Annotated in this window: 55 protein-coding genes, 1 tRNA gene, 1 rRNA gene and 1 riboswitch (1 of these 58 running past the window's edge); of the genes, 38 read left to right on the top strand and 19 right to left on the bottom strand. The window is 41.8% G+C overall.

What is annotated here, in order from left to right; translation table 11 throughout:
- Positions 1–939: the 3' portion of a M14 family metallopeptidase gene (locus N0M92_RS10465; RefSeq protein ID WP_260285641.1), read on the top strand. The gene continues 255 nt to the left of window position 1, outside the view; 939 of the gene's 1,194 nt are visible here — the last part of the coding sequence; its start codon lies beyond the left edge, outside the window; its stop codon occupies positions 937–939.
- Between the two features lie 435 nt (positions 940–1,374).
- On the opposite strand, the gene N0M92_RS10460 is transcribed toward N0M92_RS10465, so the two are convergent.
- Entirely contained in the window at positions 1,375–1,701 is a 327-nt protein-coding gene (locus N0M92_RS10460) for a hypothetical protein (protein ID WP_260285640.1), read from the bottom strand.
- A 270-nt stretch (positions 1,702–1,971) separates the two neighbouring features.
- On the opposite strand from N0M92_RS10460, the gene purT reads away from it, so the two are divergent.
- From purT to rpsN, 10 genes are all read left to right on the top strand, one after another.
- Positions 1,972–3,129, top strand: coding sequence for a phosphoribosylglycinamide formyltransferase 2 (gene purT, locus N0M92_RS10455; protein WP_260285639.1), 1,158 nt, complete (start codon positions 1,972–1,974; stop codon positions 3,127–3,129).
- A 360-nt stretch (positions 3,130–3,489) separates the two neighbouring features.
- Entirely contained in the window at positions 3,490–4,857 is a 1,368-nt protein-coding gene (locus N0M92_RS10450; RefSeq protein ID WP_311202537.1) for an alkaline phosphatase, read from the top strand.
- A 22-nt stretch (positions 4,858–4,879) separates the two neighbouring features.
- Positions 4,880–5,527 (top strand): DUF4352 domain-containing protein, encoded by a 648-nt coding sequence (locus N0M92_RS10445; RefSeq protein WP_260285638.1) that lies wholly within the window; start codon positions 4,880–4,882, stop codon positions 5,525–5,527.
- A gap of 103 nt (positions 5,528–5,630) precedes the next feature.
- Entirely contained in the window at positions 5,631–5,783 is a 153-nt protein-coding gene (locus N0M92_RS10440) for a YpzG family protein (RefSeq protein ID WP_076368068.1), read from the top strand.
- Between the two features lie 199 nt (positions 5,784–5,982).
- Positions 5,983–6,363 (top strand): nucleotide excision repair endonuclease, encoded by a 381-nt coding sequence (locus tag N0M92_RS10435; protein ID WP_260285755.1) that lies wholly within the window; start codon positions 5,983–5,985, stop codon positions 6,361–6,363.
- 167 nt (positions 6,364–6,530) lie between these two features.
- Positions 6,531–6,701 carry a hypothetical protein gene (locus tag N0M92_RS10430; RefSeq protein ID WP_181762212.1) on the top strand — a complete coding sequence of 57 codons (171 nt, stop codon included), beginning with the start codon at positions 6,531–6,533 and terminating at the stop codon, positions 6,699–6,701.
- 423 nt (positions 6,702–7,124) lie between these two features.
- On the top strand, positions 7,125–8,312 hold the full coding sequence (locus tag N0M92_RS10425; protein WP_260285754.1) for a GTP-binding protein: 1,188 nt from the start codon (positions 7,125–7,127) through the stop codon (positions 8,310–8,312).
- A 22-nt stretch (positions 8,313–8,334) separates the two neighbouring features.
- Positions 8,335–8,484, top strand: coding sequence for a 50S ribosomal protein L33 (gene rpmG / locus N0M92_RS10420; protein WP_260285636.1), 150 nt, complete (start codon positions 8,335–8,337; stop codon positions 8,482–8,484).
- Positions 8,485–8,550: 66 nt separating this feature from the next.
- Positions 8,551–9,720, top strand: a complete 1,170-nt coding sequence (locus tag N0M92_RS10415; RefSeq protein ID WP_260285635.1) for a lysine N(6)-hydroxylase/L-ornithine N(5)-oxygenase family protein — start codon at positions 8,551–8,553, stop codon at positions 9,718–9,720.
- Between the two features lie 36 nt (positions 9,721–9,756).
- Entirely contained in the window at positions 9,757–10,026 is a 270-nt protein-coding gene (gene rpsN / locus N0M92_RS10410; RefSeq protein WP_214744069.1) for a 30S ribosomal protein S14, read from the top strand.
- An 82-nt stretch (positions 10,027–10,108) separates the two neighbouring features.
- On the opposite strand, the gene N0M92_RS10405 is transcribed toward rpsN, so the two are convergent.
- Positions 10,109–11,752 (bottom strand): alkaline phosphatase, encoded by a 1,644-nt coding sequence (locus N0M92_RS10405; RefSeq protein ID WP_260285753.1) that lies wholly within the window; start codon positions 11,750–11,752, stop codon positions 10,109–10,111.
- Between the two features lie 180 nt (positions 11,753–11,932).
- The gene (locus tag N0M92_RS10400) at positions 11,933–12,337 is read right to left on the bottom strand and encodes a VOC family protein (RefSeq protein ID WP_260285634.1); all 405 of its coding nucleotides are present in this window, start codon (positions 12,335–12,337) and stop codon (positions 11,933–11,935) included.
- A gap of 301 nt (positions 12,338–12,638) precedes the next feature.
- Between N0M92_RS10400 and N0M92_RS10395 the strand changes: the two genes are divergently transcribed.
- The 3 genes from N0M92_RS10395 to N0M92_RS10385 all read left to right on the top strand — a co-directional run bounded on the left by N0M92_RS10395 (position 12,639) and on the right by N0M92_RS10385 (position 15,168).
- Complete coding sequence (locus N0M92_RS10395; protein ID WP_034310405.1) at positions 12,639–12,908, top strand: DUF1292 domain-containing protein; 270 nt, start codon at positions 12,639–12,641, stop codon at positions 12,906–12,908.
- A gap of 219 nt (positions 12,909–13,127) precedes the next feature.
- A complete protein-coding gene (locus N0M92_RS10390) occupies positions 13,128–13,556 on the top strand; it encodes a cell wall hydrolase (RefSeq protein ID WP_192206867.1) in 429 nt (142 codons plus the stop codon).
- 145 nt (positions 13,557–13,701) lie between these two features.
- A complete protein-coding gene (locus tag N0M92_RS10385; protein WP_260285633.1) occupies positions 13,702–15,168 on the top strand; it encodes a PAS domain-containing sensor histidine kinase in 1,467 nt (488 codons plus the stop codon).
- Between the two features lie 37 nt (positions 15,169–15,205).
- Here N0M92_RS10385 and N0M92_RS10380 read toward each other — a convergent pair whose 3' ends face one another.
- On the bottom strand, positions 15,206–16,198 hold the full coding sequence (locus N0M92_RS10380; protein WP_260285632.1) for an NADPH:quinone oxidoreductase family protein: 993 nt from the start codon (positions 16,196–16,198) through the stop codon (positions 15,206–15,208).
- 162 nt (positions 16,199–16,360) lie between these two features.
- Between N0M92_RS10380 and N0M92_RS10375 the strand changes: the two genes are divergently transcribed.
- Positions 16,361–16,801: a peptidylprolyl isomerase gene (locus N0M92_RS10375; RefSeq protein ID WP_192206864.1), complete on the top strand. Its 441-nt coding sequence runs from the start codon at positions 16,361–16,363 to the stop codon at positions 16,799–16,801.
- Positions 16,802–16,878: 77 nt separating this feature from the next.
- Here the strand turns inward: N0M92_RS10375 and N0M92_RS10370 are convergent, their stop codons facing one another.
- Both N0M92_RS10370 and N0M92_RS10365 read right to left on the bottom strand, forming a co-directional pair.
- Positions 16,879–17,817: an oxidoreductase gene (locus N0M92_RS10370; protein ID WP_260285631.1), complete on the bottom strand. Its 939-nt coding sequence runs from the start codon at positions 17,815–17,817 to the stop codon at positions 16,879–16,881.
- Positions 17,818–18,148: 331 nt separating this feature from the next.
- Positions 18,149–18,919 (bottom strand): sulfite exporter TauE/SafE family protein, encoded by a 771-nt coding sequence (locus N0M92_RS10365; protein ID WP_260285630.1) that lies wholly within the window; start codon positions 18,917–18,919, stop codon positions 18,149–18,151.
- A 216-nt stretch (positions 18,920–19,135) separates the two neighbouring features.
- Between N0M92_RS10365 and N0M92_RS10360 the strand changes: the two genes are divergently transcribed.
- On the top strand, positions 19,136–19,918 hold the full coding sequence (locus N0M92_RS10360; protein ID WP_260285629.1) for a TrmB family transcriptional regulator: 783 nt from the start codon (positions 19,136–19,138) through the stop codon (positions 19,916–19,918).
- Between the two features lie 60 nt (positions 19,919–19,978).
- On the opposite strand, the gene N0M92_RS10355 is transcribed toward N0M92_RS10360, so the two are convergent.
- Entirely contained in the window at positions 19,979–20,332 is a 354-nt protein-coding gene (locus tag N0M92_RS10355; RefSeq protein WP_260285628.1) for a hypothetical protein, read from the bottom strand.
- A gap of 179 nt (positions 20,333–20,511) precedes the next feature.
- On the opposite strand from N0M92_RS10355, the gene nagZ reads away from it, so the two are divergent.
- Both nagZ and N0M92_RS10345 read left to right on the top strand, forming a co-directional pair.
- Positions 20,512–21,747, top strand: coding sequence for a beta-N-acetylhexosaminidase (gene nagZ, locus N0M92_RS10350; RefSeq protein WP_260285627.1), 1,236 nt, complete (start codon positions 20,512–20,514; stop codon positions 21,745–21,747).
- A gap of 92 nt (positions 21,748–21,839) precedes the next feature.
- Entirely contained in the window at positions 21,840–22,028 is a 189-nt protein-coding gene (locus N0M92_RS10345; protein WP_260285626.1) for a hypothetical protein, read from the top strand.
- A 378-nt stretch (positions 22,029–22,406) separates the two neighbouring features.
- On the opposite strand, the gene N0M92_RS10340 is transcribed toward N0M92_RS10345, so the two are convergent.
- Together N0M92_RS10340 and N0M92_RS10335 are read right to left on the bottom strand one after the other, a co-directional pair.
- Positions 22,407–22,808, bottom strand: a complete 402-nt coding sequence (locus N0M92_RS10340; protein ID WP_192206858.1) for an SET domain-containing protein — start codon at positions 22,806–22,808, stop codon at positions 22,407–22,409.
- A gap of 285 nt (positions 22,809–23,093) precedes the next feature.
- Positions 23,094–24,719, bottom strand: coding sequence for a M4 family metallopeptidase (locus N0M92_RS10335; RefSeq protein WP_260285625.1), 1,626 nt, complete (start codon positions 24,717–24,719; stop codon positions 23,094–23,096).
- A 441-nt stretch (positions 24,720–25,160) separates the two neighbouring features.
- Here N0M92_RS10335 and N0M92_RS10330 point away from each other — a divergent pair, with 441 nt between their 5' ends.
- From N0M92_RS10330 to N0M92_RS10320, 3 genes are all read left to right on the top strand, one after another.
- Positions 25,161–26,645, top strand: a complete 1,485-nt coding sequence (locus tag N0M92_RS10330) for an amino acid permease (RefSeq protein ID WP_260285624.1) — start codon at positions 25,161–25,163, stop codon at positions 26,643–26,645.
- Between the two features lie 244 nt (positions 26,646–26,889).
- Positions 26,890–27,990, top strand: coding sequence for a CaiB/BaiF CoA transferase family protein (locus N0M92_RS10325; protein ID WP_260285623.1), 1,101 nt, complete (start codon positions 26,890–26,892; stop codon positions 27,988–27,990).
- Positions 27,991–28,235: 245 nt separating this feature from the next.
- The gene (locus tag N0M92_RS10320) at positions 28,236–28,757 is read left to right on the top strand and encodes a hypothetical protein (RefSeq protein WP_260285622.1); all 522 of its coding nucleotides are present in this window, start codon (positions 28,236–28,238) and stop codon (positions 28,755–28,757) included.
- Between the two features lie 148 nt (positions 28,758–28,905).
- On the opposite strand, the gene N0M92_RS10315 is transcribed toward N0M92_RS10320, so the two are convergent.
- Positions 28,906–30,009 carry a 5-methyltetrahydropteroyltriglutamate--homocysteine S-methyltransferase gene (locus tag N0M92_RS10315; protein ID WP_260285621.1) on the bottom strand — a complete coding sequence of 368 codons (1,104 nt, stop codon included), beginning with the start codon at positions 30,007–30,009 and terminating at the stop codon, positions 28,906–28,908.
- Between the two features lie 309 nt (positions 30,010–30,318).
- A riboswitch (SAM riboswitch) is annotated at positions 30,319–30,420 on the bottom strand.
- 166 nt (positions 30,421–30,586) lie between these two features.
- Here N0M92_RS10315 and N0M92_RS10310 point away from each other — a divergent pair.
- From N0M92_RS10310 to glpK, 4 genes are all read left to right on the top strand, one after another.
- Positions 30,587–31,015, top strand: a complete 429-nt coding sequence (locus N0M92_RS10310; protein ID WP_260285620.1) for a hypothetical protein — start codon at positions 30,587–30,589, stop codon at positions 31,013–31,015.
- Positions 31,016–31,180: 165 nt separating this feature from the next.
- Complete coding sequence (locus N0M92_RS10305) at positions 31,181–31,723, top strand: glycerol-3-phosphate responsive antiterminator (protein WP_061465361.1); 543 nt, start codon at positions 31,181–31,183, stop codon at positions 31,721–31,723.
- 226 nt (positions 31,724–31,949) lie between these two features.
- On the top strand, positions 31,950–32,774 hold the full coding sequence (locus tag N0M92_RS10300) for an MIP/aquaporin family protein (protein WP_192206850.1): 825 nt from the start codon (positions 31,950–31,952) through the stop codon (positions 32,772–32,774).
- 21 nt (positions 32,775–32,795) lie between these two features.
- A complete protein-coding gene (gene glpK, locus N0M92_RS10295) occupies positions 32,796–34,286 on the top strand; it encodes a glycerol kinase GlpK (RefSeq protein WP_260285619.1) in 1,491 nt (496 codons plus the stop codon).
- A gap of 175 nt (positions 34,287–34,461) precedes the next feature.
- Here glpK and N0M92_RS10290 read toward each other — a convergent pair whose 3' ends face one another.
- Positions 34,462–34,986 (bottom strand): hypothetical protein, encoded by a 525-nt coding sequence (locus N0M92_RS10290; protein WP_260285618.1) that lies wholly within the window; start codon positions 34,984–34,986, stop codon positions 34,462–34,464.
- 58 nt (positions 34,987–35,044) lie between these two features.
- Between N0M92_RS10290 and N0M92_RS10285 the strand changes: the two genes are divergently transcribed.
- From N0M92_RS10285 to N0M92_RS10265, 5 genes are all read left to right on the top strand, one after another.
- Positions 35,045–36,697 (top strand): glycerol-3-phosphate dehydrogenase/oxidase, encoded by a 1,653-nt coding sequence (locus tag N0M92_RS10285; RefSeq protein WP_260285617.1) that lies wholly within the window; start codon positions 35,045–35,047, stop codon positions 36,695–36,697.
- A gap of 206 nt (positions 36,698–36,903) precedes the next feature.
- Positions 36,904–38,358 carry an alanine/glycine:cation symporter family protein gene (locus tag N0M92_RS10280; protein WP_260285616.1) on the top strand — a complete coding sequence of 485 codons (1,455 nt, stop codon included), beginning with the start codon at positions 36,904–36,906 and terminating at the stop codon, positions 38,356–38,358.
- A gap of 107 nt (positions 38,359–38,465) precedes the next feature.
- Positions 38,466–39,665: a CdaR family transcriptional regulator gene (locus N0M92_RS10275; RefSeq protein ID WP_260285615.1), complete on the top strand. Its 1,200-nt coding sequence runs from the start codon at positions 38,466–38,468 to the stop codon at positions 39,663–39,665.
- Between the two features lie 171 nt (positions 39,666–39,836).
- Positions 39,837–41,267 carry a sodium:solute symporter family protein gene (locus tag N0M92_RS10270; RefSeq protein ID WP_260285614.1) on the top strand — a complete coding sequence of 477 codons (1,431 nt, stop codon included), beginning with the start codon at positions 39,837–39,839 and terminating at the stop codon, positions 41,265–41,267.
- Between the two features lie 172 nt (positions 41,268–41,439).
- The gene (locus N0M92_RS10265; RefSeq protein WP_260285613.1) at positions 41,440–42,537 is read left to right on the top strand and encodes an NAD/NADP-dependent octopine/nopaline dehydrogenase family protein; all 1,098 of its coding nucleotides are present in this window, start codon (positions 41,440–41,442) and stop codon (positions 42,535–42,537) included.
- A gap of 143 nt (positions 42,538–42,680) precedes the next feature.
- Here the strand turns inward: N0M92_RS10265 and N0M92_RS10260 are convergent, their stop codons facing one another.
- The 4 genes from N0M92_RS10260 to N0M92_RS10245 form a co-directional block, all read right to left on the bottom strand.
- Positions 42,681–43,901, bottom strand: a complete 1,221-nt coding sequence (locus N0M92_RS10260; RefSeq protein WP_260285612.1) for a PucR family transcriptional regulator — start codon at positions 43,899–43,901, stop codon at positions 42,681–42,683.
- Positions 43,902–44,035: 134 nt separating this feature from the next.
- Entirely contained in the window at positions 44,036–45,502 is a 1,467-nt protein-coding gene (putP, locus tag N0M92_RS10255; protein WP_260285611.1) for a sodium/proline symporter PutP, read from the bottom strand.
- Between the two features lie 166 nt (positions 45,503–45,668).
- Positions 45,669–47,210: an L-glutamate gamma-semialdehyde dehydrogenase gene (pruA, locus tag N0M92_RS10250; protein ID WP_260285610.1), complete on the bottom strand. Its 1,542-nt coding sequence runs from the start codon at positions 47,208–47,210 to the stop codon at positions 45,669–45,671.
- 57 nt (positions 47,211–47,267) lie between these two features.
- Positions 47,268–48,185 carry a proline dehydrogenase family protein gene (locus tag N0M92_RS10245; RefSeq protein WP_095394596.1) on the bottom strand — a complete coding sequence of 306 codons (918 nt, stop codon included), beginning with the start codon at positions 48,183–48,185 and terminating at the stop codon, positions 47,268–47,270.
- 401 nt (positions 48,186–48,586) lie between these two features.
- On the opposite strand from N0M92_RS10245, the gene N0M92_RS10240 reads away from it, so the two are divergent.
- The gene (locus N0M92_RS10240) at positions 48,587–48,754 is read left to right on the top strand and encodes a hypothetical protein (RefSeq protein ID WP_179891108.1); all 168 of its coding nucleotides are present in this window, start codon (positions 48,587–48,589) and stop codon (positions 48,752–48,754) included.
- Positions 48,755–49,273: 519 nt separating this feature from the next.
- Here N0M92_RS10240 and N0M92_RS10235 read toward each other — a convergent pair.
- A complete protein-coding gene (locus N0M92_RS10235) occupies positions 49,274–49,504 on the bottom strand; it encodes a helix-turn-helix transcriptional regulator (protein ID WP_260285609.1) in 231 nt (76 codons plus the stop codon).
- A gap of 240 nt (positions 49,505–49,744) precedes the next feature.
- On the opposite strand from N0M92_RS10235, the gene N0M92_RS10230 reads away from it, so the two are divergent.
- From N0M92_RS10230 to N0M92_RS10210, 5 genes are all read left to right on the top strand, one after another.
- Positions 49,745–50,140, top strand: a complete 396-nt coding sequence (locus N0M92_RS10230) for a VOC family protein (protein WP_260285608.1) — start codon at positions 49,745–49,747, stop codon at positions 50,138–50,140.
- Positions 50,141–50,165: 25 nt separating this feature from the next.
- Positions 50,166–50,537, top strand: a complete 372-nt coding sequence (locus tag N0M92_RS10225; RefSeq protein WP_260285607.1) for an MmcQ/YjbR family DNA-binding protein — start codon at positions 50,166–50,168, stop codon at positions 50,535–50,537.
- Between the two features lie 223 nt (positions 50,538–50,760).
- Positions 50,761–51,972: an aminotransferase-like domain-containing protein gene (locus N0M92_RS10220; protein ID WP_260285606.1), complete on the top strand. Its 1,212-nt coding sequence runs from the start codon at positions 50,761–50,763 to the stop codon at positions 51,970–51,972.
- Between the two features lie 155 nt (positions 51,973–52,127).
- On the top strand, positions 52,128–52,463 hold the full coding sequence (locus N0M92_RS10215; RefSeq protein WP_260285605.1) for a stage III sporulation protein AH: 336 nt from the start codon (positions 52,128–52,130) through the stop codon (positions 52,461–52,463).
- 727 nt (positions 52,464–53,190) lie between these two features.
- Entirely contained in the window at positions 53,191–54,168 is a 978-nt protein-coding gene (locus N0M92_RS10210) for a tRNA dihydrouridine synthase (protein WP_260285752.1), read from the top strand.
- Between the two features lie 706 nt (positions 54,169–54,874).
- On the opposite strand, the gene N0M92_RS10205 is transcribed toward N0M92_RS10210, so the two are convergent.
- Both N0M92_RS10205 and N0M92_RS10200 read right to left on the bottom strand, forming a co-directional pair.
- Positions 54,875–54,947, bottom strand: a tRNA-Ala gene (locus tag N0M92_RS10205).
- Positions 54,948–55,158: 211 nt separating this feature from the next.
- On the bottom strand, positions 55,159–55,869 hold the full coding sequence (locus N0M92_RS10200) for an MgtC/SapB family protein (RefSeq protein WP_260285604.1): 711 nt from the start codon (positions 55,867–55,869) through the stop codon (positions 55,159–55,161).
- 149 nt (positions 55,870–56,018) lie between these two features.
- On the opposite strand from N0M92_RS10200, the gene N0M92_RS10195 reads away from it, so the two are divergent.
- Positions 56,019–56,918 (top strand): DMT family transporter, encoded by a 900-nt coding sequence (locus tag N0M92_RS10195; RefSeq protein WP_260285603.1) that lies wholly within the window; start codon positions 56,019–56,021, stop codon positions 56,916–56,918.
- A gap of 32 nt (positions 56,919–56,950) precedes the next feature.
- On the opposite strand, the gene N0M92_RS10190 is transcribed toward N0M92_RS10195, so the two are convergent.
- Positions 56,951–57,136: a hypothetical protein gene (locus N0M92_RS10190; protein ID WP_192206835.1), complete on the bottom strand. Its 186-nt coding sequence runs from the start codon at positions 57,134–57,136 to the stop codon at positions 56,951–56,953.
- 436 nt (positions 57,137–57,572) lie between these two features.
- Between N0M92_RS10190 and N0M92_RS10185 the strand changes: the two genes are divergently transcribed.
- Positions 57,573–57,671 (top strand): 16S ribosomal RNA (locus N0M92_RS10185); the annotation flags it as partial.

Raw genomic sequence — 57,671 nt, 5'->3', positions numbered from 1 at the left:
GCCCTGCAAGTTGGTCAGACAATTTCTGTGCCATTAAGAATTACGTGGAGGCTAATTCAAGGAAACAGGGAATATGATTATGAGACGATGATGACCGATGTAAGACGTTTGAAAACTATCTATCCATTTATTAAAACCTCCCCGATCGGTGACTCTGTGCTTAAAAGGGATATCCCTGAAGTTCAGATTGGAAATGGTAACAAACGAGTTCACTATAATGGTTCCTTTCATGCGAATGAGTGGATAACGACGCCTGTGATCATGATCTTTTTAAATGATTATTTACTCGCAATCACGAATCAGGCTGACATCCGCGGTCTATCCCTGTTTCCCTTTTATCAACAGACGATGCTGTCGATCGTCCCAATGGTGAATCCGGACGGAGTGGAGTTGGTTCTTAAAGGACCGCCTGCAGATGAGTCATTGAGACGACGACTCGTGGAATGGAATAATGGAAGTGAAGACTTCTCTGGCTGGAAAGCAAATATTAACGGGGTGGATCTGAATGATCAATTTCCCGCCAAATGGGAACTGGAAAAAGAACGCAATAATGTAACGGAGCCAGGTCCGGCAAATTATTCCGGGGAAGGCCCGCTTACACAGCCAGAAGCCATTGCAATGTCAGATTTGACAAGAAAACGTGATTTTGGCAAAGTCCTTGCATTCCATACCCAAGGAGAGGTCATTTATTGGGGGTTTGAAGGTTTGGAACCGCCTGAGTCGGAAACGATAGTCAATGAGTTTGCGAGGGTCAGTGGATATGAGCCTGTCAAATCCGCCAATAGTTACGCAGGGTATAAGGATTGGTTCATTCAGGATTGGCGCAGGCCGGGGTTTACCGTGGAGTTGGGCAAAGGAACGAATCCCCTCCCTATATCACAGTTCGATGAGATTTATCAGAAGTCGCTTGGGATTTTCTTGGCAGGGTTATATATGTGAATTTTGTCCAAATGAAAAAGCTCAACTCCGTTACCGTGGGGAAGAGCTTTTTAGTCTTATAAACTATTAGACTTGCAACGATGAGGGCTGCTGCAAAAAATAAGTAAAGTCATGCTTTACTTATCGATTGCATGATTGACACGCTTTTAGCCTGAAATTAACGGACATTCTCCATGTCCCAGTAATATTGCAGCCCTTACAAAAGGAATTCTAATCGTTTTACGGTAAGAAGTTTAACATCCTTAACGCTAGTATTGGCCCCACCTACGCCAGATACTGTGACGGCCACGCATGCCATCCAACCTAATTTCATTATAATAGAAAGCGCTTACATTTTCAAAAATAATCGTAATGCAAATTTCGACATGCATAAGTGTCCCTTATCAGTAAGAGGAGAACGGGCGTATTACTGATAAGGGCACGATAGGATTCAAGTTAATCTGCAATGAACTCCTGCAGCTTTTTTGTCAGGCCGCCACTGCCAAATTTAATGAACTTTGTCTTTCCAGCTTCTTGTGCCGGGGGAGCGGCAAACTTCAAAAAGGCTAAAAGGTTAATCCTTCGGTAAAGTATATGGTCAATGCCATATTGATAGAACCAATTATCGATTGCATTGTAAACTCCTCTATTCAGGGCATATTGCTGCCGGCACCATTCGAAAAATAATCTGTCAGGCAGATGGATGTACTTCATGTCCTCAAGGCGGCCATTTTTCTCCTCATTCAAAATAGGGAAAATGGGCCTTACCAATTTCTTTTGCATAGCGTATTTCCTCCCTTATTGAAAAAAACGAAAAGGCTCCCTACTCATGTTGAATAGGGAGCCTCCAGTGAACTGGTCAGCTGATATATTATCATTTAGCATAAAGCTTATTATTCATATTTGTCAAGTGTGTATTTTAAAAAACTTAAATGAAATACGTCTGTTTAATATTTTAGGTGCAATTTAAATGAAAATACGAATAAATATTTATGTTTATTCATTTATAGTTCGTATATAATGATTTTGAGGATACGGAGGAGGAGAGACTGAATGTATAAATCGAAAAAGATTTTATTATTGGGCTCGGGTGAATTGGGGAAAGAGGTCATAATTGAAGCGCAGAGACTGGGTGTGGAAACCGTTGCTGTAGACCGCTATGAACATGCCCCTGCCATGCAAGTCGCTCATCGCAGTTATGTGATCGATATGCTGGATGCGGAACAACTAAGGGGTATTGTGGAAAAAGAACAACCCGATTTGATTGTACCGGAAATCGAAGCCATCGCTACATCTGAATTAATCAAATTGGAAGAGGAAGGCTTTCATGTCATTCCGACGGCAAGAGCGGCTAAATTGACAATGGATCGTGAAGGAATCAGGAGGTTGGCTTCTGAAACCCTGGAGATTCCGACCGCAGCCTACAAATTCGCCGATACATATGAAGAATTTGTCCAAGCTGCCAAGGAAGTTGGATTTCCCAATGTCGTAAAACCGCTGATGAGTTCCTCAGGTAAGGGTCAAAGTGTGTGCCGCACGGAAGGTGACCTGGAGGATTGCTGGAGAATCGCGATGGAAGGCGGACGGGTTCAAAATGGACGGGTGATCATTGAGGAATTTATCCGTTTTGATTCGGAAATCACGCTGCTTACTGTCCGGGCCATAAATGGTACCATGTTTTGTGCCCCGATCGGTCACATTCAGCAGGGCGGAGATTATATTGAATCCTGGCAGCCGCATAATATGACAGAGGCCCAAATTAAGGAAGCGAAAAGAATTGCCCATGCCATTACGGATGAGCTTGGAGGGTACGGATTATTCGGGGTTGAGCTTTTCCTTTCAGGGGATAAAGTCTATTTCAGTGAAGTTTCCCCACGACCTCATGATACGGGGCTAGTGACTTTAGTGACTCAGAATTTATCGGAGTTTGCCTTGCATATTCGGGCGATTCTAGGATTTCCCATCCCGGAAATCACGCTGATCAGTCCAGGTGCCAGCCGTCCATTAAAAGCGAGGGATGAGTTATCGGAATATTCTATAGTCGGTGTTGAACAGGCTTTGGCTTTACCTAATACACAAGTGCGTCTTTTCGGAAAACCTGTTACAAAGGCAGGTAGAAGGGTCGCAGTCGCCCTGTCGACTGCCGATTCAATCGAGTTGGCGAGAGTGAATGCGGCCCGTGCTTTGGAATGTTTAGTTGTAGAGAAGTAGGATAGATTTTGTCTATAGTCTGACTCTAAAGCATCCTGATAGGGTGCTTTATTTTCTTTTCTCCACTGATTTTTAGCACTTTCAAATTCCTTACAAATCATCCTGATTTGAAGACATTGAATGAAAAGATCACTTACCCCCGCTCGTGGTAACTAAATCTTTTCACTTCTCCAACTCCTGTAAAAGGGCCTCACTACTGCTGATTTTCCTGAACAACCAACTACCCGCATAAAATTGGCCTGTCCCTTTACCTTGTCTTAACAATTATCCTGCTGCATTTTTACATAGCCTTGACATTGTGTTCATTTTCATCACCTATAGTTAAATTAAATAGAAAACAATTAAAGGGAGGCTATTCATTTGAATCGCACATGGAGTAAAAAGGTATTGCCCATCACATTGGCTTCAGCATTGGCATTTGGAGGTTTATCATGGTCCGCTGCGGATCGTGTTTCGGCAAAGGATAAGGCAAAAAAAGACCCGGAAATCAAGAACGTGATATTCATGATCGGTGACGGCATGGGTGTGTCCTATACCTCCGCTTACCGGTATTTAAAAGATAACCCTGGTACGAAGGTGGCAGAACGGACAGAGTTTGATAAATACCTGGTTGGCCAGCAGATGACTTACCCAGAAGACTCTGCACAAAATATAACGGATTCAGCTTCTGCCGCAACGGCAATGTCTGCCGGAGTGAAGACTTATAACGCTGCGATTGCAGTGGATAACGATAAATCTGAAGTCAAAACCGTATTGGAAGCAGCAAAGGAAAAAGGAAAAGCGACGGGATTGGTTGCCACTTCAGAAATCACTCATGCTACACCTGCATCTTTTGGCGCCCATGATGAAAATCGGAAAAACATGAATTCAATCGCAGACGATTATTATAATGAATTAATCAAGGGCAAACATAAAATTGACGTCCTATTGGGCGGTGGGAAGTCCAATTTTGTCCGGCCTGATGTCAATTTGGCGAAAGCTTTCGAAAAAGACGGTTACAGTTATGTGACTGATAAAAATCAAATGCTTAAGGATAAAAATGAACAGATCCTTGGTTTATTCGCCTCTGAAGGACTCCCGAAAATGATTGACCGCCCTAGTGAAACGCCTTCTTTGTCAGACATGACAAGTTCGGCGATCCAGCGCTTGAATAAAGACAAAGATGGATTCTTCCTCATGGTCGAGGGAAGCCAGATCGATTGGGCCGGACATGATAATGATATCGTAGGTGCAATGAGTGAAATGGAAGACTTTGAAAAAGCATACAAAGCGGCCATCGAATTTGCGAAGAAAGACAAACATACCCTAGTGGTGGCTACTGCGGATCACTCTACAGGAGGATTCTCGATCGGGGCAAAAGGAATATATAACTGGTATGGTGAACCGATCAAGGCAGCCAAACGCACCCCTGACTTCATGGCGGATGCCATCGTCAAAGGAGCCGATGTCGAAAAGACGTTAAAGCAATATATTAATCAAAATGAAGTGAAGCTAACTGACGCTGAAATCAAAACGGTAACAGAAGCTGCCAAATCAAAAAATGTGACGAACGTCGATAATGCCATCGAAGCCATATTCGACAATCGGACCAATACTGCATGGACTACCGGGGGACATACAGGTGAGGATGTTCCGGTCTACGCATATGGACCATATAAAGAACGTTTTGCAGGGCAGGTCGATAACACGGATCAAGCCAAAATCATCTTTGATCTATTAAAGAAGTAAAAACGCTTCAGGGAGGGATTCAATGAACAGACTGATGATTGGTGCCCTGTTATTAACCGCATTTGGTGCTCTTAATACACAACCAGCTTACAAAGAAGAAACGACAGCTAAAGAAAAAACAGAGGAAATTGCACGACCACTGGTAAAAGAGGATGTCTATGTTCCGAATCCACAGCTTCCTGATGATATAAAATTGAACCAGATCGGTCAGAACGTTTCCGATGCAAAAGGCGAATTGACTTTGAAGGCCTATAAAAAAGTGAATGAAACAGTGAATGTTGGCCCGATCGAGGTTAAAGTCAAAGAAATGAAAGTGATGCATGCCACTCCGGATTACAGCATGATTGATTTCTTCCACGGCTATACGCATGATGAGGATTTCGATATCGTAAAAATGAACGTGGAAATTAAAAACAATACGGATAAAAAAATCAAGTTTTCCCCAGTTGCCTTCCTTGAAACGAACAGTGGAGAACATCTGACATGGGAAGATGATATCTACTTGGAAGAACTTGCTGGTGAAATAGAAGGAAACGGTTCAAAAAGCGGAAACATTGGTTTCATTGTAAATGATGGGAACATAAAGGGCATATCCTTCATGACAAGCGATGCGGTGGATGAAGAAGAGGAAGTCCTTGCAAAAGGCAAGTCAGCTGAATTCGCTTTTTAAAGAATATGTATAAATGGCTTGGAAAAATAAAATACTAGAACAAGTGATGGGGATTACTATCACTGAACGGAATATCCAAATCCTAATGATGAGGTGACACAGAATGAGCTATAAAGATCAATTAGATCCACATTCTCAAAAGTTTCACCATAATTGGACAAGACCTAAGCGTTCAAATTCTCAAGTTAATGGCCATACGCAAGAATCACAAACGAACATTATACTAAGAAGCAATGCAAAGGCTCACAGGTGGTAACGGATATTTCCGACAAAGAAGGAGGCTCCCAGCGAGTCTTCTTCTTTATATTTAATCCAGAAAACCGATCAAGGCATACATGGCTTTTCACTCATAATTATGATACCATTTACCTTTAAGATTGAAGTGATGAGCTTGGCGTGAAACTGGAGTTTCGTTTCCGATTGAACGTTTCACTTTATACAAATAGAGGACGTGAATTGTAATGATTAAAATTGAAATCCCTGCAGCGGATATAAGCATCAAACAAAGAAAGCAAGTTATAGAAGGAGACGAACCTGTCATTCCTGAAATTTACGGGTTTATCGATTTTCATTTGATTCCCCGTGATAAAGGCGGCATCATCTTGTTTTACAATGAGAATGATGAACTGATTTTTGTCGGTAAGGCCCGTAAATTAAGACCAAGGGTCAAGAAGCATTTCGAGGATAATGTTTCTCCGATTAAAGAGCATCGTAATGAAGTCAAGAAAATTGACATTCTTTTAGTCGAAGACGCTATGGAACGGGAAATCTATGAAACGTACATGATCAATAAGCTTCATGCTAAATACAACGTCGACAAAGTGTTTTATAAATAAGAAGTACCTATGAAAAGCTGACTGCATATGCACTCAGCTTTTTTTGTGTGCAAACTTAAGTTTACATATGTCCAAAAATAATTTCATACATTTACAGCTGCTACATGCCAGGTTAACATTGTTGGTTTATATTTAGAGTATTCCAATACATTCTCAGGAGGAAGCTATTGAAGAAAATACTTTGTAAAAAGGTGTTAGTTATCTCGATCGGGACAGTGATTGCCTTTGGGAATTTAACGTGGTCCGTGTCACAAGCCTCAAAATTGGCGAAACAGAGAGAAATTGAAACTTTTGAACAAAAGACAGTAAAATCTTCAGGGTGGGAAATGGCGGAATAAGCATAGTGACGAATGACTTTTTTCTCGAATTGCAACAAAGAAAAAGAAAAATGTATTGGAAAATGAAACGTTGTGGATGATCAGCAGCTTGTCAAAAATACATTAAATGATATAACTCAATGGAGGTTCTTTACACAAGATGTTATGTGTGATTAGGCTTCCTTTTAATTTTTGTTTTAAGTTTCATGAAGAATGTCAGCACCGTTCATTTATCCGTCATTGCACCTGGAGCAGGATTGGAGCAATCGTGATTACATTTGTCAGCAAAAAGTATTCGGAGGCAATTTTAAAAAAACTTGCAAATAGTAATGATTACGTTTTATTATTAAAGGGTGTTTTTACTTGAGTGATAGCTTCGCCAATTAAATCGTAATGATTTTGATTTAAGGGAAGGTATCAGGTAAAGGAGTGGGAAGTGTGGAGATGAAGAAAATTCCGGTTACGGTATTGAGTGGATACCTTGGTGCGGGAAAGACGACGCTTTTGAATCATATTCTTGAAAATCGGAATGATCTGAAGGTTGCCGTCATCGTTAATGATATGAGTGAAATCAATATTGATGCTTCTCTGGTCAAGCAGGGAGGTTTTACCCGGACGGATGAAAAACTGGTGGAAATGCAGAATGGCTGCATTTGCTGTACGCTTCGTGAGGATTTGATGATTGAAGTGGAGAAATTGGCGAAACAAGGGGACATTGATTACATCGTGATTGAATCGACTGGGATAAGTGAACCGGTACCTGTAGCTCAAACCTTCTCGTATGTTGATGAAAGCATGGGAATTGATTTAGGGGAATATTGCCGGCTTGATACGATGGTTACCGTTGTTGATGGGCATAACTTTTGGCAAGACTTCACTTCAGGAGAAACACTCATTGACAGGATGCAGGCAGCTGATGCTGCGGATGGCAGGGAAGTGGTCGATCTATTAATAGATCAGATAGAGTTTGCCAATGTCATCCTGTTGAATAAAATCGATCTAATTGATGCTGACGCCGTTGAGGAATTGAAAGCGGTTCTTCAAAAAATGAATGCCGATGCGAGGATCATCGAAACAAACCATTCCAAGGTGCCGCTAAAGGAGGTATTGAATACACATTTATTTGATTTTGAAAAGGCAAGCCAAGGAGCCGGCTGGATAAAGGAATTGAATGAAGAGCATATTCCGGAGACCCTGGAGTACGGGATTTCTTCCTTCGTTTACAGAAAGAAAATACCCTTTCATCCCGAGAGGCTGATGGAGTGGTTGGAAAACTGGCCCGTACAAGTGGTAAGGGCAAAGGGCTTCCTTTGGCTGGCAACGAGAAATGATACGGCAGGCTTGCTATCGCAGGCAGGACCGTCATTAACTTTACAAGCAGCCGGTAAATGGATTGCAGCATACCCTGAGGAAGAACAACGCCGAATTTTAAAGGAGGCACCTGAATTATTGGAACGGTGGGATGCAGTATACGGTGACAGGATGACGGAGCTGGTGATGATTGGCATTCAAATGAATCAACATGAAATCGAAACTGAATTAGATCAATGCTTATTGACGGAAACTGAGTTGCAGCAGAATTGGTCTCTGTACGAAGATCGATTGCCTGCATTCACGGAAATCGTCCATTAAAAAACTTTAGGAGGAAACAAAAATGAGAGTGAACATTACTTTAGCATGCACAGAAACAGGGGACCGAAATTATATCACGACGAAGAACAAGCGGAATGACCCGGACAGGATCGAATTGAAAAAGTACTGCCCGCGATTGAAGAAACACACGCTTCACCGTGAAACGAAGTAATTTTAAGGTTTAAATCGGAATGATTATGTTTTATTGAAGAGAATGGATGTAAAAGGCGGGAAGTTCATGTTGGAATGGATCATAATTGGCGGAGGCATTCAAGGTATGACGATGGCTGCATTTTTACTTAAGTCAGGAAAAACGACGGTGGACCAGCTGGCGATTGTCGATAGAAATGAAGAACCATTGGCAAGATGGAAGCATTGTACGGAAGTCATTTCAATGCCATATTTACGTTCTCCATCCGTACACCATCTGGATGTGAATCCCTTCAGCCTGCAGAAATATGTGGAGAAGGCAGACTGGAAAAATAACTTTTACGGCCAATATAAGCGGCCATCCTTAAAATCCTTCAATGAACATTGTGTTCACTTGGCTGATGATTTATCCATTAAGCAGGCATGGGTGCAAGGGGAAGTCATCTCTGCCTGCAAAACGGGACAGAGCTGGGAAATCCAATTGCAGAACAAGCAACGGCTTGTGGGACAAAAACTTGTGATTTCAATTGGTATTGGCGAACAGCCTTATTGGCCTGATTGGGCACAGCAATTCAAACAAGAGCATGGTGGTCCCATTTACCACATATTCGATGAAAATATTCCGGAGCTGGCACAATTGCAAGGGCCCATCACGATCATTGGGGGCGGCATATCTTCTGTCCATCTAGCTTTAAAGCTAAGTAAAATCTATCCCCATGATGTAACGGTTCTGAAGCGGCATCATTTTAGAATTCATGATTTCGACAGTGATCCTGGTTGGTTGGGGCCGAAAAAACAGCGACCTTTCCGTGCTATAACCAGCTATCAAAAAAGACGCGAGACCATTATCCAGGCCCGTAATAAGGGATCCATCCCACCTGACTTACATAAAGCGTGTATGAATCAGGTTAAACAGGGATTATTGCGTGTAATGGATGTTGAGGTGATAAGCGCTGTGTGGAGGGACGGGCGTATCAGCCTCAGGGATAAAAACGAAAAGGTCATTCAAGAAACGGGGACGATCCTTTTAGCGACCGGCTTTAAGTCATCGATGCCAGGGAAGGATTGGCTGACGCCAGTCATCCGGTCGCATGATTTACGCTGCGCGGAATGTGGTTATCCAATCATTTCGCAGTCGTTGCAGTGGGGACCTGGTTTATATGTCACGGGTGCATTGGCTGAACTTGAAATGGGACCGATTTCCAGGAATATATCGGGAGCAAGACAGGCAGCGGAACGAATTGTGAACAGTTTATAGAATCTATAAAAAAATCTTTAAAAAAGGAGAATATAAATGGCGAAAAAATCCAAGGTGATAAAAGCACAAAAACAGTTGGCAATGGTCGAAAAGTATGCAGAACTTAGAAAGGAATTGAAAGAGAAAGGGGATTATGCCGCATTGGCCAAACTCCCTCGCGATTCCTCGCCGACAAGGGTCCACAATCGTTGTGGAGTAACGGGAAGGCCACGTGGATATATGCGCAAATTCAACATGTCACGTATCGTTTTTAGGGAGCTTGCTCATAAAGGGCAACTGCCGGGTATCAAAAAGTCAAGCTGGTGAAGCGGGGAGTATCAAATCATTCGTCAGAAAAGGAGCCCTTGTTAAAAACAAGGGCTCCTTTATCATTATAAAGTAGTGATGCTTACTTGACTGCTTTTAATGCTTGTTCAGATATATAGAAGTCTTTTCCGTTGTAAACGGTGATGGCATTTATTTCTTTTTGTTTAGTGGATTTAGGAGTATTGCTGATCACGATATTCTTATTTGCAGGCAACTCTACTTTTTGCTGCCCCTTTTTCGCTACGAAAACCGGGTTATTTGGGTCAGACACATCAATACGGGTTGAATATCCTTTTTTCTCAAAGGATTCTTTAGCATTCATGTATAGTTTGTTCGATAATTTTTGTAAATCAAAGCCCATGAATTCGGCCATTTTTTTAGCGAGGTCTGTATTCTCCACTAATCCAGTCGGTTTTGAAGGGCCATAAGAATACAGGAATACGTCTTCCCCTGTATGACCGCCTGTTGTAAAGCCAATGTTGGCACGGTTAGCAAGCAGCTTTGTCATTTCAGCACCTACGTTTTTAGAAGAGGTAAGTTTTGCTGTTTCTTCAGAAGTCAGATCATCAAGTCCATATAGTGCTGCAACTTCTTTTAGATTGGAATGATCTGGTTTCAACTTACTTAAGGCTCCTTCAACAGTCATCTTCGCTTTCTTTAATGGATCGATATAAGCTGATACGGGTGTTTCCGGGTATGAGGAGTTCGTGTTTACGTTACCCATTGTAATCCCGCTGTTCCCATGGTCCGTTACAGCAATGACCATAGTGTTTCCGTCATTTTTTGCAAACTTAAGGGCTTCGTTTACGGCATCATCAAAAGCTAAAGTATCACTAATCATTCCGATCGTGTCGTTTCCGTGAGCAGCCCAGTCAATCTTGCTTCCTTCAACAAATAAGAAGAAGCCATCTTTATCTTTTTTCAAGGTTTTAAGGGCTTTATTGGTCATTTCGGCTAAAGTGGGCTCACTTGGCTTTGTTGTTTCACGATCTAAATCATATGCTAGGGCACTTGGTGCAAAGCTTCCCCAAATTTTATTCGATTTAGAGTTTAATAGCTCGTCACGGGATTCAACAAAATCATATTTGTCTTTATCGAGCACTTCCAAAAGGTTTTCTCCATCAATTCTTGCATTTTTTGTTTTACCTGGTAAAAGGGATTCTTTGCCCCCTCCCAATACGACGTCAATCCCCTGATAAACCTGCTGTTCCGCAATATCCCCATAATTGCTTCGATGTGTCACGTGAGCGGAGAAGCCTGCAGGTGTAGCATGCTGGATTTCAGATGTAGAAATGATGCCAGTAGCCTTTCCGGCTTGTTTTGCACCCTCCAAAACGTTAGCTACTGGTTTATGGGCATTTTTCGTATTAACCGGATCGAGCCCTGGAGAATTAACGATGGATGGAAGGACACCGACAAATTTATCATTTGATTTATTTCCTGTCGCAAGGGCTGTCGCTGCAGGAGCTGAGTCCGTAATGGCCGATTCAGCTGAGTATGTACGCATGCCGCCAGACAGCATTTCGTCCATGGCTAGATTATCGCCTTTATACCACCTTGAAAGGGTTGTGGCTCCAGTGCTTGTCCCGTCCATCACCATCATGATGACGTTTGTTGGTTCTTTTTTCTTATCCTTTGCCTGAACATCTTCCTTCATGGTTGAAATGCCTAGTGATGATATGGCTACCGCTCCCGCTAACGTAATTCCTGCTACCTTTTTGCTCATTTTCCCCAAAATGCTTACCTCCAAAAATATAATTATTACATCTTAGGATAAATGCAGTGTATTAAGAAATTACTTCATTTAAGTAAAGAAATGGGCTTTATTTGTAAAAATTGTTAAACATTGACGAAGCGGCTTGTAAAGTGAACGTTAAAAAAGCAGAAGTCTTTAAGACTCTGCTTTTTACCTTTGGAAAAATTCAATCCACTCTTTTTCCGGTCCATATACGTAGAAATAGCGATAACCATTTGGAAGGGTGACTATCTCTTCATCAATCAGCTCAGTGTTATCCAAGTTTTTGATCCGGGCGTATTCTTCTTCGATATCATCCACGGTAATGGCAAAATGGTGGATCGTTGCCTCGGATGGCAGTGTGTCACTATATCCCTGAATCAATTCTATTTCTGTTTCGTCCGACTCTTCGTATCCCAGAAATGCCAGTTCGATTACCCCATTAGTATGTGTCATGCGTGCTTTTAATTTTAAATCCAGCACATCTTGATAAAAGGCGATGGATTTTTCAAGATCTTTTACAACGACGCCAATGTGATCGACCCTTTTCACAGCCAAGAAACCTTCCTCCTTCATATGTCCGGATGCAAATTGCTAATATTAGTATATATAAGATTATTCGAAATTAAATTACATTTTTATAGCCGTTTTTAGATAATTTTTTAAATGTTGTTAATTAAGGGAAAGTAGTGGTGAATAATAAAAAAATGACAAATGGCTTATGGGATAATATTTTTCTTCCATAATTTTTCTGGATTCTTTTCTTGTAAAGAATGGCATTCATCATTTTCCAGGGCAAAAATTTGTTTCTAAATGGAATAGCCGATATACTTATTGAAACAACTCCATTATTAATGGATAGGAAAGGAGAGGTAGTATGGGAAAAATTCGTGAAGGTGAAGTTTTCACCCTTACCGATGACAGCGATGAAGGCCATGAAGTTGAGGTTTTAGGATCATTGGATGTAGAAGGAACGGAATATGTAGCAGTAGGTTTGCTTGAAGATATTGAAGAGGATACAGATGAAGATATCGATATTTTCTTTTTCAGGGTCGAAGGTGAAGGTGAACTGCTCGATATCGAATCGGATGAAGAATTCGAAAAAGTATCATTGGCGTTTGAAGCGGCATTTGAAGCGAAAGAATGACAAGATAAAAGGCGGCACATTATGTGTCGCCTTTTTTTATGTATAAAGAAAGTATTGGCCCCGCCTTCGCCAAATACCATGATAGCCACGCGTGCTATCCAGCCTTACTTAAGTATAGGGTACTATTATTGATAGGACGTGTACGATATATGAATATTTTGTTAATAAACGGAGTATTTTTCCATATCCAAGACATAGGATAAAAATGGAGGTGATGGGATGGCCGTTGTTAAGCACACTGATGCCGATATTGCCTTATTGGCAAGATTGCTTAGGGCGGAAGGCGAGGGTGAAGGTGATCAAGGCATGTTGATGATCGGTAATGTAGGGGTCAATCGGATTAGGTCGAATTGTTCCGATTTCAAAGGATTGAGGACGATTCCAGATATGATTTATCAGGAGCATGCCTTTGAAGCTGTACAGAAGGGGTATTTTTATCAGCGGGCAAGGGATAGGGAAAAAAGGCTTGCGCGCAGGAGCGTAGGTGGTGAAAGGCTATGGCCCTCTAAATTTAGCCTATGGTACTTCAGGCCACCGGGAGATTGTCCGGCAACCTGGTATAATCAGCCCCTGGTTGGGCGTTTTAAGCTTCATTGCTTTTATGAACCAACAGGTACAGAATGTCCGAACATTTATAATACATTTTAAGGAGGAGGCTGAACCTTATGGAGGTTTGGCCTCTTTGTGCATCAGTCTTTACTAGGAAAAATCAAATGATAAAACTGGCAAATGATTTACTGATAATGTAAAATTGAGACTGTAAATTTCCGGATAAGAAAGGAATAAAAAATTGATGAGTAAAAGGCTTATTAATTATGGACAAGGGCAAATGGGAATACAGCCGGAGGATAGTACCGAGAAATTTAAATCTTTCATGGAGAATAACCCGGACGCCATTTCCATTATTGATCTGGAAGGAAATACCCTTCAGGTGAATGCGGCTTTTGAAGAGTTTTTCGGTTGGACGAATGATGAGCTCATTGGCATGCCGTTTCCTATTATTCCTGATTTCTTGAAGGAATCAGTCAATGAATTGCATGACCAGATTAAGGCAGGGGTACAAAAGAAAGGCTTTGAAACGGTCAGGTTAAGGAAGGATGGCCAGTTAATCGATGTAAGCATCTCCCTGTTCAATATTCGGGATGATGAAAATGAGCCGTGCGCCCTGGTTTTCGTTTATCGGGATATCACGAATCAAAAACTTGCTGAAGCTGCCTTGAAGGAAAGTGAGCAAAGGTATCGCAGTTTAGTGGAGGTGTCACCTGAAGCGATTTTTGTACATCGCAATGGGATCATCGAGTATATGAATCCCATGGGGGCGAAAATGCTTGGGATGGATAGTGTGGAGGATATTATCGGTAAATCGGTTTTTCAGTTCGTTCACCTGGAGTCCCGGGAAAGTGTACAAAAAAGAATCGATATCATGAGGGATGATCATCAGGCGGTTGGTTTACTGGAACAAAAATTCATTCGACTTGACGGACAAGTATTTTATGGAGAAACACTCGGTCTTCCGATTATTTATAAAGGTCAGCCGGCCATACAGGTATTCTGCAGGGATATTACCGAGCGTAAAAAGACCGATGAGCTGCTCTGTAAATCCAATATGTTATCAGCGGTAGGACAGATGGCTGCAGGCATCGCGCACGAATTAAGAAATCCATTAACTACGGTCAAAGGATTTTTACAATTATTAAGGGAAAATCCTGAGCAAAAGGACTATCTTGAAATGACGGTCAGCGAAGTTGAAAAGATCGAAACCCTGGCCAATGAATTTTTAAGTTTAGCAGAGCCTGAAGCGAAGGTTTGTGAATACATCCAGCTTAACGATATATTGGATAGTGTGATTACATTAGCCGAGTTACAAGCGATATTGAATGATGTTGAATTCATCAAGGAATATAATACGGATTCGGCATCTGTCTTTGGCGAACCGAATCAGTTAAAACAAGTATTCACGAATGTCGTCAATAATGCGTTAGAAGCCATGCCGAATGGCGGCAAACTCCATATACAGTTACACCATGGAGGAGACTCTGCAATGATCCGATTCATTGATTCAGGCTGCGGAATCTCAAGTGAGCGTATGCAGCATTTAGGGCAGCCATTTTATAGCACCTCTGAAAAAGGAACGGGGTTTGGGCTCATGGTCAGTACTAAAATCATCCATGAGCATAATGGGGAAATTCATTTCAGCAGCGAAGTGGGAAAAGGGACGATTGTAGAGATCAGACTCCCTATAAATGAAAGTTCACATTGAAAGTGACGAGAAGCCATGCTCTCGTCACTTTTTTGGTTTATAGCTTAACGATCGTTCTGCCTCTTGCTTCCCCTTTTAATAGGGTAGGAAGGACGTCAGGCAATTCATTAAGTGTAATTTCCTGTTGAACGAGCTGTTCTAAATGCTCGAGTTTAAAGTCATTGGCAAGGCGATGCCATACTTTCAATCTTGTTTCCATCGGGCAATTGACCGAATCGATCCCAAGTAGATTAACCCCTCTTAGGATGAATGGAAAGACGGTGGCAGGAAGGCTTGTACCAGCTGTCAACCCACTGACCGCCACAGCTCCGCCATACTTGATTTGGCTAAGGACTGAAGCTAACGGTTCGCCGCCGACGGGATCTACCGCCCCGCTCCACTTCTGTTTGCCCAGTGCCCGCAGCTTGCCATCATATACTTCTTCACGCGATACGATGGTCGCCGCACCGATTTCCTTCAAATATTTATGTTCCGATTCTTTTCCTGTACTCGCCTCAACGGAATAGCCAAGTTTGGAAAGGATCGAGACTGCAAAACTGCCGACTCCGCCAGTTGCACCAGTGACAAGTACGCTCCCTTGCCCAGGGGCGAGGTTATTTTCTTCCAGTCGCAGAACCGATAAGGCTGCAGTGAAACCGGCCGTTCCGATGATCATGGCCTCTTTCATTGTAAGGCCATCAGGAAGCGGGACGATCCACTCTGCAGGAACACGGGCAAATTGACTATAGCCCCCTGATTGGGAAACGCCAATCCCGTAGGAGGTCGCAATGACTTCGTCTCCTTCTTTAAAGCGGGAATCCGCAGATGAAACGACAACACCAGCCATGTCTATTCCCGGAACGATCGGATAGCTGCTGACAATGTTTCCATTTGGAATTGCTGCAAGGCTGTCTTTATAGTTCACACCGGAATAATGAACACGGATGAGCACTTCGCCTTGAGGTAGATCATCAAGAGATAGTTGCTGAATGTTAACGGTGAATTGATCATCTTGCTTGTTCACGACCAATGCATCAAATTGCTGTATCATGGTTCGTTCCCCCTTAAAAATAATGATTCTACCCCATTATAAAAGAAAAAATATAGGAATGTATAATGATACAATTCGAAATAATAGCGCTCGCTTTTCTTTCTGCTTCTAAAAATGGTACTATTAGATTTGATTCAGTTCATATTAAAGGAGATGTTTAACATGGCTAAAAAAGGATACATACTTATGGAAAATGGAGAAAAAATCGAATTCGACCTTTTCCCGAACGAAGCACCGAACACAGTGGCTAACTTCGAAAACTTGGCTAACACAGGATTTTATAATGGCGTAGTCTTTCACCGTGTAATCCCTGGTTTCGTAAGCCAAGGCGGAGATCCAACAGGTACAGGTGCAGGCGGAAGCGGCAAGCAAATCAAATGTGAAACAGAAGGAAACCCTCATAAACATGAGGCAGGAAGCCTATCGATGGCACATGCCGGAAAAGACACAGGCTCAAGCCAATTCTTTATCGTGCATGAACCACAACCGCATCTTAACGGTGTTCACACAGTATTCGGTAAAGTGACATCTGGACTTGAAACAGCCAAAGCTATGAAAAATGGCGACAAAATGGAAAAAGTCGAAGTTTTTGACGCTGAATGATGAAAGCGAAAAGAGGGGGCATTATGCTCCCTCTTTCTTTTTGCACTGTTCATGAGTGGAAACAGGGGAATGTAGAGTCATTTTGGCGTCATGCTTTCAGTGAAATGATATTCGACCTCTGTCAAGGTTTCCGAAATGGCCCATAATCTTTTCGAGATTTCTTCATTATATAAGGAATCGATGATATCATCTTTTCTCGGAAAGCCTTTCCTGCTCTTCTTTCCATCGGGTCCGATATACTCCCCGCCTGTTAATGTAGGTTCCGTTGCGGCATAAAGGGTAGGCAATGCTCCCATACTCGCCGGCTGGGTGATGGTTTTCGAAAGAAAATGCACGAATCTATTTACGGGTTTGCCAGATCCGCGAGACATGAGATTAGTATGGGAAAGGCCCGGATGACAGGCGATGCTGATCGGGTTTGCATCATGCTGGTTGAATTTATTCTGTAATTCGCGGGCGAAGAGTAGATTCGCCAGCTTGCTTTGCCCATAGTATTTCATTGGTTTATAACCGCTTTCACCATTTAGGTTTTCGAAGTCTATATATCCATTGATGGCGGCCAAGCTGCTCAATGTGACCACCCGCGATCTTGGCGTAGAAAGGATACGCGGAAGAAGGAGGCCTGTCAAAGCAAAATGACCGAGATGATTGCTGCCGAATTGCAGCTCGAAACCATCTTTCGTCTTACTGTATGGCGGAATCATCACACCTGCGTTATTGATGAGGACGGACAGAGAGTCATAGTTTTCCTGAAAGGAATCAGCAAAATGCCGAATGCTGCTTAAATCACTTAAATCCAGCTGCATCACGTGTACATTCGCCTTAGGATGGACCGATAAGATTCTATCGACTGCCTTTTCACCTTTTGAAGCATTCCGGACTGCAAGGATGATCTCTGCCCCCTTACCGGCCAGTGCAAAAGCCGTTTCGAAGCCAATTCCACTATTTGCACCAGTAATCACAATGGTTTGCCCCGATACATCTGCCATTTCTTCGCCATTCCACTTTTCAATCATCCAATCACACCTTCCCATCGGTCTATACCTATCATATACCCAAATAATTCCTATATGTCACATTCTGTGGCGGGAACATGTGCTGTATTCTATTTTTTAAAAAAGCTCTTTTTGTAAAGATTGTCGTTTTTAAAACGAAACGATTTATGGTTGATTGGAGCGGAAGTGCGAGACTTCTGCGGGAGCAGCGGGACAGGTGAGACCCACAGGCGTTTACGCCGAGGAGGCTCACCGCCCGCCCCGCGGAAAGCGAGCATCTGGAGGGGAAATCAACCACACCGCATTACTTGGTAAATAGCAATAAAGTACGCGAAAACAGCCTTTAAAAGAATTAGCCGCCCATTAAATAATCCATTATATTTTTCAAAATCAGAATGACGGTTACTATGATGAATAATACCCTTACATATGCCACACCCTTCTTAATGGCGAATTTAGATCCGGCCAATGCACCTGCTATCATGGAGATCCCCATCGGTATTCCGTAGGAAAAGTTGACGGTATCAAGGAATATGAACATGATCAGTGCTGCCAGATTGCTTCCAAAGTTCAAAAATTTTGCATTTCCTGCAGAGTGCAAAAAATCAAAGCCAATCATTAAAAAGGCAAAGAGAATGAAAGATCCCGTTCCAGCGCCCAAAAACCCATCATAAAAACCAATGGCAAATATAGCGAACGCAAATAGTGCAGCCTTTTGCCATGTTAGTTTATGGTAAGTCGATTTCTGTCCCCACTCCTTTTTAAAAAAGGTATAAATGGCAATAGCTATTAATAGAACCAAGATCATTGGCTTTAATAATTCAGGCGAGACGAAATTAACAACCCAAGCGCCCAGCAGGGAACCTATGAAAATCAGTGGGAAAAGTTTGGATACCAATCGAAAATCAACCTTACCTGAGCGAATGAAGGCAATGGTGCTTGTTAAAGACCCCATGGAACTTGCTAACTTATTCGTTGCGATCGCTTGAGAGGGGGGAAGTCCAGAAAATAATAAAGCGGGTATGGAAATCAGGCCTCCGCCGCCTACCACAGAATCAATGAATGCTGCCAAAAATCCGAAAAACATCAGCAGCAAGAGTGTTGAAATTTGTATATCCTCCATCCAAGAAGCCTCCGTATCAATGGCATTATGGCTGAAATGCTTGTTATGCAGAAGCCATAATCCAAAGTTTTCTATTAGTCACTATTTAGATAGTAACTAATAAAACCCATTCTGTAAATGAGAATATTATGAGTCATACCTTTTGAAATCGAATAGATTTCGATAAGAGATTTGGTATGATAGGCATATAACTTACTAAAAGCACTAGGAGGTACTATGCAAGATATCATTCAAAAACTACAGTCTCTCGGGTTTAGTCAATATGAAGCAAAGGCTTATGTTTCTTTGGTTCGCCAAGGTCCAACCAGTGCCTATCAAGTAAGCAAGGAATCAGGAATTCCCAGGGCCCGCATCTATGAGATATTAAACGGACTGCAAGAAGAGGGAATCGTCTTAAAAGAGGAAATCAATGACTCGATAAAATATTCACCGCTACCAGTCGATGTGTTTTTGGAGTCGGTTCAATCAAAATGGAACAATACCTATCAATCCATCAGCCATACACTAAAACAATTCGAGAAAATCGAACCGATGTCCGATAATCGTGTAATGACGCTTAAGGGGGAAGGGCATATCCTTTCCTTTTGCCGTACTCTGATTCACAAAGCCGAGAAAAGGGTGGTGGTTTCCTTATGGGACGAGATGTATGGAAAACTTGAAACAGAGCTAAAGGGGGCTGCCGCGCATTGCACTCTCAAGGGGATTGCCTTTCATGTTGAAAAACCATTATCAGGTATAGACATACATCGCAAAACAAGTTATGTGGAAAATATCGGAGAAAACAAATGGTTCATCTTATCCATTGATGGCAAGGAGACGATTTACGGCCCTTCTCCCGAAACGAGAGAAACGGCGTTCTACACAGATGATCCCATTCATATCAATTTTCTCGAAAACTACATTTGGCATGATATCCTCGTTAACCGCTTGGTTAAAAAGAATGAAGAAGATACCGAGAATTGGATTTCAATTGAAAGAGACCGGTTTTTCTCCCTATAGAAGAAAGCTGATAGCCCCTTTGCAGGGGGGCTATCAGCTTTTTTATTTTTGTATCAAAAGTCATTCGGATAAAAGGGTTTTAGGAAATCTGATGGCCGTGGGCAAACTGGATTTATCCCGATAAGATCTGTAAGACACAATCGGATGATCATGGGCTTGAACATCCAACTGAAGAATCTGTGAGCTTTTCATTTCCAAATAGTACGTAACGCCTTCTTTTTGTAAATGATAAAAAGAAAAGGGAATCCCTAAAAGGTTTTTCCTGATTAGTTTTGTTTCAGGCTGATTGATGATGTGCTCACTCAATTCCGCTATCGTAACAGAGGTTGTTCCTGTAATGGCCGTTATTTTTTCTTTTGCATAATCGACTGCATGACTGAAGGTACCGGCAATATTCTTCAAGATTCCGTTCATGGGGGCATCTCCTTTTAATTAGGCTATGTTTGTAGTATGGTACCTGGCTAATGCTTTATGCAAAAAATACGCGTAGATGATATAGAATTGCCACTTTATGAACATGATTAAGAAGTGTGCAATGAAATCAAAAAAAGCAATCAAGGAAGGACAGGGAAAATGTCAATGAAGGTCAAAGCATGAAGAATAAAAAAATGTATATGGGCCTGCTTTTCATCACAATCCTCGCTTTTTCAATATGGTTCATTCAGTTGAATATCGAAGTGAACTCAAGAGCGGAAAAAGGGAAAGACGCCGAAGCGGATAGTCATGAGAAAGTAGAAAAATTGCTAAAAAAAATGACACTTGAAGAAAAAATCGGACAGCTTATGATGGTCGGTTTCAAGGGAACTGAAAAGGGCAATGAAATCACGGAGCTTATCGAACAAAAACATATAGGAGGCGTCATTTATTTTGACCGCAATATGAAATCCCCTAAACAAGTGGCTAGATTATCCAACTCGCTTCAGCAAACGGCCAATCAAAGTACACATTCGCTTCCATTGATGGTGGCCATCGATCAGGAAGGCGGGGACATCATCAGGATGAAGGAAAGGGTATCGCCCCTCCCTGCGCAACAGGATCTTGGAAAAAATGCCTCTATTGAAGACATGTACAAGGTGGCCAAATTGAATGGAACAGAACTTGGATCCATGGGGGTCAACATTAATTTCGCCCCTGTACTAGATCTATCGCGAACGGATAAGCGTTCATTGGGGCAAGATCCCAAAAAGGTCTATCAATACGGAAAGAAAGCCATTCAAGGCTTGAATGATGCATCGATAACTGGTGCATTGAAGCACTTTCCTGGAAACGGCCGCAGCGAAATCGATCCGCATGTCGAAACATCTTCCGTTGAGGCAAACCAACTTGATCTGGAAAATTCGGATATTTATCCTTTCAAGCAAATCATAAGTGAAATGGATAACCAAAAGTTTTTCGTGATGGTGACCCACATTAAATATCCAGCCTATGATAAAGAAAAACCAGCAAGCCTATCTAACATCATCATAGAAGACCTGCTTCGGGGAAAACTCAAATATGAAGGGATTGTCGTTACCGACGATTTGGAAATGGGTGCTGTGAACAAGTATTACTCCTATGAAGAGATGGGGAAGCAGGCAATCCTTGCAGGAGCTGATTTATTACTTGTCTGTCATGAATACTCCCATGAGCTTGAAGTATATAACGGATTGCTGCAAGCGGTAAAAGCAGGGGAAGTTCCAATGGATAGAATTAACGAGTCAGTGAAAAGAGTGCTGACATATAAACTTTACAATATGAAGCAAATGAAAGCTGACCCGGATCAAGCTGAAAAAGTAGTGGGAAATCCAGAAAGCATAAAGTATATCGAAAGTCTGGGCGATGATGAATAAGAGCGAAGCCACTCTCTCAAAAGGGTGGCTTTTGTTTAAATCAGCTGATAGAGGGAATACTATATATGACTAACTTGAAGGAGGAAACTAACATGCCATCAAACAAAATGCTTGGAACCGTCCTGATAGGAGCAGCCGCATTTTTAATGCGCAATAAGAAAACCCGTGAAAAAACCATGAGTCAAATAAAGTCCCTAGCCACACCGGAAACCATCGATAAGGTTAAGGGCCAATTCCAATCAATAACCAAAACAAAATCAAGTAATCCATCCGTACGTTAAGGTGAAATAACCCATTAAAAGTTTTAATGGGACAAGACTGTAAATTAGAGAAAAACTAGTTTACAGTTTTTTTTTCTTGAAAAAATTCCAGTTGATCCGCTCCCGTTCCGCCGAGTCTGCCAAGCCTCATCAAAGCAAGCGTCTGGCTTGGCTAGTCAGTTATTCGTCAGGGGTTCGCACATAGAGGGTTCATTCGTATAATAAAATCATGGTTCGGGGTGAGAGCATTTCGAACTTCTTTTGTCATCAAACTGTCCCCGCTAAAATGGGGTTTTTTTAATTGCTTAATATCCAGCAGTAAAAGGAAAAGCACCCGTTTCTTTAGAGGACCTTGGAAAGGTCTTCTAAAGTACAAGTGCTTTCATGAATGGTCAATGATCATTCAGCTTCATCTTCACCGTCATCTTCTTTGTTGAACCAAAGCGGATCCTCATTATCGACTTCACCATTATAATTAATCAGGATTTCTTCTCCTGCTTTTATGTCGGTGTAAGCAAAGAAATCAAACGTATGATTCTTGAAGTTTATGTCATACGTAGCGTTGGGTGTATAAGAATGATTAAACAGCATGCCATAACCTAAAAGCATGGCAGTATGGTTAATTCCATATTCAAACGCATAATCAGCCAGCAATGTTTTCTCTATGAAAACATGCTCCTCGTTCGGATAAGCAATGACAGGTGCCTCATGCAAAAGCTCACCTTTTTTAATGTCTCGTGTTGCGAATACGCCTCTATTGAACTCACCATCACTGAGTGTGGAAGTTTTAACTTCAATCATGTTCGTCACCTACTTGTTCTATTCAATATAGTCCAGATCATCTAAGCTTGACAGTTAATAAGAAGAAAAGCAACTATTTTACGGAATTAATCAATTTTAACAAACGGCATGATTGTTTTTTATTGCGGATCTACCGGTACCGTGGGACGGAATTCTTCACATGAGGAACGAAAAAAGGTAGCGAACGGCTGAAGTAATCGGGATAGCCCCGTATATCCATTCCAATAAAAAAACACCTCCGCTAGAAGACAAGCTAGGGAGGTGTCGGTCATATAGGTAAATCTCTTAATTCACACCGACAGCTGTAAAGGCATTTTTGACAGCTGTGACTTCTGCACTGCTAGAACCGTATAAATCAGAGGCCGCTTGTACGACTGCCGCTTTGGCTTGTGAAAATGTCGACGAGGAAGTTAAATAAACCGTGTTTGCCCGGTAAAAGATGGTTCCCAGTTTATCGATGCCAATCCCGGATACGCTCACGCCGTGGTGAGTTCCGCCTGCAGAAATCAAATAGGCCGCCTTATTGATGATTCCGCTGTTCGTATGGACTCCGCCGTTATCACCCGTACCCGTATAGCGGTTCGAATAATGGTCAGGGTCACCATTCAATGTAGGATTAGCCATTGAACGAAGTGCATCACCGGAAATGTTAGGTGTGTAAATATCTTCGCCAATCAAATAATCGGCTTTGTCACTTTGATTCTTGAATTCCACGACCGTCCCAAAAATATCAGAAATCGCTTCATTCAAAGCACCGGATTCATTCTGATAGGTAAGGTTCGATTCCGAGGAAGTCACGGCATGCGTCAGTTCATGTGCAACAACATCCAGACCGCCCGACAGTGGGATGAACGTCGTGCCATCTCCATCACCGTAAACCATCTGGGTGCCATCCCAGAATGCATTATTATATCTTGAGCCATAATGAACGGTCGATTTCAGGCTGGTTCCATTTCCATCATAAGAGTTCCGTCCAAACGTGGATTTATAATAATCATAGGTTTTACCTGCATAATTATGGGCATCAACCGCAGCTTTATCGGTAGAAGTAGTGAAAGCATTTGTCTTGTTGGAAAAGAGTGTACCAGGCAATGTTGAACGGTTATTGGCATTATAAGTATAGATGCCTTTCCCGCGTGTATTGTCCTGTAAATAGTATTGGCCGTTGGATAAGGTAGTGTTCAATGACACGGTATTGTTTAAGACGCCGGTGCCCGTTCCGACGGAATTGGTCCCCGTCACTTCATCTAGTGTATTAAATTTATTCAGGATTTTACCTGTTTTGACTGATATGAAATAATTATGATTTCCTGGTTCGGGACTTAAGAATTTCAAATTGACTTTATATACATAATCGGCATTGCCTTCATTTGCGTATACATATAGGTCGGATTCAGGTGATTGTTCGTAGGCAGGAGTGAACCCAAGATCCGCTTCAGCTATTTTGATAGCTTCGGATTTACTGATGCCTTTTTTAGCCTTTTTCCCTAATTTCGTGTTTAGATTGGCTTCAACCGTACCGGACACGACCGTCAATACACCTTTAGTGTCAATCAATACTGCTTGTGTGGAATTCCATACAGGTACGCCTTTATAGGTTTGTTGCAATTTAAGGACGGTATTGCCTAGTTCATCCTTGCTTTCTTTCTGGATCGTGAAGGAGTCTTTCGCCTTTTGCTTTTCTAGCTTGTAAGACTTTTTGTTTTCATCAAAAAAGGTAAGAATGATATCTTCTGCAGTTTGCTTTGATGGGTCCGTAAGTTTCCCAGACTTGAATTCTAGCGAATCCTTATGCTTATTGTACTTTTCAACACTTAACACATTTTTTGCCGCTAAAGCTTCTTGATGGGGAATAGCAGAAAATAATAGACCGAGAGATAGTGCAGTTCCTAAAAATACCTTACCTTTCATAACACTCAACTCCTTCATGAGAATAACCTCATTTTTACATCGTTTCATATTATTCACAAACGGAGAAAACTCGCAAAAAATATGACATTTAAAGGAATAAAATGGAGAAAAATGGTTTTTAAAAGAAATATTCTCTGAATATATTCTTATAGTAATATTTGGAATGTATGTAAATTGAACCAAATGAATAAAAGTGCAAAAAAACATGGCATAATGTGCAAAAAAATGTGGCGTAAAGTGCAAAATATTTTGTCTATTAAGGGCGTTTTTTTTGTTTATTTGTTGAATATTGCGTTTTATAAATTTGGCATGAAAATTGCATATATTCAGAAAAGGAATTCGAATTTTAAATTAGATCTATTTGAAAGTCTATGAAATAGGAAAATTTATTAAATGGATTTCCCATATATGAAAGCGCTTATATAGAAAGGGATGAAAATTATGATACCAAAACAAGAACATGACATCGTTCAACATCCTCCGCAGCAAGAAGGACAAGAACTAAAACGCGGTTTAAAATCCCGCCATTTAACGATGATTTCCATTGGCGGGGCTATTGGCACCGGGCTGTTTCTTAGCAGCGGGGCAGCCATCCATACAGCTGGGCCAGGCGGCGCATTACTTGCATATGCCTTAGTTGGGGCAATGGTTTACTTTGTGATGACGAGCTTAGGGGAACTGGCAGCCTTTATGCCTACAAGCGGCTCATTCAGTACCTATGGAACGAAATTCGTCGATCCGGCATTTGGTTTTGCCTTGGGATGGACGTATTGGTTCAATTGGTCGATGACGATAGCGGCAGAGTTGGCAGCCTCGACAATGATCATGAAATTCTGGTTTCCGAATAGTCCATCATTGTTATGGAGTTCATCATTCTTGGTGCTCATTTTCCTTTTGAATTATTTATCCGTTAAAGGATATGGTGAAGGGGAATATTGGTTTTCCTTCATAAAGGTTACAGCCATCGTTATTTTTATAATCGTCGGGCTGCTAATGATCGTCGGCATTATGGGCGGCGAAGCAGTAGGTTTTAAAAACTTCACCGTCGATGACGCTCCTTTCCCGGGTGGGTTCATGGGTGTCTTCATCGTGTTCATAGCGGCTGGCTTTTCTTTTCAAGGTACCGAAATTGTTGGTGTGGCTGCCGGGGAAAGTGAAGATCCTGCACGGAATATACCGAAGGCCATTAAGAGTGTCTTCTGGAGAATCTTGCTCTTCTACGTACTTGCAATATTTGTTATAGGGCTGCTTATCCCTTATACGAACTCAAGTTTACAAGGTGATAACGTCATGGTAAGCCCATTCACGCTCATTTTTGAAAAGGCTGGAGTGGCCTTTGCCGCTTCGCTTATGAATGCCGTCATTTTAACCGCGGTATTATCTGCAGGTAACTCAAGCCTATATGCATCAACGCGTATGTTATACTCAATGGCAAAAGATGGACAAGCACCGCGCATTTTTGCAAAACTTAATAAACGCGGAGTACCGGTTGCAGGCATGATTTTGACATGTTCCATCGGCATGCTGGCCTTTTTAGCCTCCATATTCGGGGATGGTAAAGTGTATATTTGGTTAATGAATGCCATTGGAATTACAGGATTTATCTTTTGGCTCGGCATTTCCATCAGCCATTACCGTTTCCGGAAAGCATTCATCGCTCAAGGCCATTCATTGGAGAAGCTGCCATATAAGGCATTATGGTTTCCGATTGGACCGATCTTTGCCATTTTAATTGGCATGATCGTCATCCTGTCCCAAAATATCCAAGCATTTTTCTCAGATCATATCGATTGGGGCAGTGTTATAGCTGCATACCTGGGAATCCCGCTTTTCCTTGGTCTATGGTTTGGCTATAAACTGGTGAGAAAAACTAAATTCGTTAAAATTGATGAAGTAGAATTTGATTTTGACAAAAAATATGAATGAACAAGCTTAAAGTAAAATCAGCCGGACAATGTAGTTTTAAATTGTCCGGCTTTTACTTGTTTTCTATAGGCTCATTAACAAAATCCAGGAAGCTGATTCCTGGATTTTTATTTTTATAAAATGGAAATTTATACAAAAATAACAGGCGGTGTTATATGATAATCGTAAACTCTGCATAAGTGCATGTACAGAACGACGGGGAAAGCTTTTACTATTTCCAATGGAAAGGGAAGGTGCACGGCTGATGACATTATTGACTCATTTAAAAGTATTGGATTTTTCAACGTTACTGCCAGGCCCATTTGCCACTTTGATGCTAGCGGATTTAGGAGCGGATGTTTTGAAGGTAGAGAGGCCGGGAGCAACGGATTCATGGGGTGTGAACCAATATCTTAACCGATCGAAAAAGTCGATCACACTTGATTTGAAACAATCTGAGTCCATTGAATCCGTAAAAAATCTAGTGAAGGAATACGATATCGTCATTGAACAGTTCCGTCCAGGTGTCATGGAACGCCTAGGGCTTGGATATGAGGCATTAAAATGGATCAATCCGAAGCTGATTTACTGTTCCATCACGGGCTTCGGCCAGACCGGTCCCTATAAAGACCGACCGGGACATGATATCAATTATATTTCGATTGCAGGCTTATCAGGCTATTCCGGTACAAAAAAGGACGGCCCGGCAAAAAACGGAACTCAAATAGCAGATCTTGCTGGAGGATCCCTGCATGCTGTTATCGGTATATTATCTGCAGTCATACACCGGGAAAGTACGGGATTCGGCCAAGCCATCGACATCAGCATGACTGACTGCAGTTTTGCGTTGAATGCCATCTCCGCACCCCTGAATTTACAAGGGGGCCTCGAGCTTGAACCAGAAAAACTGATGTTGAACGGAGGATCCTTTTATGACTTTTACGAAACGAAGGATGGACGCTATTTTTCGGTAGGAAGCCTAGAGCCCCCTTTTCGAAAAGCATTATGTGAAGCGATCGGTGCACCCGAATTGTATGAACTGAGCACCAAAAGTGATGAAGAAAGCGGAATCAGGTTTAAAACGGCCGTCCGACTGGCTTTCCTTGAACGGGATTTTCATGAATGGCAGGAAATATTCGCTGATTTCGAAGCCTGCGCAGAACCAGTTCTAACCTTCACTGAAGCGGCCGAACACCCCCAATTGAAGGAAAGGGGAATGATCGTCGAGGTACCGGACGGAAAAGGAAATGTCCAGAAGCAAATCGCTTGCCCGATCAAAACATCGGTTTTCACCCCTGAATATAAACATGCAGGCTTGAGGCCAGGACAAAACAACGCAGAAATTCTTCACACCCCCAATCGATAAATGAAGATGTTAAGGCTATCACTTTTCCGAGTTTTTTTCGGAAGGAGGTAGCCTGTTTCTTTGAATTAAGCTGGAGTCAGGCCTAAAAACCTGGAAACAACCCGGATTAAGCAGAAGGAGAACAATAGCACTTGTGGTAAGCGATATATCACTACTGTGAAAATTTACTAGTTATAACGAATGTGGGCAGGGTATCAGAGTAGCATCTGGTAAGAAATTGCTCAGGTAAGGAGGGTTGCATAAACGTGTTTGGTCTCTCTGATATCATCAAATTTCTATTTTCCTTTTTTTTGATCATGCCGATCGTTACGCTGATACATTTGAGCGGGCATATTTTTTTTGTCACGATCTTTGGGGGATCAGAAAAGAAAATCTTGATCGGTTGTGGCAATAAACTTTTCGCCTTTCGGAACATAGAGGTGAGGAAATATTATTTTTGGAATGGGACTTGCGAGTTCAAGGGATTGAAACATGATAATCGATTGACGAATACGCTGATCTATTTAGGAGGGGCTATCTTTAATTTAGTCAGCATGCTGATCATCTATAGCTTAGTGTATCAGGATATCCTGGACAGCTCGGTGATCTGGTATCAATTCATCTATTTTTCTTTCTATGTTATGTTCTTCTCGTTGTTTCCGATGTATTTCTCGGACGGGTCGCCTAGTGATGGGAAGGCCGCGGAATTGGCCTTGAGGAACAAGCTGGAAGATAGGGTTACGGATGATATATTTGTGAAGAAAATGGATGATGATAGCTGCAAGTAAAAAAGGGACGTGCTGGTGGCCGTTCTTTTTTGTTTGCTCTCGGATTTTTGGATGAATGTCTTTTACGCTTTTTATTATAAACCTAATCGGCACGCTTATATTGATGCCGATTAGGTTGTTCGAATGGATTAAAGTCTCCGCTAAAAAATCATTCCCATACTTCTTTTGCTACATCAACGACGAATTTCAGCTTTTCCCATTGCTGTTCTTCGGTCAGCTTGTTGCCGTGATGGGTGGAGGCGAAGCCGCATTGCGGGCTTAAGCATAATTGTTCGAGAGGAACGAAGTGCGAGGCTTCTTTAATGCGTGCCTTAACAGCTTCCTTGTCTTCGATTTCCCCATTTTTTGAAGTGACGACACCCAGTACGACCTGTGCACCGCCATTTGGTATGTATTCCAATGGTTTGAAGTCCCCTGAGCGTTGATCATCATATTCCAAGAAAAATCCATCCACTTTTTCTTTTGCCAATAAAGTTGGGGCGATACGGGCATAGCTTCCTTCAAATGCCCAAGTCGACTGATAGTTCCCACGACATAGGTGTGTAGTGACGACAAGGTCTTCTGGTTTGCCTTCCAATGCGCCATTAATTACGCGAAGTGCAAGATCGATTAACTGTTCCCTCGTATATTTTCCATCTTTGAACTGGAAATCCGGAGCTGAAAGTCTGGCAATATATACATCATCCAATTGAAGATAACGCACACCTGCTTCATAAAAGGCCTTCAAAGCATGCTGATATGCTTTGATGATATCATTTGCATAGTCTTCAATATCAGGGTAGATGTCTTCATTATGAATGCCTACAGCAAATAATTGATTCGGACTGGGAATGGTTTGCTTGGCAACGGCGCGTCCGTTCACGATTTTGTTCAATTCAATGAAGTCACGAATGAAAGGATGTTCAGGATTGAATGAAACCTTCCCGGTATTGCGTACGTTATATCTCTCTGTTTCCACACCATCGAACGTGAGCCCTTTTTCAGTCACATATCCCTCGATGCCATTTAAATGTTCGAGGAAGTCAAAGTGCCACCATGTACGTCTGAACTCACCGTCCGTCACGGCTTCCAATCCAACTTCAATTTGTTTTTCGACAATCCGATTGATTTCTTCGGTTTCAACTTCACGAAGCCGCTCTGCTGAAATGGTACCTTCCTTAAACTGCTTTCTGGCAACATGTAAACGTTCTGGTCTTAATAAACTCCCGACGTGATCGGCCCTGAATGGTGCTTTCGTTAATGTGATGGACATGTTGCATTCCTTCTTTCCTTTTAAAAATAAGGCTGTTTTCGCATACTTTGTTGCTATTTACCAAGTAGTGAGGTGTGGTTGATTTCCCCTCCAGATGCTCGCTTTCCGCGGGGCGGGCGGTGAGCCTCCTCGGCGTACACGCCTGTCGGGTCTCGCCTGTCCCGCTGCTCCCGCAGGAGTCTCGCACTTCCGCTCCAATCAACCTTAAATCGTTTCATTTTAAAAACAACAATCTTTACGAAAAGAGCCAAAAATAAAAAACCTCTTCTTAAAAATAAGAAGAGGTGTTGGCAACCAAGCTATATACTCTTCTTATCTTCAAGTTTTTACACTTCTGGAATTAGCACAGTACATGATCAGTCTGTTGCTGAGGCATCAAAGGGCCAGTCCCTCCACCTCTCTGGATAAGAGTTGTCTATTAAATTAATTATGACTATACAGGTAGTTTTTATAAAGGTCAAGGGTTGAAGGTGGAAGATTTTGAATATACCGATTATTGATATGTGTTACTACATCAGGGAACCCGGCATATGCTATAACCGAAGATTCATATGAGCGGCAGGAGGGGAATGCAAGGATGAGTACATTCAGTCCATTCAAAAATGGTATAACGATAACTTTAACTGAAGCCATGATAGAGAAAATCATAAGAAGGAAATCATATGGTCAGGATATTAAAGTCGAGATTACGCCAAAACATATCGTGCTTTCCGGAACGACGGAAGTGAAAAAAATGATGTTTAAGAAAAACGTAGCTTTCCGGATTACATTAAAACCGGTTTCTGTGGAAAAAAGAACGATTTTATTTGAATTAGTGGAAATGGAACCAATTGACAGGAAAATCATCAACCAAAAAATATTTAACAGACCGCCATTTTTTGAATTTGAAAAAAGAACGATCAAAATGAATGTTAATGCCTGGAACATCGTGAGAAAAATTCCCGTTGGCACAATTAAATCGTATGAACTCGTCGAAGGTGCATTGAAAATGAAACTTACTTTATGATCGAGTTTACATACATCCTTAGCCGAAAACTATAAAGGGAGTGCCAGGTATGATAGTGTTATGGTGATATGGGTCATGAAAAAAATGTGTTTGATAAATCAAGCTCTTTAAAATATACTAAATGACTTGAAGTTTTGAGTTTTTCTGGGAATGAGGAGGATAATGATGGATCAGAAGATTTTGCCTGCTTCAGCAAGCATGAAGGATTTCGAAAGATTTTTAGAGAGTTCCTATGAAATAGGTGTGTTTCTTGATTTGCATATATCACAATTGAAAAACGTAAGTATGATGGCAAAGCAGCATAATAAGAAAATGATATACCATGTCGATTTGATCCATGGCATAAGAAGTGATGAGTACGCGACAGAATTCATTTGTCAGGAATATAATCCATATGGGCTGATTTCGACTAAATCAAACGTTATATTGAAGGCGAAGCAAAAGGGGGTCATTGCCATCCAGCGAATCTTTTTAATAGATTCACATGCGCTTGAGAAAAGTTATAAGCTGGTGCAGAAAACCAAGCCGGATTATATCGAAGTATTGCCGGGCGCCATGCCATGGATGATAAAAGAAGTGAAGGAACGATTGCAGACACCGATTTTTGCAGGCGGCCTCATTCGTACTTCGGATGAAGTCCTGAATGCCCTCGATGCGGGAGCATCGTCAATCACCACTTCCAAAACTGAATTATGGGATATCGTTTAATAGGGGAAATTGAAAAAAATTACAGAAAAATAGATAAATTCTTCACAAATTATTGACAGCGTTTTCATAAACAAGTATATTTTACAGTACAAGTTAATAGATGTGACGGAGACTAGGAGATTCACAACAGATCTATTCATAATTTATATTATGAAGATAGTTCTGCTGTGAATCTCCTTTATTTGTTGGCAAGGTTTAAAAAATTATCAGGGGAGGGGTTTTATTCATGACTCCATTTTGGGGAGAAGTATTAGGTACGATGATATTAGTTTTATTCGGAGCAGGCATTGGGGCTGGTTCATCCTTAAAGGGGTCCTATGCAAAAGATGCCGGCTGGATCGTTATCACGATTGCGTGGGGATTGGCTGTTACCATGGGTGTTTTTGCAGTGGGTTCCATAAGCGGGGCGCATTTAAACCCGGCAGTCACAGTGGGGTTTGCCATTATTGGGGAATTTCCTTGGAGTGATGTGCCCGGTTACATCGTTGCCCAAATGATTGGCGCAATCCTTGGAGCAACTCTAGTATTCCTGCACTATTTGCCACACTGGAAAGCTACGGATGATCCAGGAGCGAAGCTTGGTGTGTTCGCGACATCACCTGCAATCCCGCACACATTTTCAAATCTATTAAGTGAGATGATTGGAACTTTCATCCTTATTCTTGGTTTATTATTTATAGGTGCCAATCATTTTACAGAGGGTCTAAACCCATTCGCTGTCGGGTTATTGATTGTCGTGATCGGGATGTCACTTGGCGGAACGACAGGATACGCGATTAATCCGGCCCGCGATCTGGGGCCGCGCATCGCTCACTTTTTGCTGCCGATACCGGGCAAGGGCAATTCGAATTGGGGCTATTCATGGATTCCGGTCGTTGGACCGATTATTGGGGGTTCACTTGGTGCCGTTTGTTATAAAGCGTTCTTTATGGGAGAAATAACAGCAGGATTTTGGTCTGTTTTGGGTGCAAGCCTGGTACTATTGATATTAGCCTATGCATTTGGAAAAAAACAGTCGCATGAAATGGAAAGCAGAAATATTGCCAGTTAATTAAAAGGAGGGGCATACACAATGGAAAAATACATTTTATCATTAGATCAAGGAACAACGAGTTCGCGGGCGATTTTATTTAACGAAAAGGGGGAAATCGTCCATTCCTCCCAAAAGGAATTCACGCAGCATTTCCCTAAACCAGGCTGGGTCGAGCATAACGCCAATGAGATTTGGGGATCGATCCTGGCAGTCATTGCCGGAGTACTATCTGAATCCGGTGTAAAGCCAGAACAAATTGCCGGGATCGGGATCACCAATCAGCGTGAAACGGCAGTCGTTTGGGATAAGGAAACAGGTACCCCTGTCTATAATGCGATTGTATGGCAGTCCAGGCAAACAAGTGAAATCTGTGATGATTTGAAGGAAAAGGGACTTAATGATCTATTCCGGGATAAAACGGGATTGTTGATAGATGCTTATTTTTCCGGAACGAAAGTGAAATGGATCCTCGATAATGTCGAAGGGGCCCGGCAAAAGGCGGATGAAGGCAAGCTGTTATTCGGTACCATCGATACTTGGCTGATCTGGAAGCTATCAGGAGGCAAGGCTCATGTAACGGACTATTCCAATGCATCCCGGACATTAATGTACAATATCCATGAACTGAAATGGGATGAAGAACTGCTCGAGATATTGACTGTACCAAAATCGATGCTGCCGGAAGTGAGGCCTTCTTCTGAAGAATATGCACGTACGATCGAATATCATTTCTTCGGCCAATCGATTCCGATCGCCGGGGCAGCCGGTGATCAGCAGGCAGCATTATTCGGCCAAGCCTGCTTTAATGAAGGAATGGCTAAAAATACGTATGGAACAGGCTGTTTCATGCTCATGAATACAGGAGCCAAGGCTGTCAGTTCCGAACATGGATTATTGACGACACTTGCCTGGGGACTGAATGGGAAGGTCGAATATGCATTGGAAGGAAGCATATTCGTAGCGGGCTCCGCAATCCAATGGCTGCGCGATGGCCTGCGGATGCTTCATGATGCCAAGGACAGCGAAGCCTATGCAAAACGGGTGGAAAGTACGGATGGAGTATATGTGGTACCGGCTTTTGTAGGACTTGGAACCCCATATTGGGACAGCGAAGTGCGGGGAGCCGTTTTTGGTTTGACCCGCGGCACATCCAAAGAACATTTCATTCGTGCCACACTTGAATCACTGGCATATCAAACGAAGGATGTCCTTGATGCAATGGAGGCGGATTCAGGAATCGAGCTCCAGACATTAAGAGTGGATGGCGGGGCAGTCAAGAATGACTTCCTGATGCAATTCCAAAGCGACTTATTACGGGTGCCCGTCGAGAGGCCGACCATAAACGAAACTACAGCATTAGGTGCTGCATACTTAGCTGGCCTTGCTGTTGGGTATTGGAAGGATCAAGAAGAAATCTCCCGGCAATGGGCGGTAGACAAAACCTTTAAACACTCCATGGAAGAGCAAGAAAGTGAAAAATTATATGAAGGCTGGAAAAAAGCTGTACATGCCGCTATGGCATTTAAATAAAAAACGAGGTGTATTCTTTCTCAAACGAGCTGGAGTATGCTATAATGAAATCAAGTTAATAACTCGGCCGGAGAACAGGAGAGACCATGAATGCGTTATCGTTAATTCGATAATGTCATTTATGGTCTCTTTTTTGTTTTCAATGGCAGATTAGGGATATTAATATCTATATAAACTATGCGAACAAATGAACCAATTGAATAGAATGACTGAACTCACGAGTAAATAGCGAGAATTCACGAGCAAACCGCGAGAATTCACGAGTAAAGCGTGCGAATTCACGAGTAAACCGTGCGAATTCACGAGTAAACCGAGCAAATTCACGAGTAAACCGCGAGAATTCACGAGTAAACCGAGCGAATTCACGAGTAAAGCGTGCGAATTCACGAGTAAACCGAGCAAATTCACGAGTAAAGCGTGCGAATTCACGAGTAAACCGAGCAAATTCACGAGTAACCCGTGCAAATTCACGAGTAAACCGAGCAAATTCACGAGTAAACAGTGTGAATTCACGAGTAAACCGAGCAAATTCACGAGTAAAGCGTGCGAATTCACGAGTAAACCGAGCAAATTCACGAGTAACCCGCACGAATTCACGAGTAAACGCAGAATTCACGAGTAAACCGTGTGAATTCACGAGTAAACCGTGTGAATTCACGAGTAAACCGAGCAAATTCACGAGTAAAGCGTGCGAATTCACGAGTAAACGCAGCGTTCACGAAAAAATAGAATGCAATACTTTAAAGGAGGAGTCAGGCATGAGGTTTTCAAATATATATCGGGAAGAAACGATCGAACTTCTGAAAAAAGAGAAATATGATGTGGTTGTCATTGGCGGGGGAATTACCGGTGCAGGGATCGCCCTGGATGCAACGACCCGCGGAATGAAAGTAGCTTTGGTTGAAATGCAGGACTTTGCAGCAGGTACTTCAAGCCGCTCGACAAAACTTGTTCATGGCGGATTGCGGTATTTAAAGCAATTTGAAATAAAAATGGTTGCCGAGGTTGGTAAAGAGCGGGAAATCGTTTATGAAAATGGACCGCATGTTACCACACCGGAATGGATGCTGTTACCGATGCACAAAGGTGGCACCTTCGGGAAGTTCAGTACTTCCATTGGCCTTCGGGTATATGATTTCCTTGCGGGGGTTAAAAAAGCCGAACGCAGGAAAATGCTTTCGGTGGAGGAAACGCTAAAGCGGGAGCCGCTCGTTAAGAAAGAGGGACTGAAGGGCGGAGGCTATTATGTTGAATACCGGACAGATGATGCACGTCTGACGATTGAAGTGATGAAGGCGGCTGTCGATAAAGGTGCAACACCGATAAATTATACAAAAGTGGAAAAATTGTTATATGACAATGGCAAGGTGAACGGCGTCCAAGTTGCCGATTCACTATCAGGTGATTCTTATGAAATATACGCAGACAAAGTTATTAATGCAGCAGGTCCATGGGTCGATTCCATTCGTGAAAAGGACCAATCGAAAAAAGGGAAAACGCTGAAGTTATCCAAGGGTGTTCATGTGGTCATCGATCAATCGAAATTCCCGTTGAAGCAGGCGCTTTACTTTGATACGCCTGATGGCCGGATGATTTTTGCCATCCCGAGAGCCGGTAAGGCTTATGTAGGGACTACGGACACTTTTTATGATGGTGATCCTGCAGTGCCGACCGTTACGTCCGAAGACCGTGCCTATTTATTAAAGTCGATACATTATATGTTTCCAGAAGTGAACATTACGGGTGATGATATTGAATCAAGCTGGGCTGGAGTGAGGCCGTTGATTCTTGAAGAAGGGAAAGACCCTTCTGAAATATCAAGGAAGGATGAAATTTGGGAGTCCGATTCGGGCCTTATCACGATTGCTGGAGGGAAATTGACCGGTTATCGCAAAATGGCCAAAACGACGGTCGACCTTTTGGCAGGGAAGCTTCCCCAGCAATCCAATAAAACTTACCCAGCCAGCAGCACTAAAGGAATGCCGATTTCGGGAGGGGATGTCGGGGGATCAAGAAACTTTCCCGATTATATCAAGCAACATATTCAAATGGGAATTGACTCGGGACTCGCAGTTAAGGATACCGAAGAGATATTGGCCATGTACGGGTCCAACGCACCCGTGATATTCGATATCGCAAAAAGCGAAGGAGACGGAGGAGCAAGAAGTGGCCTTCCAAAGAAATTGTTCGTACAGCTGAAATACGCACTAGATCATGAAATGGCCGCAACCCCAGTGGATTTCTTCTTCCGCAGGACGGGGACGCTATTATTCGATATTGATTTAGTCCAAACGCATAAACATGCAGTGATCGATTATATGGCTGGATATTTTGGATGGACGGAATCAACAAAAGTGGAGAGAACCAATCAATTGGAACAGGAAATATCGGGTGCGATTAGAGTATCTTGACCTATATGTAAAAACATGACGCCGGCGGAATCGCTGGCGTTTTTTTAAATTCGGAATGTGATTATCGAGGCATTTGCAAGTTGAAAAATAAAAATCCTCATGTTAGTTTTCCTGACGCGGAAACTATTGTTTAATCCATTAAGATGAAATATAATCAATGAAAGATAAGTTTGAATTTTCTAAATTTAATTAAAGGGGGAACTTGATTGTCTGATTTTATTACGGCTTTAAATGGGGTTTTATGGAGTACGCCAGTCATTTATATTTTATTGGGAGTAGGTTTAGTATTCTCTATTTTAACTCGGTTTCTGCAAGTAAGGCATATTAAGGAAATGGTCATTTTGATGTTCCAAGGCAAAAGTTCGGAAGCGGGCGTTTCCTCGTTCCAAGCTTTATCCATAGCACTTTCGGGACGGGTCGGTACAGGTAACATTGCAGGAGTGGCAACGGCTATCGCCTTTGGTGGCCCTGGTGCTGTTTTTTGGATGTGGGCCATTGCCTTCATTGGAGCATCAAGTGCATTCGTGGAATCAACTTTAGCTCAAATATATAAAGTCAAACAAGACGGTCAATATCGAGGGGGACCAGCCTATTATATTGAAAAAGGAATGGGCGTGAAATGGTTTGCTGTCCTTTTTGCATTCGCTGCACTAATAGCCATGGCTGTGCTGATGCCTGGTGTTCAGTCCAATTCAATTGCCGCCGGAGTGGAAAATGCATTCGGCATCAACCCAGTGATTACTGGTTTGGCAATTGTCCTTTTGCTGGGCTTCATTATATTCGGCGGTGTAAAACGGATAGCTAATGCTGCACAAATAATCGTGCCATTCATGGCCCTTGGTTATATATTATTATCTGTTGTCATCGTCCTAATGAATATAACAGAATTACCAGGAGTCATCTCTTTAATATTCAGAAGTGCCTTCGGGATGGATTCTGCATTTGGTGGGTTAATCGGGATGGCGATAGCTTGGGGAGTGAAACGCGGCGTTTATTCGAATGAGGCGGGACAAGGCACAGGTCCTCACCCTGCGGCTGCGGCTGAAGTATCGCACCCGGCAAAACAGGGTCTTGTCCAAGCATTCTCGGTTTATATCGACACATTGTTCGTTTGTTCCGCTACGGCCTTCATGATTTTATTTACAGGCATGTATAATACTCAAGCGGAAAATGGTTCATATATCGTCAATAACTTGGGCGATGTAACACCTGGACCAGGGTATACACAAGCGGCAATCGATAGTGTAATCCCAGGCTTAGGTGCTGGCTTTGTAGCAATAGCCCTTTTCTTCTTCGCCTTTACGACGATCATGGCCTACTATTATATTGCGGAAACGAATATTGCCTATTTAATACGCAAACGGAATAGTAAGTGGGCCATGCTGGCATTGAAACTTATCATACTTGCAGCTAGTTTCTATGGCACCATTCGTACGGCAGAGCTGGCTTGGGCATTAGGTGATGCTGGCTTGGGGATTATGGTATGGCTCAATGTCATTGCCATATTAATTCTTGCTAAACCGGCGCTTATTACGTTAAAGGATTACGAAAAGCAAAAGAAGGCAGGGGTCGATCCGGTTTTCAATCCAAAAGCTTTAGGCATAAAAAATGCTGATTTTTGGGAGCATGAATACACCGGCGACAAGGAAAACGTTTCTTGAAGGAAAATGACCTTAAATTAATATAATAGAAGAAGATACATAAAAAACCAGCTCAAGGTATTTGAGAGCTGGTTTTTTATAGTTTTGCGATAACCAGGGGGGATGATATGTTAGCTAAATTAGCTCAAGAAATTGTGAATATAACCAGTGAAGTAATCGGGCATGACGTGCTTATTACGGATAAAGACGGAATGATTCTTGGTTCAAGCGATAAGTCGAGAATCGGCACATTGCATCAAGCTTCTCTTGGAGCCATTTTTCGTCGTAAGGAAATGACTCACAATGAAGTGGTATCGAGTACATTGAAGGGAGTTAAACCTGGGATTACCATTCCTATTGAATTATCAGGGGAGTATGTTGGGACATTGGGCATCACGGGATATCCTAATGAAGTATCGAAGTTTGGGATGTTGGCTAAAAAATATGCCGAGATTCTATTGCGGGAGGAAATCGTCAATAAATCTTCCTTGTTGCGTGAACGGGCTTTACAAAGTCTCGTTCAGGAAATCGCCAATTTTGACCATGATCAAATTGATGAAATGCTACTGATGACCCGCGGCAGGGAATTGGGTTATGATTTAAAGCCGCCCCGGATAACGTTTGTTATCGATCTCTTTCAATTCAATCACATTACCAGCGAAATTCATCACCAAGCTTTAAAGATGGATTCACCTGAAATATATATTCAATCTTTAAAGATAAACATAGAATCAAAAATAAAAAGCATCTTCTCGAATAATCAGGATATAACGGTGTCTTTGGGCTCTGATAAATATGTTGTCTTTCATATGCTGGATGGTGAAATGGATGATGAAGCTATTCCTGATATGATTAAAAAGAAATGTAAGCTGCTTATTGCAGTATTAAAAGAATTGGGAATTGACGCTTCGATCGGTATAGGAACCATCGGGAGTAACCTGAACGATCTGAATGAATCCTACCATGCTGCTTGGAGGGCACTTAGAATCGGAAAGAAAATGACAGGTCACCCGGATATCTTTTATATTAAAGATTTTGTTTTGGAAGAGTTGCTATCTTATATACATAAAAGTACTGCTCAGCAATTTGTCGAAGAAACCATTACGAAATTAACGGAGTACCCAGATCATGATGAGTTATTTCGTACGATTACAGCTTGGTGTGAATCTAGCTTGAGCCCGATTAATTCATCCAAGGAATTGAACATCCATCGTAATACTTTATTTTATAGATTGAACAAAATAGAACAAATTACAGGAAGTAATTTGCGGAACTTCAAAGAGGCGTTGGAACTTTATCTTGCGGTTAAACTGATGCAGATACTTTAACCGGAAAGAAAAGCGGATTAGCTTTGTGCTGATAGCACAATGCATCGTCTCGTTTATAAAGCGATGATTGGGCGGTCATTACGATGCCTTGAGTGGCACCGAACCTCTATAATTCAAATTAGGGAGAGGGAGAAACTGATTTGGAATAATAGAATAAAGGGGTGAAGGGGTATGGGAATCGTAGATTGGATCTTTGTCGTGGGTTATTTCACAATCATAGGCATTATCGGATATCAAACAAGTAAGCGAATACAAACCGTCAAAGACTATAACGTTGCAGGAGAGAAAGTGACTTGGACCATTCTTTTTGCCAGTTTGGCAGCTTCCGTATTAGGTGGAGGGGCCTCAACGGGAATGGCGGGAAATGTTTATAAAGAAGGGTATGTCTTTATGTTCGCTTTTTGTGCGTATGGGATTGCCAGTATATTAATTGGCAATTTTATTGCACCGCGGTTAAAAGCCTATAAAGGAGCCCAAACCGTTGGGGATATCATGGAAAGGCATTATGGAAAAAAGGCGAAGTTAGTGACGGGGATTCTCTCAGTGGGATTATGTACGGGGATTATAGGGGGACAGGCTTTAGCGTTAGGAACCATGCTTAATGTGATTCTGGATATCCCTCCGATCGTAGGGATCCTGATCGGGATGGGATCGGTGATTCTCTATACTTCTTTTGGAGGAGTCATGGCGGTCATTCAAACGGATGTCGTTCAATTTGTCCTGCTAGGTGTCATATTGCCTCTTTCTCTTATCATTGGATTGTTTGCAGTGGGCGGTACTGACACTTTAATCGAAAAAATCCCTGATGTTCATTTTACCTTATTGGGCGATTGGGAACTAGCTACCTTTATTGGGTTGTTCGTCACCTTTCTTTTAGGCGAAGCGCTGATTCCTCCTTACACACAACGGGTTTTCTCGTCAAAAGATCCTGAAACGGCAAGGAAAGGCTATATCATTTCGGGATTCTTCTCTTTTGGATTCTTTTTTATCACAGGTTCACTAGGTTTAGTCGCTTATGTGTTATTCCCAGGAATCCAAACGGATAATGCTTTGCCGACGATAGTGAAAGAGCTTTTGCCTGTTGGTGTGACTGGGTTGGCAGTTGCTGCATTATTAGCGGTCATCATGTCCACGGCAAGTTCCTTTTTAAATGCAACGACGGTTTCATTCATGCGGGATATCTATCCTTTTCTTAGAAGGAAAAAAATATCGGATAAGCAGGAATTATTCATGGGAAGAGTCTTGACTGTGGTCGTTGGGGTCGCTTCTTTAATTTTTGCCATCAATGTTCCAAGTATAATCGCGGCCTTGGAATATTCTTATTACCTTTGGGCTCCGACTATTGTATGCCCATTGGTGATGGGAATCATGTGGCGGATCCGTAATGCGGCAGCAGGTATATGCTCAATTATCGTTGGGGCGGTCATCACCTTGGTTTGGACCCTTATCCTGCATGAACCTTTTGGTTTATCGGGGGTCGTTCCCGGATTCATCGCGAATGCAATTGCCTTTTTTACCGCACTTTTACTAACGAAAAACAACGTAGCGGGAAAACCTGCAAATAAGGTGGATAAGGAGCTGCTTGAAAATGATGTTATATAGTTTTCTGCTTTATTTCATTCCATCGTTATTAATCGTAGTCACGCTTATGACGGGCATAGTTTGTACAAAACATTATATAGAGGATGTCATAAAGAAGTGAAAAAAGATTTGTGCGTAGAGAACAACTCCAAGCATGGAATTTGGACAAAAACATATGAAGGGGGAAATGTTCATGAAAAGGTCTGTGGCTGTTTTAGGTGGAGGTAATGGAGGACATACATTAGCGGCTGATTTAAGTTTGGCTGGACATGAAGTTCGACTATTTGAAATGGAGAAATTCAGTCATGCCATGAAGCATGTATTTGCAACGAAACAGATTGAATGCCTTGGTGAGATATTAAAGGGAACAGCAGAAATAGCGATGGTCACGAGTGACATCGACCAAGCATTAAAAGGGGCAGAGATCATCCTTGTTGCAGTACCGGCTTTTGCACATAAAGACTATGCGGATTTATTGGCTGATAAAGTGAATTCAAATCAATTGGTTGTTCTCCTGCCAGGAACGCTTGGATCTTTGGAGTTTGTGAGGATCTGGAACGAATTAGGGGTGAATCGAGATGTTGTGCTGGCTGAATCGGATACCCTTCCGTATGCAACAAGACTTGAGGGACCAGGTAAAGTAAGGGTAAATGTGAAAATCAATGTGCAAATAGGGGTGTTTCCTTCGATTCGTACTGAATGGGCAACGGCTTTACTTGCTGATATTTTATCCATCACACCTGTCAGCAATGTGCTTGAGGCCGGTTTGAGCAGTATGAACCCAATCGATCATCCGCCTGGAACGATATTGAATGCTGGTCGAATTGAGCGTTCAAACGGGGAATTCTATATATACGAAGAAGGGATGACTCCATCCGTCATTCGGGTGATGGAGCAGTTAGATCAAGAGAGATTGGAAATTGGGAAGGGGTTTGGTTTGGAACTGATGACAATCGCTGAACTTCTCCATACATCAGGGTATGGTCCAAAGGGAACAACTTGGGAAGTGCTAAATGGAAGCCGCAGTTTGACACCGATTAAAGGACCGACTTCTTTACAATCACGTTATTTATCCGAAGACATTCCTTTCGGTTTGCGAACATACGCTTCAATTGCCGACCATATTGGATTGGGAACACCAGTGATGGATTCCATGATCACCTTGGGGGAAATTCTTGTTGGCGGCACTCCGCAAAGTGGAAGGACCATTGAAACTCTTGGTCTTAGCAAACTATCGAAAGAGGAAATCATGGATTTCGTTCATACTGGGACGCATAAAGTTTCCGTATAAGGTGAGTCCAGTAAAACCGTCATTACCCTTTAGAAAAATAATAGGCGAAACATATATAAGGAGAGAGGAAAACGGCAGACCTAGTCGCGTTTCTTCTCTCCTTGGCTTATTGAATCTCCCAAACTCAAAAACCGGGGACCTCTTTAAGATCTCTGCTTTATAAGCTGTAAATCGATGTATAGTTGCATTCTTGAATGAAAGTCATCAAAATCGATTGAGGTAAGATCGGTTATTTGATTCAATCTATATTTCAATGTGTTGGTATGAATGTATAGCTGTTCGGCTGTCGGTTTGATCCGGCAATTGTTAAACAGATATATTTCCAGTGTTTGAAGGAGTTTGGTTTGGCTTTCCTGGTCCTTCTTTTGAAGAATCTCTAGATCCGTATTGATATAATTCGTTTTAGTATGATGGTTGGAGATCATTTCGAGGTAACGGAAAATCCCAAGCTTGCTATATTGGAAGGGAAGCTGTTCAGGTTCACCGATGAACTTGGCAGCGTTGATCACTTCCAGGGCTTCGAGATAGGATTTTCTTAATTGAAGAATGGAAGAGTACTCATTTCCGATACCCGGAAATACCTTTTTGTCATTGAATTGGGAAAGAACGGTGTTCGTTAAATCATTGGCGCTATCGGTAAGCAGATCTTTCCCTTTTCCATTGCTTCCAATCAAGACGATGATCTTCAGTTGGTTTGTGAATACATGTGTAAAATGATTCAATGCATTGGCGAATAGGCTGACTGTATCCGATAATTCATCGAAATGTTCCGCATCGGATTGAGCGATGGTAAAGACATTGACAAGGAAATTTTCCGGAATGAGAAGACTCATATTGGCGGCTTCCCATTTTATTTGATTTTCCGTTTGATAGACTTCATCAATGACCTTTTGATAAAACTCATTTTTTTCTTCATCTTTTTTTATGTTTATCTGTTTTTTCTGATAAAGGAGCTTGCCGATATGATGGGAAACTTCATGTAAAAATTCCAAATCGGAATCAGTCATCATTTCCGTTTCTTGGACCCAAATGAATCCGAAGACCTGTCCTTTGTGAACGGCGCTCACAACGACTCTTTGATTTAATCCGATTTCCTCGATTTGTTTCACCCTGAATGGATGCTCCACGGTTTTAAGCTGTTCGACAATGCCCTCATCCATGAATTTTTCCAGAATTGGAATCGGCCAATGCTTTGTGAAGATGGTTTGCCGATTGGCTTGGTCGAAGTGTTCGATATAATATGAACTATATGCCAGCAATAAAAATTGGTCATTTTCGATGACGACTGGTTTTTTTAAATAAGTGCTGACCATATCCGTTATATCGTTGATGTTTGTGAGAGTCAGAATTTTTTCTAATGACATATATGGCCCCCTGTAGTTTTTTGAAGTGTATGACAACTTAGTATAATAATACTTTTAAAGTTATGATGTGTATAGGGGCAAGAACAAAGAAGGAACGGTATATGAAGAAATACCGTTCCTTTTAGGGGGATTTATTATTGTTTTAATGTTCTTTCGAATTCTTCGAATTGATTTTCTACTTCTTTAGATGGTTTCGCTGTTAGAAGGCTGACCAGGATGATGGCAATCAAGCTTGCGCCAAAACCAGGAATCATTTCATAAAGCGTATCGGATAATCCGGCCATGGACCAGAAAATTACAGTAGCGGCACCTACGATCATCCCTGCTAAAGCTCCCCATTTTGTCATCCGTTTCCAGAAGAGACTTAGTAAGACCAACGGCCCGAATGAAGAACCGAATCCAGCCCACGCGTACCCGACAAGTCCAAGAATCGTGTCATTCTGCTCCCAAGATAGGATCAGCGCGATGATCGAAATGATCAGTACGGAAAGCCTGCCGAGGAAAACAAGTTCTTTATCTGAAGCGGTACGACGGAAGAAGGTTTTGTAGATATCCTCCGTTAAAGAGCTGGCAGTAACCAACAGCTGCGAAGAAATTGTGCTCATGATGGCCGCCAGTATTGCGGAAATCAAGAAACCAGTGATAATCGGGTGGAATAGTATTTCCCCTAACTCTATGAAAATCGTTTCAGGGTCAGCTAATTTGAGACCGTTCTGGTGATAATAAGTGATTCCGATGAATCCAGTCAGCATCGCACCGATACTGGAGAAAATCATCCAGCCCATCCCGATATTGCGGGCTTTCTTGATTTCCTTAACAGAGCTGATCGCCATAAAGCGGACAATGATATGCGGCTGTCCGAAGTAACCCAATCCCCAGGCAAACAATGAGATGATGCCTAAAAAGCTCGTCCCTGTGAAAATATTCAATAGAGCTGGATCAATGGAACGTGGCGTGTCGATTGAAGGACCGAAACCGCCCACATGGATAAGCGTGACGATCGGTACAAGGATCAAGGCAACGAACATGATGATTCCTTGAACAAAGTCTGTCCAGCTTACTGCGAGGAATCCGCCGAATAAAGTATAGGCGACGACGACACCTGTCAAAATCCATAGACCTGAGTGGTAATCAAGGCCAAATGTACTTTGGAATAAGACTCCGCCGGATACCATACCGGACGAAACGTAAAAGGTGAAGAATATCAGGATGACCAATGCCGAAATGAGCCTTAAGATCCTTGAGCCCTCGCCAAAACGATTTTCCAGGAAAGCGGGGATCGTTATGGAGTTATTGGCGATTTCCGTATAGGTTCTCAATCTTGGCGCAACATATAGCCAGTTCGCATAGGCTCCTAACGTGAGACCGATTACAATCCAGATGGAACTTAGTCCTGTTGCGAACATGGCACCAGGCATCCCCATTAAAAGCCAACCGCTCATATCCGAGGCACCGGCACTTAATGCAGTGACAGCAGGACCAAGGCCCCGGTCGCCCAGCATATAATCATTTAAATTGGAAGTTCTTTTATAAGCGAAGTAACCGATGAAAAGCATGCCAGCCATGTAAATGCTGATCGAAATTATTAATGCGTAATCCATAAAAGACTCCCTTCAGGTTGAAATAAGTAATTTTTTGTTTTAAAAGAGGAAGCAACCTAGTTGTCACTTCCTCCATCTAACCTCATTTTGGTTTCCGTATCCATAATGGGAGATACATAGCCATAGTGTGTTTCAAAGCATCTTCAAATTGCTTAATCGAATATTATCAAAATGTTTCGGATGTTGTTTTGGCTTGCATATGAAGCTGCAAGTAGTCCGGTCCGCCTGCCTTGGAATCGGTGCCTGACATGTTGAACCCGCCGAATGGCTGGTAACCTACGATTGCACCAGTGCAGCCGCGGTTGAAATACAAGTTCCCTACATGGAATTCTTCGCGTGCTTTTTCCATGTTAAGGCGATTTGTCGTAATGACAGCCCCGGTCAAACCATATTCAGTGTTATTGGCAATCTCAAGAGCTTCGTTAAAGTCCTTCGCTTTTGTGAAGGCAACGACTGGTCCGAAGATTTCTTCTTGCATCAAGCGGGCTTGCGGATCGACATCAGAAACGATTGTCGGCTGAACGAAGTAGCCTTTAGAGCTATCTCCTTCCCCTCCTGTCAGAATGCGTCCTTCTTGGTTCCCGATTTCAATATAGCTCATGATTTTGTCAAAAGCAGCTTGATCGATAACTGGTCCCATGAAATGATTTTCTACAGGATTACCAACTGTTAGTTGTTTTGTTAATTCAACAGCGCGATCCAATACTTGATCGTATACGTCTTCTACGATGACAGCACGGGAGCATGCAGAACATTTTTGTCCCGAGAAGCCAAATGCAGATTTCACGATCGATTGAGCGGCCAATTCAAGATCTGCCTCTTTGTCGACGACGATTGTATCTTTTCCGCCCATTTCAGCAATGACACGCTTCAGCCAAATTTGGCCTTCGTTCACTTCAGAAGCACGTTTGTAAATGCGCAGACCTACATCACGTGAACCTGTGAAGGAAATGAAACGTGTTTTAGGATGATCAACCAGGTAGTCGCCCACCTCGGCTCCGCTTCCCGGCACGAAATTCAATACACCTGCTGGAAGACCGGCTTCAAGCATCACTTCAACGAATTTCGCAGCAACGATAGGAGTAGTAGAAGCTGGTTTCAATAGAATTGTGTTACCAGTTACGATAGCGGCAACAGCTGTACCTGCCATGATCGCAAATGGGAAGTTCCAAGGAGAAATGATGATGCCTACCCCTAATGGAATGTAATCATAGCGGTTGAATTCGCCCGGACGGCTTTGAACTGGCACACCATCTTTAAGCGTCAGCATTTGGCGTGCATAGAATTCAAGGAAATCGATCGCTTCCGCTGTATCCGCATCAGCCTCATTCCAAGGTTTTCCCGCTTCTTTCGTCAATAACGCAGAGAACTCATGCTTGCGTCTGCGAATGATGGCAGCTGCTTTGAACAAAACGTCAGCACGGATTTCCGGCTTCACTTTTTTCCAGCTTTCAAAAGCGGTAACAGCTTCCTGCATGGCTTTTTCAGCAAGATCCCTATTCGCTTTCGATACTCGGCCAATGACCTCTTGCTTATCTGCAGGGTTATATGAAACGATTTTCTCATCAGTCGTCACTTTCTCTGCCCCGATATAAAGAGGGTAGTCTTGCCCTAAGTAGCCTTCAACAGTTTGAAGTGCTTCCTGATATGCTTTTTTGTTTTCCTCGTTTGTAAAATCAACAAATGGTTCGTGTTTATATGAAATCATTGATAATCACACCTTTTAATAGATTTTTTGTAGCCATTAGTAATGTTGAATGTATATTTAGCTTCTGACCATCCCTTTGAAGGCAAAGGCAATATTGGATGGCCGTTCTGCAAGCCTTCTCATGAAGTATCCATACCAATCCAGACCATATGGTACATAGACGCGCATTTTGTAACCTTGCTTGACCAATTCGTATTGAGTTTTATTTCTCATGCCATAAAGCATTTGAAATTCGAATTGTGTATTCGGGATGTCGAACTTCTTAGCCAGCTCTTTTGTATATTCGATGATTTTGTCATCATGTGAGGCAATGGCCGTATAATTTCCGTTAAGAAGACTTTGCTTAATCAACTTTTTATAGTTTTCGTCTACATCATTCTTTTCGGGAAAAGCTACCTCGGCAGATTCCTTGTAGGCACCCTTTACGAGACGCAGGAATGGCTTATATTGGCCAAGGTCCTCCAAATCTTTCTCTGTGCGGAATAAATATGCTTGTAGAACAGTACTTATGCAGCTGTATTTTTCTTTGAACTGTCTAAAGATATCGATAGTTGCCTGACAGCGAACTTCATCTTCCATATCGATCGTGACCATGACTTTATGTTTTTCGGCTGTATCAAGAATTTTCGTCATATTCTCGATCACGAGTTTATGATCGATATCAAGTCCCAAAGAAGTCATCTTCAGAGAAACCTGTGAATCAAGTTTTTCCCTGCTGATCATTTCGATGGTTTCGATGCATTCCGCCGTCCGTTCTTGAGTCACTTCCTTAGAATCAACGAATTCCCCAAGGTGGTCTACTGTAACAGACAAGCCGCTATTGTTAAGTTGTTTAATGAATTTAATGGAACTTTGGAAATCAGTTCCCCCAATGATCTTTCCAGCAGCGAAATTTCCTCCGCTTTTTTTAGCAATATTATTAAGCAGATTATTTTTAGATAAAAACAAGAAAAAGTCCCTTGTAATGGCTTCCATATAAAGCGCACCCCCTAAGAAGATGTATTTCAATAAATTAAGCTTACGGTTTTTCGACAATATTCTCAATGTTCTAAAAAAACAATAATTCTGTCATTTGTTTGTCGGTTTTGGACAAATGAAAAGGTTTACATTGTTTCTTGTATGTTCGGATGAAACGAAGGTTTATATTTTAACTTAAAGAGAAACGCTAGAGGTAGAGCCTTTATTAGTAAGCAATGATGTGAATGACATCAATAAAAACGTTAAAAAAGTGTCATCTCGACCATAATCATCCAATGCGTTATAATGAACCTTATTTAACAGAATGGGCAAGGCCCAAGAAAAAAGGATAAATGACAAAAGTAAAATAGATGTAAAACCGTAATTAAGTCGCATCGGCAAGCCGGGGAGGTTAAGGAATGATGGATGCTGTACTTGAAGAACTTAGAGAAACATCAGGATTGATAATAGGATTAATCTTGGCCCTGGTAATAATGGGTCTGATCGGCTATGCCCTTACGAATGTACATGAATCGATTGTGTCACCTGTGGTTCAGTTCATAAAGAAAATGGTTAGTCGAAAATAGCTTAATAGGAATATATAACCTTTTGTCCCTTTTAGACAATCCCTGCAGGGTTTTTCTAAAAGGGACAAAAGAACCGCAAGATATATACATATCATCGAAAAACCCCCGCTCCTAATGGAAGTGGGGGTTTATTTTTTAGATTCAGAACCCAGCCTTGGGCGAGTCATTTTGTCCTGGGGGAGGTCAAATACGAAACAAGGTCATGGAGAACGAATTATCGTACCGTGGCCTACTGGCAATCCAGTTGTTGCTGGATAAGCAAGGGTGTTCAAAGGTCAAACCTTCGAACTTGTATGATCATGGGTATATGTAAGGTTAATTGCTTGAAGGCAATTGAAAATAACGGAACGCAGGCAATATTGGAAGGGACTTCAAAGTGGGAAGGTTCGCTTGGGAAGTTAAGGACATGCAGCTGCCGGATGACTTTATTCCAGCGAAAGGAAAGCATGGTTTATGGGGCATGAACAAGGATTGAACAAATAGATTTAGCCCCGGCCATTACGCTAGGGCCATTTTTGTTTACAAATCAAAGTAGTCATCTGCCTTTGCGCCAGAATCTATGCTTCGAACCGCCTTCATGATTTTCTTTAAAACCCCGGCTGACGGTACATACTTAGGATCGCTGCAAACTCTGCTTATCGTATTACGCGAGATTCCTGACGCACTGACAAACTCCTCTTGTGTATATCCGTGCTTATCGATTAATTTACCGACCTTGCTCCGCAGCTTGCTCTTTCCGAATCTAAACATTTGATAACCTCCTAGAATCATTTACTAGCAGTCTAGTCCAACTTTCACAAAAATATACACATAGTTTCGTAAAAATTAGTCATGCAACGGTTGGTCGGAACAAACCAGTTTTGACAGATTGTATGATGAAGCTCCAAGTTCTTTGAATTTATTTCCATTTCAATTATAATAGTATGTGTAAGCTAACAGACTGGATATGGTAAGTGAATGGTTAATTCATATGTTACTTAGGAGGGAATCATGGGAAGATTAGTTCATTTCGAAATTCATGTGAATGACATGGAACGGGCAAAGAAGTTTTATGGAGAGGTATTTGGATGGTCATTTCAAGATTGGAGTGAGTATGCAGGCATGCCTTACTTTGGAGCGGTAACTGGCGATGAGAAAGAACTTGGGATCAATGGTGCTTTGATGCAGCGTCAAAGTGCTCCGCCGGAAACAAACCAAGCATTAAACGGATTTGCTTGTACAATGGGCGTGGAAGATTACGATTTAACGGAAGCTAAAATCATTGAGAATGGCGGTAACGTCGCAATGCCCAAATATGCCCTGCCTGGTATGGCTTGGCAAGGCTACTATATGGATACCGAAGGCAATATATTCGGAATTCATCAACCTGATGTAAACGCAAAATAGAGTGGATAAAAAGGTGAATTAAAACATGAAATCACAAGACACGGCAGCCATGCTTGAAATTGTACGCAATATCTGCCTTGCACTACCTGAAGCTGTTGAACATATTGACGGCTTCGGCCACAATACTTTTAAAATCAATGGAAAATCCTTCGTGATTTCAGGTGAAAGCGAGAAAGGATTCAGCTTGTCGTTCAAGTCAGATCGAGAAACTCAAGAATTATTGCTGCAGAACGAGAATTTTTTCAAAACCCGATATATAGGACATCACGGTTGGGTTTCTATTCAAAATCCGGATAAGGAAGACTGGGATGAATTGACCTATCTAATTAAAGAAGCCTATTTACGTGCGGCACCGAAGCGTTTGGTTAAGAAATGGAATGAGTTGTATAAAAAGTGAAGAAGGGCGGACGATCTGCCTTTCTTTATTTTTTTAGGTTCTTTCATCATTCCATTGGAGCGGCCAAGAGATTTCTGTGTAAAAGAGACTCCGGAACTTGCAAAAGATAATGAGGCATTGTTGTCTCTTGATGACTATCAGTGTGTATCATGAAATAAGCAGCTATCTCCAAAAATTGAGAGAAATCAATCAGGTTTGATTGACGGAAAGGTGTATGGTTGAAGTGAATGTTGAATCTTTTTTTCCTGAGAACATTAAAGCGGCACTTAAGAATGATCCGCCCGGTGCATGGATGCCAGATTTGCCAGAAGATTGCATTCGCCTGAGTTCAGGCTATCCTGATCCTGCTCTCGTTCCTGCTGAAGAGCTCAAGGTAGCTGTAGCCAGACTTCTTGATGAGGAGCAGGATTTGCCGCTCCATTATATCGGAAGTCCAAGAATTGCAAGACTAAAGCATCAAATCCAAAAAAGATTGGGAGAGCGTGGAATTTCCATTTTGGAAGATCAGCTTTTGATTACATCAGGAGCTTGCCAGGGGATTGATCTTATTGCCCGCGTCCTTCTTGATGATAAAGCGGCCGTAGCGGTAGAGTCTCCCACCTATATGGAGGCTTTAGAGATTTTTCAAAACTATACGAAGCAGATTATTAGTATACCTATAGATGAACAGGGACTCCAAACGTACCGATTAAAAGAAATGCTGGATGAAAGGAAACGTACAGGCCTAACCCTCCCACGTTTTCTATATACAATCCCAACCTTTCAAAATCCTACAGGGACGACTATGACAATGGAGCGCCGGAAGCATTTAGTGGAGCTTTCCATCGAGTTTGATTTCCTCATTATAGAAGATGATGCATACGGAGAACTATCCTTTGATAAAAATCCGGTGCCAATAAAAGCTATGGATAAATACGGGCGAGTCCTCCAAGTTGGGTCTTTATCCAAGGTTGTTGCACCAGGAATGCGGATTGGATGGATAGCAGGGGAAAGTGAATTCATTAAGGCTTTAGAGTGGTTTAAAAAAGATTTGGACCATCCATTTGCTCAAAGTGCAATGGCTGTATACTTAGAAAACACCGATTTCGAGAAACGGCTCGACTTTCTAAAAGATGTGTATCGTTCTAAATGTACTGCGTTAATCCGTGCGATGAAACAATTTCTTCCAGAATCCGTTTCCTGGTATGTACCAGATGGCGGTTACTTTGTATGGATGAGAGTTCCAGGTGTTGATACGTCGGATCTATTATCACAGGCACTTGCTGAGGGTGTTTCATATGTTCCAGGGAAATACTTTTTCTTGGATCAAAACGCTGGAACCGAGTTTCTCCGGCTCTCGTTCAGTTATGCCAATGAGGAAGAAATAATAGAGGGAATACGAAGGCTAGGACAGCTTATCGCCTCTTTTTTCATAGATTGTCCTGAAGGATTGTAAGTTAGTTAATCATTGCAGTGATAAGGAGACGTAAAAAAATGATTAGACTTACAAAAAACCTCAAAAGAAAGTATATACAGATTTAATCAACTTTGCTTTTGATACATGTGATAGATTTCATCTGGTGATTAGAAAAGACATGGGTCCTTTTAGATATGTTTAAGGATTTTTTGAAACAATTAGACAGTTCCCTTATAGAAGTAAAAGAAGAATCCGAATGGTCCAGTAATATTCTTGCTGATGGTGAAAAAGCGTTTGTTTACTATTATCATACAGATTCCTCTGCTAAAGCCATTATATTGGATGCGACAAACTCCTTATATGACTGGGTATACCCTCAATTACCAGAGGATCTATCATTTTTCAAAAACGGAAAAGAATGGTTGGCAACGAATAGCCATGAACAGGAATGCTATATTCTGACCGAAGATAAAAATGAAATTGATGAAGTTATGAATATTAAAGGAATAAAAGCAAGTTTAGAAGAATAGAGCGTTAATCCATCATTCAATAAAATGACTTTTATAAAGCAGTCTATCTTGGAATAAATCCCATCATAGATTGCTTTATTCTATATAATAAGGGGTTCCGAAAATTGAACGCCACTTCCCTTTACTCTAAAATTTTTGAAAAAATGGTCAGCTAACTAATCATTCAAGAGTCAAAAATAAATCGTGAACAGGAAGAAAGGAATAATAGAATCGGAGATTCTGCTTTAAAAGAACTCATCAAAAAAGAAGGTAAAAAACCCACCAACATCTCATGTGTTGTCAATTACACTCCACACATGTTGAAGTCGTGACGGATTTGGAATGGAAGCTGTCTAATTAAAAAATGCCCTTGCTAGTTTAAATAAACATTTGCCAGTTCTACCCTGATTTCGTTGAAAAGTACTTTTGCGATTTCGGGGTCTTTTTACTGTTAAACCCTTGTCATTCCAGTTTTCTTCCGATTGTATTTTCAGTTTTTTTGGCAAATCTTTATTTTAACTCGAACAGTGGAATGCTGGTTGATGGGTTGGGTTTCAGTAGGAGATATTTTGTAAAAAGAGTGTGAAGTTAAAATAAACCCGATTTCGGGAAAAAAACATATCCGATCAGTTTGATAAAAAGTGATTAAGCATGGTATAAGTGTAAAAGAAGCAGGGACATTTTGCTTTTTAATTTTGGGATAAGGGGTTGGCCTGGTATCCCATAATGAGAGGATTTGGATTTGAACATGATAGATAATTTTTGGCGTGAATTACCACGGCCTTTTTTTATACTGGCACCAATGGAAGATGTGACGGATGTTGTTTTTCGCCATGTAGTGAGTGAAGCAGCCAGACCTGATGTGTTTTTTACAGAGTTTACAAACACGGAGAGTTATTGTCACCCAGAGGGGAAACAAAGTGTGCGTGGACGTTTGACTTTTACAGAGGATGAACAACCAATTGTAGCCCACATATGGGGGGATAAGCCTGAACACTTTCGGCAAATGAGTATTGGTATGGCGAAACTAGGTTATCGGGGTGTGGATATCAATATGGGCTGTCCTGTACCTAATGTGACCCAGAATGGGAAGGGAAGCGGCCTTATCCGTCGTCCAGAAGTTGCAGCCGATTTAATACAAGCAGCAAAAGCAGGAGGATTGCCGGTAAGTGTAAAGACAAGGCTTGGTTTCACGGATGTAGACGAGTGGCACGACTGGCTGACACACATATTGAAACAAGATATTGTCAATCTATCCATTCATCTGCGTACAAGAAAGGAAATGAGCAAAGTAGATGCTCATTGGGAACTAATCCCGGAGATCAAGAAACTTCGTGACCAGGTGGCACCAGATACACTCTTGACGATCAATGGGGATATCCCTGACCGTCAAACTGGCTTAAAGCTCGCTCATCAATACGGCATTGATGGAGTTATGATTGGGCGCGGTATTTTCAATAATCCATTTGCCTTTGAAAAGCAGCCGAAAGATCATAGTAGTAAGGAATTGCTTGATCTATTAAGGCTGCATCTGGATCTCCATGATAAATACTCAAAATTAGGACTACGTCCGTTCAAGGCTCTTCATCGCTTTTTTAAGATATATGTCCGCGGGTTTCGCGGGGCAAGTGAATTAAGAAATCAATTAATGAGCACAGAGTCAACAGATGAAGTGCGTGCATTGCTTGATAACTTTGAGTCAAAGAATCTTGATGGAATGGGATAATAGTAGAAGTGTTCCCATTCAGGTGAAAGCGAAGTAGGACGTTACTTTATATGTTTGTTAATACATGTAAAAAACAAACCTAAATGGCTTCTTTCATGAAATATTGCTAAAGGAATCAGATGATACTGGTTCCTTTATTTTTTTGTGAAATCCACCAAACCCTCCATGCGTTGTCAATTATAGTCAACTCGTGTGGAGATCGTTAGAAATTCACTTGAACATGCGATCGATTTTGAACTGGTTTCTGCTCCTGGCATGAACTACGGGAATGCGACAAGGTGAAATACCCGGACTACGCGAAAGATGCTGACTTAGAGAAAGGGGGAATAACTATTAGACAAACGTTAAGTCACGACGGAAGGACAATAATAAATGGGGCTAAAACCAAGTCGGGTTTACGAACCATTAATTTATCTGAGAAGGATGCTTTAAGGGTGAATTAACCGTTTCAAAAGAGAAACCTAGATTAGGGGATGTTTACCATGATCACTTATTTAGTGGCTTGCACTCAGCATGGAACTCCTAATGATCCAGCCAATGTGAGCAGAACTTTAAATGAATGAATTTAATTAGACGATGTACTTAAAATCCGTGTTGTTCAAGGGGATATATGTGAACGTCATCTCAGAACGATTGAGACACAGTAATCAAAGGGGAGGATTAGATAAAAAGAAAAAAACCCTTGCTACGCAAGGGTTTTCGGATATGGAGCATAGCGGGATCGAACCGCTGACCTCTACGCTGCCAGCGTAGCGCTCTCCCAGCTGAGCTAATGCCCCGAATTGAGGTACAATAATTATTTTATCGGATTTTGGTGAAAAGTCAATATTAAATATGAGATTTTTGAAAAAAGATAAATAGCCATTAATTTAAGAGGATGCCCAATTGGGGGGAATGGTCTAACTTAGCGGACTCGTTGAGGCTCGATCTCTTAATATTGAGGGAAATTCAAAGGGGTTCGGAATATTTACTTCCGAACCCCTTTTATCTTTATCCTGTATTTTCGATCTCAACCCTTTTAATCTCCTTAAGATTGGAGACGGTGTAATACACTTCCGATGTCCTGATTTTATGATCGACCAGGACTTTAAGTGTCAAAAGGTGGTTGTCATTTGCCACATCTTTGATTCTAAGGTTTTTGATGAATATTTTTTCGTCTTTGATTTTTTTCAGTACGATGGCAATGTCATCTTTATTTTGTACGACCAGCTGCAGAAGAATTTCTTTTTGCCGTAACTTCATCGGTCCGAGCCAGGTGACGATTGCGGGCACCAATTCGACACTAATGATCAATAGGATGACGCCGGCTATTGCTTCGAGAAAGAATCCTGCTCCAACGGCGATTCCGATTCCCGCCGCTCCCCAGATGATGGCGGCTGTCGTTAATCCGGATATGCTGTTGTTGTCCCTCCGGAGAATGACGCCTGCACCGATAAAGCCGACCCCGGAAACAATCTGAGCCGCCAGACGCAAGGGGTCCATTGTGATATTTACGTCGTCGCTCCCCGGGAACTTATAAGCGGATTCCATGGAAACGATCGTTAATAAACAGCTGACGATTGAAATGACCAGGCTTGTTTTTAATCCAACGGGTTTTCGTTTCATTTCTCGCTCTAGTCCGATAATTAGTCCAAGGAGAGCTGAAATCCCCAATTTAATAAGGATTTGCAGTTCCGATTGAGGGTCGAATGTCCATTCCATTTTGTTTCACCACTTCCGAATTATTATCGAATAATAAGATCATCTGTTGCCATATACCCGTTTTCTAAAAAAGACTACCCTAATAATTTTAACATAGTAGAATAGAGTTCAATGAAACGTAATTCCGTTGAAAGGAGGAATTTAAGTAAATGCCAAAATTGAATCCTTATGTAGCGTTAGCGATCGGTGTGGCATCCGTATCGTTTTCGGCCATCCTTGTTAAATTGGCGACAGCTCCATCGGGTGTTATCGCCTTTTACCGTTTATTATTTACTGTGCTTCTTATGTTGCCGGTTTTCTTGGTGAAATACCGTCATGAACTTAAATTCATTAAAAAAAAGGATTGGCTGTATTCGATTGCGGCAGGAGTGTTTTTGGCTTTTCATTTTATATTATGGTTTGAATCGCTTAATTACACATCGGTCGCGAGTTCAACTGTGCTGGTCACACTCCAGCCTTTATTCGCTTTTGCCGGAGCCTACCTGTTTTTTAAAGAAAGGTTTTCGATGAAGGCGATATTGAGCGGCGTCATTGCGATAGCAGGCAGCCTTGTCATTAGCTGGGGTGATTTGAGAATCAGCGGCATGGCGCTTTGGGGAGATATTCTTTCGCTTATCGCATGTGCGCTGGTAACCGGTTATTTACTGTTTGGTCAAAATGTTCGAAAACGCATCTCTTCTATAACATATACTTTTGTCGTGTATGCAATCAGCGCTGTCGCATTGTTTTTCTATGTGATCTTCAAAGGAGAGGCATTGGCGCCTTATCCTGCTTCCGATTGGATCAATTTCGTCCTGCTTGCGATTTTCCCGACTCTATTAGGGCATTCTTTATTCAATTGGTCACTAAAGTGGTTAAGCACTTCGACGCTTTCAATGGGAATTTTACTTGAGCCGGTGGGAGCGACAATTCTGGCTTATTTCATATTGGATGAACCGATACTCTGGACGCAGGTCCTTGGAGGTACCATCATATTGGGTGGTTTGATGATGTTCTTAAAGGATGAAAAGAAAAGCAAGGTAAATAAAGAAGCGCAAGTTTCCGTATAAAAGCAGTAAGTCTCCCGACTTACTGCTTTTATTTAATAGGGGTGAAACAAATAGGTGATCCGTGTGAAAATCAATCCAAAAGTAAAGCTGAATAAAAACGTCGTACCATTCACTTTGCCTTTTTCCCTGCTGAACTTGATGGCTTCATAAAAAGCGGTACTGAATAAATAAAGGGCCATACAGTAAGAAATGAGTAATCCGATTAATGAGAGATTCATTGCTTCACCTCATGGAAAAAAGATATCTATATATGTCTATTTGTGTTTCTTTTGAAATATGCTTCGTTTATTCATAATACATGAGCTTGGTCCGGAAACAGGGTGGGTGTGATGAAGATGTATAGAATATATAGAAGGGAACAGGTGAAAATGTTTTTTTTGAAAAAGTTTTAAAAAACGTATTGCAAACACTTTTAGGACATGGTATATTATTTCTTGTCGCTAAGACAACAACTTAAACAACTAACAAGTTGGAAAAACATTTTTAAAAAAAGTTGTTGACGAAACGTGACGGAATGTGTTACATTATAGAGGTCGCTTCTGAAAGAAACGACAACGAAAATTGCTCTTTGAAAACTGAACAAAACAAAGCGCCAACGTTAAATTTTAAGTGAGCACACACTATCAAAAAAAGCAAATGAGCAAGTCAAACATTTCTTCGGAGAGTTTGATCCTGGCTCAGGACGAACGCTGGCGGCGTGCCTAATACATGCAAGTCGAGCGAATCGACGGGAGCTTGCTCCCTGAGATTAGC

It is taken from the genome of Peribacillus aracenensis (assembly GCF_025175645.1).
GTDB classification, from domain to species: Bacteria; Bacillota; Bacilli; order Bacillales; family DSM-1321; genus Peribacillus; species Peribacillus aracenensis.
The sequence above is the reverse complement of the archived record's forward strand: the minus strand, read 5'-3'. Positions and strand labels throughout refer to the sequence as shown.

Excerpts from the sequence above, each read along its gene's own strand:
- N0M92_RS10460 (WP_260285640.1), bottom strand. The coding sequence starts at position 1,701 with ATGCAAAAGAAATTGGTAAGGCCCATTTTCCCTATTTTGAATGAGGAG.
- purT (WP_260285639.1), top strand. The coding sequence starts at position 1,972 with ATGTATAAATCGAAAAAGATTTTATTATTGGGCTCGGGTGAATTGGGG.
- N0M92_RS10445 (WP_260285638.1), top strand. The coding sequence starts at position 4,880 with ATGAACAGACTGATGATTGGTGCCCTGTTATTAACCGCATTTGGTGCT.
- N0M92_RS10440 (WP_076368068.1), top strand. The coding sequence starts at position 5,631 with ATGAGCTATAAAGATCAATTAGATCCACATTCTCAAAAGTTTCACCAT.
- N0M92_RS10425 (WP_260285754.1), top strand. The coding sequence starts at position 7,125 with ATGAAGAAAATTCCGGTTACGGTATTGAGTGGATACCTTGGTGCGGGA.
- rpmG (WP_260285636.1), top strand. The coding sequence starts at position 8,335 with ATGAGAGTGAACATTACTTTAGCATGCACAGAAACAGGGGACCGAAAT.
- N0M92_RS10415 (WP_260285635.1), top strand. The coding sequence starts at position 8,551 with ATGTTGGAATGGATCATAATTGGCGGAGGCATTCAAGGTATGACGATG.
- rpsN (WP_214744069.1), top strand. The coding sequence starts at position 9,757 with ATGGCGAAAAAATCCAAGGTGATAAAAGCACAAAAACAGTTGGCAATG.
- N0M92_RS10405 (WP_260285753.1), bottom strand. The coding sequence starts at position 11,752 with ATGAGCAAAAAGGTAGCAGGAATTACGTTAGCGGGAGCGGTAGCCATA.
- N0M92_RS10400 (WP_260285634.1), bottom strand. The coding sequence starts at position 12,337 with ATGAAGGAGGAAGGTTTCTTGGCTGTGAAAAGGGTCGATCACATTGGC.
- N0M92_RS10395 (WP_034310405.1), top strand. The coding sequence starts at position 12,639 with ATGGGAAAAATTCGTGAAGGTGAAGTTTTCACCCTTACCGATGACAGC.
- N0M92_RS10390 (WP_192206867.1), top strand. The coding sequence starts at position 13,128 with ATGGCCGTTGTTAAGCACACTGATGCCGATATTGCCTTATTGGCAAGA.
- N0M92_RS10385 (WP_260285633.1), top strand. The coding sequence starts at position 13,702 with ATGAGTAAAAGGCTTATTAATTATGGACAAGGGCAAATGGGAATACAG.
- N0M92_RS10380 (WP_260285632.1), bottom strand. The coding sequence starts at position 16,198 with ATGATACAGCAATTTGATGCATTGGTCGTGAACAAGCAAGATGATCAA.
- N0M92_RS10375 (WP_192206864.1), top strand. The coding sequence starts at position 16,361 with ATGGCTAAAAAAGGATACATACTTATGGAAAATGGAGAAAAAATCGAA.
- N0M92_RS10370 (WP_260285631.1), bottom strand. The coding sequence starts at position 17,817 with ATGATTGAAAAGTGGAATGGCGAAGAAATGGCAGATGTATCGGGGCAA.
- N0M92_RS10365 (WP_260285630.1), bottom strand. The coding sequence starts at position 18,919 with ATGGAGGATATACAAATTTCAACACTCTTGCTGCTGATGTTTTTCGGA.
- N0M92_RS10360 (WP_260285629.1), top strand. The coding sequence starts at position 19,136 with ATGCAAGATATCATTCAAAAACTACAGTCTCTCGGGTTTAGTCAATAT.
- N0M92_RS10355 (WP_260285628.1), bottom strand. The coding sequence starts at position 20,332 with ATGAACGGAATCTTGAAGAATATTGCCGGTACCTTCAGTCATGCAGTC.
- nagZ (WP_260285627.1), top strand. The coding sequence starts at position 20,512 with ATGAAGAATAAAAAAATGTATATGGGCCTGCTTTTCATCACAATCCTC.
- N0M92_RS10345 (WP_260285626.1), top strand. The coding sequence starts at position 21,840 with ATGCCATCAAACAAAATGCTTGGAACCGTCCTGATAGGAGCAGCCGCA.
- N0M92_RS10340 (WP_192206858.1), bottom strand. The coding sequence starts at position 22,808 with ATGATTGAAGTTAAAACTTCCACACTCAGTGATGGTGAGTTCAATAGA.
- N0M92_RS10335 (WP_260285625.1), bottom strand. The coding sequence starts at position 24,719 with ATGAAAGGTAAGGTATTTTTAGGAACTGCACTATCTCTCGGTCTATTA.
- N0M92_RS10330 (WP_260285624.1), top strand. The coding sequence starts at position 25,161 with ATGATACCAAAACAAGAACATGACATCGTTCAACATCCTCCGCAGCAA.
- N0M92_RS10325 (WP_260285623.1), top strand. The coding sequence starts at position 26,890 with ATGACATTATTGACTCATTTAAAAGTATTGGATTTTTCAACGTTACTG.
- N0M92_RS10315 (WP_260285621.1), bottom strand. The coding sequence starts at position 30,009 with ATGTCCATCACATTAACGAAAGCACCATTCAGGGCCGATCACGTCGGG.
- N0M92_RS10310 (WP_260285620.1), top strand. The coding sequence starts at position 30,587 with ATGAGTACATTCAGTCCATTCAAAAATGGTATAACGATAACTTTAACT.
- N0M92_RS10305 (WP_061465361.1), top strand. The coding sequence starts at position 31,181 with ATGGATCAGAAGATTTTGCCTGCTTCAGCAAGCATGAAGGATTTCGAA.
- N0M92_RS10300 (WP_192206850.1), top strand. The coding sequence starts at position 31,950 with ATGACTCCATTTTGGGGAGAAGTATTAGGTACGATGATATTAGTTTTA.
- glpK (WP_260285619.1), top strand. The coding sequence starts at position 32,796 with ATGGAAAAATACATTTTATCATTAGATCAAGGAACAACGAGTTCGCGG.
- N0M92_RS10285 (WP_260285617.1), top strand. The coding sequence starts at position 35,045 with ATGAGGTTTTCAAATATATATCGGGAAGAAACGATCGAACTTCTGAAA.
- N0M92_RS10275 (WP_260285615.1), top strand. The coding sequence starts at position 38,466 with ATGTTAGCTAAATTAGCTCAAGAAATTGTGAATATAACCAGTGAAGTA.
- N0M92_RS10270 (WP_260285614.1), top strand. The coding sequence starts at position 39,837 with ATGGGAATCGTAGATTGGATCTTTGTCGTGGGTTATTTCACAATCATA.
- N0M92_RS10265 (WP_260285613.1), top strand. The coding sequence starts at position 41,440 with ATGAAAAGGTCTGTGGCTGTTTTAGGTGGAGGTAATGGAGGACATACA.
- N0M92_RS10260 (WP_260285612.1), bottom strand. The coding sequence starts at position 43,901 with ATGTCATTAGAAAAAATTCTGACTCTCACAAACATCAACGATATAACG.
- putP (WP_260285611.1), bottom strand. The coding sequence starts at position 45,502 with ATGGATTACGCATTAATAATTTCGATCAGCATTTACATGGCTGGCATG.
- pruA (WP_260285610.1), bottom strand. The coding sequence starts at position 47,210 with ATGATTTCATATAAACACGAACCATTTGTTGATTTTACAAACGAGGAA.
- N0M92_RS10245 (WP_095394596.1), bottom strand. The coding sequence starts at position 48,185 with ATGGAAGCCATTACAAGGGACTTTTTCTTGTTTTTATCTAAAAATAAT.
- N0M92_RS10240 (WP_179891108.1), top strand. The coding sequence starts at position 48,587 with ATGATGGATGCTGTACTTGAAGAACTTAGAGAAACATCAGGATTGATA.
- N0M92_RS10235 (WP_260285609.1), bottom strand. The coding sequence starts at position 49,504 with ATGTTTAGATTCGGAAAGAGCAAGCTGCGGAGCAAGGTCGGTAAATTA.
- N0M92_RS10230 (WP_260285608.1), top strand. The coding sequence starts at position 49,745 with ATGGGAAGATTAGTTCATTTCGAAATTCATGTGAATGACATGGAACGG.
- N0M92_RS10225 (WP_260285607.1), top strand. The coding sequence starts at position 50,166 with ATGAAATCACAAGACACGGCAGCCATGCTTGAAATTGTACGCAATATC.
- N0M92_RS10215 (WP_260285605.1), top strand. The coding sequence starts at position 52,128 with ATGTTTAAGGATTTTTTGAAACAATTAGACAGTTCCCTTATAGAAGTA.
- N0M92_RS10210 (WP_260285752.1), top strand. The coding sequence starts at position 53,191 with ATGATAGATAATTTTTGGCGTGAATTACCACGGCCTTTTTTTATACTG.
- N0M92_RS10200 (WP_260285604.1), bottom strand. The coding sequence starts at position 55,869 with ATGGAATGGACATTCGACCCTCAATCGGAACTGCAAATCCTTATTAAA.
- N0M92_RS10195 (WP_260285603.1), top strand. The coding sequence starts at position 56,019 with ATGCCAAAATTGAATCCTTATGTAGCGTTAGCGATCGGTGTGGCATCC.
- N0M92_RS10190 (WP_192206835.1), bottom strand. The coding sequence starts at position 57,136 with ATGAATCTCTCATTAATCGGATTACTCATTTCTTACTGTATGGCCCTT.